The organism is Cellulosimicrobium sp. SH8, assembly GCF_025818875.1.
In the GTDB taxonomy this organism is placed as follows: domain Bacteria; phylum Actinomycetota; class Actinomycetes; order Actinomycetales; family Cellulomonadaceae; genus Cellulosimicrobium; species Cellulosimicrobium cellulans_D.
In genome coordinates, this window is the sequence record NZ_JAMXMH010000013.1 from 57672 (window position 1) to 113631 (window position 55960).

Below are 55960 nucleotides of genomic sequence, written 5' to 3' on the forward strand. Positions count from 1 at the left end.
GTCATGCCGTCGCTCCACGCGGAGCTGCGCGACGGCGCCATGCCGGGGGCGGCGCTCGCCCGCGCGGTCGCCGACGAGCCCGAGCCCGTCCCGCTCGTGTGCTTCGGGCCGCTGGTGCTCTGACCGCGCGGGGGAGCGCCCCGACGTGGCGGCCGCGGTTTGGAGCACACGCCGTCGTCCCGTACGATGAGCGTGTACCCAAGACCGCCGGTCGTCCGACGCTGCTCGCAGACTCCGTCTGCAGGGACGTGACGGATCGAAGTCCCACCACGAGGTGGAGGCCAGCGCAGGTAGCGAATCGACGACGTCCGCCCGGCCCCGCCGTGCGTGCGACCACGAGCCCCGCGCCTGCGCGGGGCTCTTTCTCGTTCCGGGACGGACGCCGGTGGTACCACCACCGGAAGGATTGCCATGGCGAGGCCGGACAAGGCAGCCGCAGTCGCCGAGATCTCGGAGAAGCTCCGCGACTCGAACGCTGCCGTGCTGACCGAGTACCGCGGGCTCACCGTCGCGCAGCTCAAGCAGCTGCGTCGGTCGCTCAGCGGCAACGCAACCTACGCCGTGGTGAAGAACACGCTGACCGCTATCGCGGCCAAGGAGGCCGGTGTCGAGGGACTCGACGCCGACCTGCAGGGCCCGTCGGCAATCGCCTTCGTCACCGGGGACCCGGTCGAGGCTGCCAAGGGTCTGCGTGACTTCGCCAAGGCGAACCCCGCGCTGGTCATCAAGGGCGGTGTCCTCGACGGGCGCCCCCTGACCGCCGCGGAGGTCACGAAGCTCGCGGACCTCGAGTCCCGCGAGGTCCTGCTGGCCAAGGCGGCCGGCGCGATGAAGGCCAAGCTCTTCCAGGCTGCCTACGTCTTCACCGCGAACACCGCCCAGGCCGCCCGCGTCATCGATGCCCTGCGTCAGAAGCAGGAATCGGAGGGCGCTGCCGCCTGATCCCGTGCCCGGGGCGCGCCCCGGACTCGTGATCCACGCAGCGCAAGCACACACCCCGCTTCTGGCAGGCCCGCACCGGGCCGCTGCCGAGCACCGACCGAAAGGAACGCCATCATGGCGAAGCTCAGCACCGACGAGCTCATTGCGCAGTTCAAGGACCTCACCCTCATCGAGCTCAACGAGTTCGTGAAGGCCTTCGAGGAGACCTTCGAGGTCACCGCGGCCGCCCCCGTCGCCGCTGCTGCCCCGGCTGCCGCCGGTGGCGGTGCCGCCGCCGAGGAGGCCGAGGAGAAGTCGGAGTTCGACGTCATCCTCGAGGCTGCCGGCGACAAGAAGATCCAGGTCATCAAGGAGGTGCGCGCCCTCACGTCCCTCGGTCTCAAGGAGGCCAAGGACCTCGTCGACGGCGCCCCCAAGCCCGTCCTGGAGGCTGTCGCGAAGGACGCCGCGGACAAGGCGAAGGCTGCCCTCGAGGGCGCCGGCGCCACGGTCACCGTCAAGTGATCTCGCCGGTCCCGTCCTGACGGGACCGGTCAGCACGCCGCACGAGGCCCGCACCCCGCCCGGGGTGCGGGCCTCGTCGTCGCTCTCGCCGCACGGCCGCACGGCGCGCGTGGGAGCGTGGGCGCGGGACGTCGTCGGGCACCCGGGCGGGCGCACCGGCTTCACGGAACGGCCACGAGTGTGCCACCATGTGCGGGTCGACGACGCAGGACAGCGAGGTCGACGGCAGCAGGTTCGCGACCCGCGAGACGGGTCGGTGGCGGGCGACGAGGCCCGCACGAGTACCGGTGGGGCGCCCAGGCGTCCGGTACCGGGCGGGGTCGCACGCCCCGGGGTTGTGTTGCGATGCGTTGTGGGCTATGCTCACGCTTTGCGCTGTCCTGTGCCCCCGATCTCAAATACCCCCGACCCCCTCGTCGACGTACGTGCGCGTCCGCGAGGTGTCGTGGCGGCGGTGATCGTGTCCAGCCCGGCGGTGCAGCGTTCTTTCGATCTGCAGGGAAGGACCCCTCTTGGCTGCCTCGCGCACCCCTTCTGCTCCGACCGCCGACGCCATCGCGAACCGCACCGCATCGCGTCGCCTCTCCTTCGCCAAGATCTACGAGCCCCTCGAGGTCCCCGACCTGCTGGGCCTCCAGACCGAGAGCTTCGACTGGCTCCTCGGCAACGAGGCGTGGCAGGCGCGTGTCGCCGCCGCGGCCGCGGCCGGCCGCCAGGACGTGCCCTCGACGTCGGGTCTCGAGGAGATCTTCGAGGAGATCTCCCCGATCGAGGACTTCGGCTCCTCGATGTCGCTGTCGTTCTCCAACCACCGTTTCGAGCCGCCCAAGTACACGGCCGACGAGTGCAAGGAGAAGGACTTCACGTACGCCGCGCCGCTCTTCGTCACCGCGGAGTTCGTCAACTACAACACCGGTGAGATCAAGAGCCAGACGGTCTTCATGGGCGACTTCCCGCTCATGACCGAGCGCGGCACCTTCATCATCAACGGCACCGAGCGCGTCGTCGTCTCCCAGCTCGTCCGCTCGCCCGGCGTCTACTTCGAGCGCACGGCCGACAAGACGAGCGACAAGGACATCTTCTCCGCGAAGATCATCCCCTCGCGCGGCGCCTGGCTCGAGTTCGAGATCGACAAGCGCGACGCCGTCGGCGTGCGCGTCGACCGCAAGCGCAAGCAGTCCGTCACGGTGCTGCTCAAGGCGCTCGGCCTCACCGAGTCGGAGATCCGCGAGCAGTTCGCCGACTTCCCGTCGGTGCTGGACACGCTCGAGAAGGACCACGTCCACACCCAGGACGAGGCCCTCGTCGACCTGTACCGCAAGATCCGCCCGGGCGAGCCGCCGACGGTCGAGGCCGGCCGCGCGCTGCTCGAGAACTTCTACTTCAACCCGAAGCGCTACGACATGGCGAAGGTCGGTCGCTACAAGGCGAACAAGAAGCTCGGCATCGACGCGCCGCTCACCGACTCGACGCTCTCCGTCTCGGACGTCGTCGCGACGATCAAGTACCTCGCGGCCCTGCACGCCGACCACGCCAGCATCCCGGGCACCCGGAACGGCGAGGCCGTCGAGGTGCGCGTCGAGACCGACGACATCGACCACTTCGGCAACCGTCGCATCCGCGCCGTCGGCGAGCTCATCCAGAACCAGGTCCGCACGGGCCTGTCCCGGATGGAGCGCGTCGTGCGCGAGCGCATGACGACGCAGGACGTCGAGGCGATCACGCCGCAGACGCTCATCAACATCCGCCCGGTCGTGGCGTCCATCCGCGAGTTCTTCGGCACGTCGCAGCTCTCGCAGTTCATGGACCAGAACAACCCGCTCGCGGGCCTGACGCACAAGCGTCGCCTCTCGGCCCTCGGCCCGGGTGGTCTGTCGCGCGACCGCGCCGGCATGGAGGTCCGTGACGTCCACCCGTCGCACTACGGCCGCATGTGCCCCATCGAGACCCCTGAAGGCCCGAACATCGGCCTGATCGGCTCGCTCGCGTCGTACGGGCGGATCAACCCGTTCGGCTTCATCGAGACGCCGTACCGCAAGGTGACGGCGGGCAAGGTGACCGACGAGGTCGTCTACCTCACGGCCGACGACGAGGACCGCCACGTCATCGCCCAGGCGAACCAGGTGCTCAACGTCGACGGCTCCTTCGCGGACGAGCGCGTGCTCGTGCGCACCAAGGGCGGCGAGGTCGAGATCGTGCCCGGCGCGCAGGTCGACTACATGGACGTCTCGCCGCGCCAGATGGTGTCGGTCGCGACGGCGCTCATCCCGTTCCTCGAGCACGACGACGCGAACCGCGCCCTCATGGGTGCGAACATGCAGCGCCAGGCCGTGCCGCTCGTCCGTTCCGAGGCCCCGCTCGTCGGGACCGGCATGGAGTGGCGCGCGGCGGTCGACGCGGGCGACGTCGTCGTCGCGTCGAAGCCCGGTGTCGTCACCGAGGTCTCGGCCGACCTCGTGCTCGTCGCGAACGACGACGGCACGACCGGCAGCTACCGCATCGCGAAGTTCCGCCGCTCCAACCAGGGCACGAGCTACAACCAGCGCGTGCTCGTCGACGAGGGCCAGCGCATCGAGCCCGGCTCCGTCCTCGCGGACGGCCCGGCGACGGACGAGGGCGAGCTCGCGCTCGGCCGCAACCTGCTCGTGGCGTTCATGTCGTGGGAGGGCCACAACTACGAGGACGCGATCATCCTCAGCCAGCGTCTCGTGCAGGACGACGTGCTCTCCTCGATCCACATCGAGGAGCACGAGGTCGACGCGCGCGACACCAAGCTCGGCCCCGAGGAGATCACGCGGGACATCCCGAACGTCTCCGAGGACGTCCTCGCGGACCTCGACGAGCGCGGCATCATCCGCATCGGCGCCGAGGTCGGCGCGGGCGACGTCCTGGTCGGCAAGGTCACCCCGAAGGGCGAGACCGAGCTGACCCCGGAGGAGCGCCTGCTGCGCGCGATCTTCGGCGAGAAGGCGCGCGAGGTGCGCGACACGTCCCTCAAGGTGCCCCACGGCGAGTCCGGCACGGTCATCGGCGTGCGCGAGTTCAACCGCGAGGACGGCGACGAGCTGCCCGCGGGCGTGAACCAGCTCGTGCGCGTCTACATCGCGCAGCGCCGCAAGATCACGGACGGCGACAAGCTCGCCGGCCGCCACGGCAACAAGGGCGTCATCTCCAAGATCCTGCCCGTCGAGGACATGCCGTTCCTCGCGGACGGGACGCCGGTCGACGTCGTCCTCAACCCGCTGGGCGTGCCCGGTCGTATGAACGTCGGCCAGGTCCTCGAGACGCACCTCGGGTGGGTCGCGAAGCAGGGCTGGGACATCTCGCTCGCCGAGGGCAAGGACCTCTCCTGGAAGGAGAACGTCCCCGAGATCGCGGCGTCGTCCGTGCCCGGCCGGCCCGTCGCCACCCCGGTGTTCGACGGCCTCCACGAGGACGCGCTGACCGGTCTGCTCTCGTCGACGATCCCCAACCGCGACGGCGTGCGGACGGTTGGCGGCGACGGCAAGGCCCGCCTGTTCGACGGCCGCTCCGGCGAGCCGTTCCCGGAGCCGGTGGCCGTGGGCTACATGTACATCCTCAAGCTCCACCACCTGGTCGACGACAAGATCCACGCGCGCTCGACGGGCCCGTACTCGATGATCACGCAGCAGCCGCTGGGTGGTAAGGCGCAGTTCGGTGGTCAGCGCTTCGGCGAGATGGAGGTGTGGGCCCTCGAGGCGTACGGCGCGGCCTACACGCTGCAGGAGCTCCTCACCATCAAGTCCGACGACGTCCCCGGCCGCGTCAAGGTGTACGAGGCCATCGTCAAGGGCGAGAACATCCCCGACTCGGGCATCCCGGAGTCCTTCAAGGTCCTCCTCAAGGAGATGCAGTCGCTGTGCCTGAACGTCGAGGTGCTCTCGAGCGACGGCGTGTCCATCGAGATGCGGGAGTCGGACGACGACGTGTACCGCGCAGCAGAAGAGCTCGGCATCGACCTGTCGCGCCGCCCCAACGCGGCGTCCAGCATCGACGAGATCTGATCTCGGGCAGGCGGGAGCGGGTCACCCCGCTCCCGCCGACGACCCCGCACCAACCGTCTTTATGGCGTCGGCACCGGCCCCGTCCGGTCCCGGCAGACGAAGGAAGTAGGACAACTTGCTCGACGTCAACGTCTTCGACGAGCTGCGCATCGGCCTGGCCACGGCCGACGACATCCGTGCGTGGTCGCACGGAGAGGTGAAGAAGCCCGAGACCATCAACTACCGCACCCTCAAGCCCGAGAAGGACGGACTCTTCTGCGAGAAGATCTTCGGCCCCACCCGGGACTGGGAGTGCTACTGCGGCAAGTACAAGCGCGTGCGCTTCAAGGGCATCATCTGCGAGCGCTGCGGCGTCGAGGTGACGCGCTCGAAGGTGCGTCGTGAGCGCATGGGCCACATCGAGCTCGCCGCGCCCGTCACGCACATCTGGTTCTTCAAGGGCGTGCCCTCGCGCCTCGGCTACCTGCTCGACCTCGCCCCGAAGGACCTGGAGAAGGTCATCTACTTCGCGGCGTACATGATCACGTCGGTCGACGACGAGGGTCGCCAGGAAGACCTCCCCAACCTCCAGAACGAGATCGACCTGGAGAAGAAGGAGATCGCGGACGCCCGCGACAACGACATCAACTCCCGCGCCCAGAAGCTCGAGGCCGACCTGGCCGAGCTCGAGGCCGAGGGTGCGAAGGCCGACGCGCGCCGCAAGGTCCGTGACTCGGCCGAGCGCGAGATGGCGCAGATCCGCAAGCGCGCGGACGCCCAGCTCGACCGCCTCGACCAGGTGTGGGACCGCTTCAAGAACCTCAAGGTCGCCGACCTCGAGGGCGACGAGATGCTCTACCGCGCCCTCCAGGACCGCTACGGCACCTACTTCGAGGGCTCGATGGGCGCCGCGGCGATCCAGAAGCGTCTCCAGGACTTCGACCTGGAGGCGGAGGCCGAGTCCCTGCGCGAGACCATCCGCTCGGGCAAGGGGCAGCGCAAGACGCGTGCCCTCAAGCGCCTCAAGGTCGTCAACGCGTTCCTCACCACGACGAACTCGCCCACGGGCATGGTGCTCGACGCCGTCCCGGTCATCCCGCCGGACCTGCGCCCGATGGTGCAGCTCGACGGTGGCCGCTTCGCGACGAGCGACCTGAACGACCTGTACCGCCGCGTGATCAACCGGAACAACCGCCTCAAGCGTCTGCTGGACCTGGGCGCCCCGGAGATCATCGTCAACAACGAGAAGCGGATGCTCCAGGAGGCCGTGGACTCGCTGTTCGACAACGGTCGCCGTGGTCGTCCGGTCACGGGCCCGGGCAACCGCCCGCTGAAGTCCATCTCGGACATGCTCAAGGGCAAGCAGGGTCGTTTCCGTCAGAACCTGCTCGGCAAGCGCGTCGACTACTCGGGCCGTTCGGTCATCGTCGTCGGCCCGCAGCTCAAGCTGCACCAGTGCGGCCTGCCCAAGCAGATGGCGCTCGAGCTGTTCAAGCCGTTCGTCATGAAGCGGCTCGTGGACCTCAACCACGCGCAGAACATCAAGAGCGCCAAGCGCATGGTCGAGCGTGCCCGCCCGGTCGTGTGGGACGTGCTCGAAGAGGTCATCACGGAGCACCCCGTGCTGCTCAACCGTGCGCCGACGCTGCACCGCCTGGGCATCCAGGCGTTCGAGCCGCAGCTCGTCGAGGGCAAGGCGATCCACCTGCACCCGCTCGTGTGCGCCGCGTTCAACGCGGACTTCGACGGTGACCAGATGGCCGTCCACCTGCCCCTGAGCGCGGAGGCGCAGGCCGAGGCCCGCATCCTCATGCTCTCGAGCAACAACATCCTCAAGCCGTCGGACGGTCGTCCGGTGACCATGCCCTCGCAGGACATGATCATCGGCCTGTACCACCTGACGAGCGACCGCAAGGGCGCCGAGGGCGAGGGCCGCGCGTTCGGCTCGGTCGCCGAGGCGATCATGGCGTTCGACCAGGGCACCCTGGACCTGAACGCCGAGGTCAAGATCCGCACCACGGACCTCGTCCCGCCGGTCTCCGGCTTCGAGGCTCCCGAGGGCTGGGAGGAGGGTCAGCCGATCCTCTTCGACACCACGCTCGGTCGCGCGCTGTTCAACGAGACGCTCCCCGTCGACTACCCGTACGTGAACTCGGTCGTCGACAAGAAGCGCCTCTCGGCGATCGTCAACGAGCTCGCGGAGCGCTACCCGAAGGTCGAGGTCGCGGCGTCGCTCGACGCGCTGAAGGCTGCCGGCTTCCGCTGGGCGACCCGCTCGGGCGTCACGATCGCGATCTCCGACGTGGCGACGCCCAAGGAGAAGGCCGTCATCCTCGAGCAGCACGAGGAGCGCGCGCTCAAGGTCCAGCAGCAGTACGACCGTGGTCTCATCACGGACGACGAGCGCCGTCAGGAGCTCATCGAGATCTGGACCCAGGCGACGGACAAGGTCGCGTCGGTCATGCGCGAGAACCTCGAGGCGAACGACCGCAACACCGTGTACCGCATGGTCGGCTCGGGTGCCCGTGGTAACTGGATGCAGGTCCGTCAGATCGCCGGCATGCGCGGTCTCGTGGCGAACCCGAAGGGCGAGATCATCCCGCGCCCGATCAAGTCCAACTACCGCGAGGGCCTGTCCGTCCTCGAGTACTTCATCGCGACGCACGGCGCCCGCAAGGGTCTGGCGGACACCGCTCTGCGGACCGCCGACTCGGGCTACCTCACGCGTCGTCTCGTGGACGTGTCGCAGGACGTCATCGTCCGCGAGGAGGACTGCGGCACCGAGCGCGGCCTGACGCTGCCGATCGCGGAGGAGCTCGCGGGCAAGCTCGTGCGCCACCCGAAGGTGGAGACGAGCGTCTACTCGCGCACCCTCGCGGCCGACCTGGTCGACCCCGACGGGAACGTCGTCGGCAAGGCCGGCGACGACGCGGGCGACGTCCTCATCGACGCCGCGGTGGCCGCGGGCGTCCGCGAGGCCAAGGTCCGCTCGGTCCTCACGTGCGAGTCGCGCGTCGGGACGTGCGCCAAGTGCTACGGGCGCTCGCTCGCCACGGGCAAGCTCGTCGACATCGGCGAGGCGGTCGGCATCATCGCCGCCCAGTCGATCGGTGAGCCGGGCACCCAGCTGACGATGCGTACGTTCCACACCGGTGGTGTGGCGTCCGCGGACGACATCACGCAGGGTCTGCCCCGTGTCACGGAGCTCTTCGAGGCCCGCACCCCCAAGGGTGAGGCGCCCATCGCGGAGTTCTCGGGTCGCATCGCGATCGACGACACGGAGCGCTCGCGCCGTCTCGTGCTGACGCCGGACGACGGCTCGGAGGAGATCGCGTACCCGGTGACCAAGCGCGCCCGCCTGCTCGTGCAGGACGGCGACCAGGTCTCCGTCGGCACGCAGCTCGTCCAGGGAGCGGTGGACCCCAAGAAGGTCCTGCGCATCCTCGGCCCGCGTGCCACGCAGAAGCACCTGGTGGACGAGGTCCAGGAGGTCTACCGCTCCCAGGGCGTGGACATCCACGACAAGCACATCGAGGTCATCGTCCGGCAGATGCTCCGCCGGATCACGGTCCTCGACTCGGGTGACGCGCCGCTGCTCCCGGGCGAGCTGGCCGAGCGCGGCCGCTTCGAGGACGCCAACCGTCGTACCGTGGCGGAGGGTGGCCAGCCGGCCTCCGGCCGTCCCGAGCTGATGGGCATCACGAAGGCGTCGCTCGCGACGGACTCGTGGCTGTCGGCCGCCTCCTTCCAGGAGACGACGCGCGTGCTCACCGAGGCGTCGATGAGCGGTCGTCGCGACCCGCTCCTCGGCCTCAAGGAGAACGTCATCATCGGAAAGCTCATCCCGGCCGGTACCGGTCTGCCCCGGTACACCAAGGTCCAGGTCGAGCCGACCGAGCAGGCCAAGACGGAGCTCTACCCGAGCTTCGGCTACGACGAGATCGACTTCCCGGCGCTCGGCATGGGCTCCGGCGAGGCGATCCCGCTCGAGGACCTGGACTTCGGCGACTACCGCTGACGTTCCTCGACTGCCGGACGGGTGCCCGACGGCGTCCCGCACCTCGGGTGCGGGGCGCCGGGGGCACCCGTTCGGCGTCCTGGGGGAGCGGGCCCCCGCCGCAGGCGGGCGGTGACCTGCTCCTTTGACTACCTGCCGGGCGGCAGGTAACCTGGTAAACCGTGCCCGCGCCGTCGGGCCCTCCGTGATGTCCCTGGCGGGGCGGTGTCAGCGAGTGATCGCTCCCACCTCCGCGCAGCGGGCTCCGGACGGGCCGATGTGAGTGCCCGGGCATTCCGGATCCCGGTCCTGACGGCACCTCGTGCCCGTGGGCAGGGACGGACCATCGAGCCGGTGGTAGGTGGCTGCTGCAGCGTGTCTCGCGCTGCGGGTGCCTCGTGCGATCGGCTCCAGCAGCCAGCACGACCACCATCGGGGATAGCCCCGGTAGCTCGAGAAGACACGGAGACGTAGTGCCTACGATCCAGCAGCTCGTCCGCAAGGGGCGGACCTCGAAGGTGGGGAAGTCGAAGACCCCCGCCCTCAAGGGCTCCCCGCAGCGGCGCGGTGTGTGCACGCGCGTGTACACCACCACCCCGAAGAAGCCGAACTCCGCGCTGCGCAAGGTCGCTCGCGTGAAGCTCTCCTCCCAGGTCGAGGTCACGGCCTACATCCCGGGCGTCGGCCACAACCTCCAGGAGCACTCCATCGTGCTCGTGCGCGGCGGTCGTGTGAAGGACCTCCCGGGTGTGCGCTACAAGATCGTGCGCGGCGCGCTCGACACGCAGGGCGTGAAGAACCGCAAGCAGGCCCGCAGCCGGTACGGCGCCAAGAAGGAGAAGAGCTGATGCCTCGCAAGGGCCCGGCCCCGAAGCGGCCGCTCATCATCGACCCCGTCTACGGGTCGCCCGTCGTCACGCAGCTCATCAACAAGGTGCTGCTCGACGGCAAGAAGTCCACCGCCGAGTCGATCGTCTACGGCGCCCTCGAGGGCGTCCGTGCGAAGACCGACGGCGACCCGGTCGTCGTCCTCAAGCGTGCGCTCGAGAACGTGCGTCCCGCGCTCGAGGTCCGCTCGCGCCGCGTCGGTGGCGCGACCTACCAGGTCCCCGTCGAGGTGCGTCCCGCGCGCTCCACGACCCTCGCGCTGCGCTGGCTCACGGACTACTCGCGCGCCCGTCGCGAGAAGACCATGACCGAGCGCCTCATGAACGAGATCCTCGACGCGAGCAACGGCCTCGGTGCCGCGGTCAAGCGTCGCGAGGACATGCACAAGATGGCGGAGTCCAACAAGGCCTTCGCCCACTACCGCTGGTAGTCCGCCCGACCGGCCTCGGGGACCTCTCGGTCCCCGGGGCCGTCGGCGGGTCTCCGGCCGGCCACCCCGGTCCGAGCAGCGCCCCCGACTCAACCCACCTAGCGAGGGAAACAGACCGTGGCACTTGACGTGCTGACCGACCTGAACAAGGTCCGCAACATCGGCATCATGGCCCACATCGATGCCGGGAAGACCACGACCACCGAGCGCATCCTGTTCTACACGGGTGTGAACTACAAGATCGGTGAGACGCACGACGGCGCGTCGACGATGGACTGGATGGAGCAGGAGCAGGAGCGCGGCATCACGATCACGTCGGCCGCGACGACCTGCTACTGGAAGAACAACCAGATCAACATCATCGACACGCCCGGCCACGTCGACTTCACGGTCGAGGTCGAGCGCTCCCTGCGCGTGCTCGACGGCGCCGTCGCCGTCTTCGACGGCAAGGAGGGCGTGGAGCCGCAGTCGGAGACGGTGTGGCGCCAGGCGGACAAGTACAACGTGCCGCGCATCTGCTTCGTCAACAAGATGGACAAGCTCGGTGCGGACTTCTACTTCACCGTCGACACCATCATCAACCGCCTCAAGGCGAAGCCGCTGGTCATCCAGCTGCCGATCGGCTCCGAGAACGACTTCACCGGCGTCGTCGACCTCCTGGAGATGAAGGCTCTGGTGTGGCGCGGCGAGACGAAGCTCGGCGAGGCGTACGAGACCGAGGAGATCCCGGCCGACCTCGTCGAGAAGGCCGAGCAGTACCGCGGCGAGCTCGTCGAGGCCGTCGCGGAGGCTGACGAGGAGCTGCTCGAGAAGTACCTCGGCGGCGAGGAGCTGACGATCGCGGAGATCAAGTCCGGGATCCGCAAGCTCGTCATCGCGGGCGAGGCGTTCCCGGTCCTGTGCGGGTCCGCGTTCAAGAACAAGGGCGTCCAGCCCATGCTCGACGCGGTCATCGACTACCTGCCGTCGCCGCTCGACGTCCCCGCGATCGAGGGCCACGACGTCAAGGACGAGGAGAAGATCGTCGAGCGTCACCCCGACGCGACCGAGCCCTTCTCCGCGCTCGCGTTCAAGGTCGCGTCGCACCCGTTCTTCGGCAAGCTCACCTACGTCCGGGTCTACTCGGGCAAGGTCGCGCAGGGCGCCCAGGTGCTCAACTCGACCAAGGGCAAGAAGGAGCGCATCGGGAAGCTCTTCCAGATGCACTCCAACAAGGAGAACCCGGTCGAGGAGGCGAGCGCGGGCCACATCTACGCGTTCATCGGCCTCAAGGACACCACGACGGGTGACACGCTCAGCGCGCTCGACGCGCCCGTGATCCTCGAGTCCATGACGTTCCCCGAGCCCGTCATCGACGTCGCGATCGAGCCGAAGACGAAGGCCGACCAGGAGAAGCTCTCGACGGCGATCCAGAAGCTCGCCGAGGAGGACCCGACCTTCCGCGTCAAGCTGGACCAGGAGACCGGTCAGACCGTCATCGGCGGCATGGGCGAGCTCCACCTCGACATCCTCGTCGACCGCATGCGTCGCGAGTTCAAGGTCGAGGCGAACGTCGGCAAGCCGCAGGTCGCGTACCGCGAGACGATCCGTCGCAAGGCGGAGAAGATCGACTACACGCACAAGAAGCAGACCGGTGGCTCCGGGCAGTTCGCGAAGGTCCAGGTGACCTTCGAGCCGCTCGACACGGCCGAGGGTGAGCTCTACGAGTTCGCCAACGCCGTCACCGGTGGTCGCATCCCGCGCGAGTACATCCCGAGCGTCGACGCCGGTATCCAGTCCGCGATGGAGCTCGGCGTGCTCGCCGGCTTCCCGCTGGTCGGGGTCAAGGCGACGCTGCTCGACGGCGCCTACCACGAGGTCGACTCCTCGGAGATGGCGTTCAAGATCGCCGGCTCGATGGTCCTCAAGGAGGGCGTCAAGCGGGCGGACCCGGTTCTGCTGGAGCCGGTGATGGCGGTCGAGGTGCGTACGCCCGAGGAGTACATGGGCGACGTCATCGGCGACCTGAACTCACGTCGTGGAATGATCCAGTCCATGGAGGACGCGACGGGTGTGAAGGTCGTCCGGGCCCAAGTACCGTTGTCAGAGATGTTCGGGTACATCGGCGACCTCCGGTCCAAGACCCAGGGTCGCGCCGTGTACTCGATGCAGTTCGACAGCTACGCCGAGGTTCCTCGGAACGTTGCCGAAGAGATCATCAAGAAGACCCGGGGCGAGTGAGTCCCCACAGGTCGAAGACCCGCACAACCATCAACCTGTAGGAAAACCGCAACGCCCCGCGGATGTAGGATCTCTCGGTCGACATTCGCAACGTTCGGCACATCTACCCAAGTCCCAGGAGGACCCCAGTGGCTAAGGCCAAGTTCGAGCGGACCAAGCCGCACGTCAACGTCGGCACCATCGGTCACGTCGACCACGGTAAGACGACGCTCACGGCGGCGATCTCGAAGACGCTCGCGGACACGTACCCGGACCTGCCGGCGAACACGCAGCGCAACTTCGACGAGATCGACGCGGCTCCCGAGGAGAAGCAGCGCGGTATCACGATCAACATCGCGCACATCGAGTACGAGACGCCCAAGCGCCACTACGCGCACGTCGACGCTCCCGGTCACGCCGACTACATCAAGAACATGATCACCGGTGCCGCCCAGATGGACGGCGCGATCCTGGTGGTCGCCGCGACCGACGGCCCGATGGCCCAGACGCGCGAGCACGTCCTGCTCGCCCGCCAGGTCGGCGTGCCGTACCTGCTCGTCGCGCTGAACAAGTCCGACATGGTCGACGACGAGGAGATCCTCGAGCTCGTCGAGATGGAGGTGCGCGAGCTCCTCTCCTCGCAGGAGTTCGACGGCGACAACGCGCCGGTCGTGCGCGTGTCGGGTCTCAAGGCGCTCGAGGGCGACCCCGAGTGGACCGCGAAGATCCTCGAGCTCATGGAGGCCGTGGACGAGAGCGTGCCCGAGCCCGTCCGCGAGCTCGACAAGCCGTTCCTCATGCCCGTCGAGGACGTCTTCACGATCACCGGTCGTGGCACGGTCGTCACCGGCAAGGTGGAGCGTGGCACGCTCGACCTCAACTCGGACGTCGAGATCGTCGGCATCCGCGCGCCCCAGAAGACCACGGTCACGGGCATCGAGACGTTCCACAAGCAGATGGACCAGGCGCAGGCCGGCGACAACACCGGTCTCCTCCTGCGCGGCATCAAGCGTGAGGACGTCGAGCGCGGCCAGGTCGTCGTGAAGCCGGGCTCGATCACCCCGCACACGGACTTCGAGGCGCAGGTCTACATCCTGGGCAAGGACGAGGGTGGGCGTCACAACCCGTTCTACTCGAACTACCGTCCGCAGTTCTACTTCCGCACCACGGACGTCACCGGCGTCATCACGCTGCCCGAGGGCACCGAGATGGTCATGCCCGGCGACAACACCGAGATGACGGTCGCGCTGATCCAGCCGATCGCCATGGAGGAGGGCCTCGGCTTCGCCATCCGTGAGGGTGGCCGCACCGTGGGCTCGGGCCGCGTCACCAAGATCCTCAAGTGATCTGACGCTGCCTCCGCAGCACTCGTCGAAGGCCCGGTCCCGTGCGCGGGACCGGGCCTTCGGCCTGCGGTCTGCCGTCTCGTGCGGTGCTACCGCGGTCACCTGCGGTCACCGTCACAGCCCCTGCCCCGGTCTCGACTTGGCCAGGCGGCCTTCGTGTGGCAGACTGTTCAGGTTGCCTGTTACGGGCGCGCTCTTTCACGTGTCGAACAGTGTGTTGAACCGGTCCTCCTGAGGAGGGCCAGGATCCCGGGACCTCGTCCCGGTCCTGCGGGTTGAGCTCTCTGTCGCCATGGATCGAGTACCCCGCGGAACACACGTTCCGACCAGGCTCGCACAAACGTTGTGGCCCGCTTCGCGGAGCCGTGCGTCAGCACGGTGCGGACGAGGGTTCACATATCCAACGGCCCTGCGCCTCTCGGCGCGTGCGCCCAGGTGCGTCGCGACTACGCGACACGCCCGAGCGCGGGGGTCGGACAGCTAGCGGTTCGAGAGAGAGAGTCAGACGACGCCATGGCGGGACAGAAGATCCGCATCCGGCTCAAGTCCTACGACCACGAGGTCATCGACAGCTCGGCGCGCAAGATCGTCGACACGGTGACGCGCGCTGGTGCAACGGTCGTGGGTCCGGTGCCGCTGCCGACGGAGAAGAACGTCTTCTGCGTCATCCGGTCGCCTCACAAGTACAAGGACAGCCGCGAGCACTTCGAGATGCGCACGCACAAGCGGCTGATCGACATCATCGATCCCACGCCGAAGGCCGTCGACTCGCTCATGCGTCTCGACCTGCCTGCCGACGTGAACATCGAGATCAAGCTCTGAGGCTGGAGGACATCATGACTATTCCCCAGCAGAACGCGCGCCCGGTCACCGCGGTGCTCGGCACGAAGCTCGGGATGACGCAGCTCTGGGACGAGGCCGGTCGCCTCGTGCCCGTGACCGTCGTCGCCGTCGGCACGAACGTCGTGACGCAGGTGCGCACGGCCGACGTCGACGGGTACGCCGCCGTGCAGCTCGCCTACGGCCAGATCGACCCGCGCAAGGTCACGAAGCCGCTCAAGGGCCACTTCGAGAAGGCCGGCGTCACGCCGCGTCGTCACGTCGCCGAGGTCCGTACCACCGACGCCGCCGAGTACGCGCTCGGCCAGGAGATCACCGCGGAGGCCTTCGAGGCCGGCGCCGTGGTCGACGTCGTGGGCACGACCAAGGGCAAGGGCACCGCCGGTGTCATGAAGCGCCACGGCTTCTCCGGCGTGGGCGCCTCGCACGGTGCGCACCGCAACCACCGCAAGCCGGGCTCGATCGGTGGGGCCTCGACCCCGTCGCGCGTGTTCAAGGGCCTGCGGATGGCCGGTCGCATGGGCAACGACCGCCAGACCACCCAGAACCTGACCGTCCACGCGGTCGACGCCGAGAAGGGTCTGCTGCTCGTCAAGGGCGCGGTTCCCGGCCCCAAGGGCGGCGTCGTCCTCGTGCGCAGCGCCGCGAAGGGAGCGTGAACACCATGTCCGCTCTGACCGTTGACGTGCTGGACCCCAAGGGCAAGAAGGCCGGCACCGCCGAGCTCCCCGCCGAGGTGTTCGACGTCGAGCTCAACGTCCCGCTGATCCACCAGGTCGTCGTCGCCCAGCGTGCTGCTGCACGCCAGGGCACGCACGACACCAAGAGCCGCGGCGAGGTCCGCGGTGGTGGTCGCAAGCCGTACAAGCAGAAGGGCACCGGCCGCGCCCGCCAGGGTTCGACCCGTGCGCCGCAGTTCGCCGGGGGTGGCGTCGTCCACGGCCCGACGCCGCGCTCGTACGACCAGCGGACGCCCAAGAAGATGAAGGCCGCCGCGCTCCGCGGTGCCCTCTCGGACCGCGCCCGCAACGGCCGTGTCCACGTCGTGACCGGCTTCGGCGTCGACGGCCTGCCGTCGACCAAGACCGCCGTCGCGACGCTCGCCAAGCTCTCCGAGCGCAAGCACGTCCTCGTCGTCACCGAGCGTGGTGACGAGCTGACGGTCAAGTCGCTGCGGAACGTCGAGCAGGTCCACCTCCTGGTGGCCGACCAGCTCAACACCTACGACGTGCTCGTCTCCGACGACGTCGTCTTCACGCAGGGCGCGCTCGACGCGTTCCTGGCGGGCCCGGCCACGGGTCGCTCCGCGAAGGCCGTCGCCACCTCCACCGAGGCGGACGAGACTGCTGCCGAGGAGGCCGCGAAGTGACCACCGTGACCAAGGACCCCCGTGACGTGATCCTCGCGCCGGTCGTCTCCGAGAAGAGCTACGGCCTGCTCGACGAGGGCAAGTACACGTTCGTCGTCGACCCGCGGGCCAACAAGACCGAGATCAAGATCGCCGTCGAGCAGATCTTCTCGGTCAAGGTGGCCTCGGTGAACACGATCAACCGCAAGGGCAAGACGCGTCGCACGCGTTTCGGCCTGGGCAAGCGCAAGGACACCAAGCGTGCGATCGTCACCCTCCGCGAGGGCACGATCGACATCTTCGGCTGAGCCGACGAGAGCAGATTGAGGACAGATCCCCATGGGAATCCGTAAGTACAAGCCGACGACGCCCGGCCGCCGCGGCTCGAGCGTCGCCGACTTCGCCGAGATCACGCGCTCGCAGCCGGAGAAGTCTCTGGTCCGCCCGCTCTCGAAGAGCGGCGGCCGCAACAGCTCCGGCCGGATCACCACCCGTCACAAGGGTGGTGGCCACAAGCGTGCGTACCGCGTGATCGACTTCCGTCGCCACGACAAGGACGGCGTGCCCGCCAAGGTCGCGCACATCGAGTACGACCCCAACCGCACGGCGCGCATCGCGCTCCTGCACTACGCGGACGGCGAGAAGCGCTACATCATCGCGCCGGCCAAGCTCAAGCAGGGCGACGTCGTCGAGAACGGCGCGGGCGCGGACATCAAGCCCGGCAACAACCTGCCGCTGCGCAACATCCCGACCGGTACGGTCATCCACGCCATCGAGCTCAAGCCCGGTGGCGGCGCGAAGATCGCCCGCTCGGCGGGTGCGTCCGTGCAGCTCGTCGCCAAGGACGGGCCGTACGCGCAGCTGCGCATGCCGTCCGGCGAGATCCGCAACGTCGACCTGCGCTGCCGCGCGACGGTCGGCGAGGTGGGCAACGCCGAGCAGTCGAACATCAACTGGGGCAAGGCCGGCCGCATGCGCTGGAAGGGCAAGCGCCCGACCGTCCGTGGTGTCGCCATGAACCCGATCGACCACCCGCACGGTGGTGGTGAGGGCAAGACCTCCGGTGGTCGCCACCCGGTGAGCCCGTGGGGCCAGCCGGAGGGTCGTACCCGCCGTCCGAACAAGCCGAGCGACAAGCTGATCGTGCGTCGTCGCCGTACCGGCAAGAAGCGCTGATAGGAGCCTGGAGACATGCCTCGTAGCCTGAAGAAGGGCCCCTTCGTCGACGACCACCTGCAGAAGAAGGTGGACGCTCAGAACGAGAAGGGGACCAAGAACGTCATCAAGACCTGGTCCCGTCGGTCGGTCATCACGCCCGACTTCCTCGGTCACACGTTCGCCGTGCACGACGGTCGCAAGCACACGCCGGTGTTCGTCACCGAGTCGATGGTCGGCCACAAGCTCGGCGAGTTCGCTCCCACGCGGACCTTCCGCGGCCACGTGAAGGACGACAAGAAGGGTCGTCGCCGCTGACCCCCGGGTCAGTCTGGTGACGACCTGGACGGTCAAGAGACAAGAAGGCAGGACAGCAATGGAAGCCAAGGCGCAGGCGCGGTTCGTCCGTGTCACGCCCCAGAAGGCCCGGCGCGTCGTGGACCTCATCCGTGGCAAGCAGGCCTCCGAGGCCGTCGCGGTGCTGAAGTTCGCACCGCAGGCGGCGAGCGAGCCCGTCCGCAAGGTCGTGGAGAGCGCGATCGCCAACGCCCGGGTGAAGGCAGACCGTGCGAGCGAGGCGTTCGAGGAGCAGGAGCTCGTCGTGCGTGAGGCGTTCGTCGACGAGGGCCCGACCCTCAAGCGTTTCCGCCCGCGGGCCCAGGGCCGTGCGAACCGCATCCTCAAGCGCACCAGCCACATCACCGTGGTCGTCGCTCCGCGTGAGAACACGAAGGGAAGTGCCCGATAGTGGGACAGAAGGTTCACCCGCACGGGTACCGCCTCGGCATCACCACCGACCACCGGTCGCGCTGGTTCGCCGACAGCACCAAGCCCGGACAGCGGTACCGCGACTACGTCCGCGAGGACGTCCAGATCCGCAAGCTCATGAGCACCGGTCTCGAGCGCGCAGGCATCTCCAAGGTCGAGATCGAGCGCACCCGTGACCGCGTCCGCGTGGACATCCACACGGCACGCCCGGGCATCGTCATCGGTCGCCGTGGCGCCGAGGCGGACCGCATCCGCGGCGAGCTGGAGAAGCTCACCGGCAAGCAGGTGCAGCTCAACATCCTCGAGGTGAAGAACGCCGAGACGGACGCGCAGCTCGTCGCGCAGGGCATCGCCGAGCAGCTCGCGAGCCGCGTCTCGTTCCGTCGTGCGATGCGCAAGGGCATCCAGTCGGCCCAGCGCGCCGGTGCCAAGGGCATCCGCGTGCAGGTCGCCGGCCGCCTCGGCGGCGCCGAGATGAGCCGGTCGGAGTTCTACCGCGAGGGTCGTGTGCCGCTGCACACGCTCCGCGCGTACATCGACTACGGCTTCTTCGAGGCCCGCACGACCTTCGGCCGCATCGGCGTGAAGGTCTGGATCTACAAGGGCGACGTCACCGAGAAGGAGTTCGCCGCGCAGCAGGCCACGGCCGCTCCGCGCCAGGGCCGTGGTGGCCCGCGCGGTGAGCGTGGCGGCGACCGTCGTGGTGGTGGCCGTCGTCCCGAGCGTTCGGGCGAGCGGACCTCCGGGTCCGAGGCGCCGGCCGCGGCTGAGCAGTCCGCTCCTGCCGCGGAGGCGAAGGCCCCTGAGACCGGAACGGAGGCCTGAGTCATGCTGATCCCGCGCAGGCTCAAGCACCGCAAGCAGCACCACCCGTCGCGCTCCGGCGCGGCGAAGGGTGGCACGCAGATCTCGTTCGGTGAGTACGGCATCCAGGCTCTCGAGCCGGCGTACGTCACGAACCGGCAGATCGAGGCTGCTCGTATCGCGATGACCCGCCACATCAAGCGTGGCGGCAAGGTCTGGATCAACATCTACCCGGACCGTCCCCTGACCAAGAAGCCTGCCGAGACCCGCATGGGTTCCGGTAAGGGTTCGCCGGAGTGGTGGGTCGCCAATGTCAAGCCCGGCCGGATCGTCTTCGAGCTGGCCGGTGTCCCGGAGGACCTGGCTCGCGAGGCGATGCGCCGCGCGATCCACAAGCTCCCGATGAAGTGCCGTTTCGTGGTGCGCGAGGGTGGTGGCAACTGATGGCAATCGGAACGAAGGGGCTCGCCCCCGTCGACCTCGACGCCATGGACGACGAGACGCTCGTCGCCGAGCTCAAGAAGGTCAAGGAGGAGCTCTTCAACCTCCGCTTCCAGTCGGCCACCGGCCAGCTGGAGAGCCACGGGCGCCTCAAGGCCGTCCGCCGCGACATCGCGCGGATCTACACGATCCTGCGTGAGCGCGAGCTCGGCATCCGTACCGCGCCGAGCGCCGAGTGAGTGAGGCTGGAATGAGCGAGAACGCAACCAACGCGCCCGACGTCGCCGAGGCGACCGAGGAGCGCGCGAACCGCAAGACGCGCCGCGGCTACGTCGTGAGCGACAAGATGGACAAGACCGTGGTGGTCGAGGTCGAGGACCGGGTCAAGCACCCGCTCTACGGCAAGGTCATCCGCCGCACGAGCAAGGTCAAGGTCCACGACGAGCAGAACACTGCCGGCGTGGGCGACCTCGTGCTCATCATGGAGACCCGCCCGCTGTCCGCGACCAAGCGGTGGCGCCTCGTGGAGATCCTCGAGAAGGCCAAGTGATCCACCGGTCGTGACGGGCGGGCACGCTCGCCCGTCACGACCGCTCTCGTGCCGCACCGCGGTGCGGCAACCAGTGAGGACAGGTCGGGCGGGTCCACCGCCCGGTCCTGGCCGGTTCACCCGCGAGGGACCCGGCACTGACAGCTATCCGTTCGGCAAGGCTCGCCCCGCGCGAGAACCGGCTCGACGACAGGAGTTCATTACATGATCCAGCAGGAGTCGCGACTTCGTGTCGCCGACAACACGGGTGCCAAGGAGATTCTCTGCATCCGTGTTCTCGGTGGCTCGGGCCGTCGCTACGCCGGAATCGGCGACGTCATCGTCGCAACCGTCAAGGACGCGATCCCGGGCGGCAACGTGAAGAAGGGCGACGTGGTCAAGGCCGTCATCGTCCGTACCGCCAAGGAGCGCCGTCGTCCGGACGGTTCCTACATCAAGTTCGACGAGAACGCCGCCGTGATCCTCAAGAACGACGGCGAGCCGCGCGGGACGCGCATCTTCGGCCCGGTCGGGCGCGAGCTGCGCGACAAGCGGTTCATGAAGATCATCTCGCTGGCTCCGGAGGTGCTCTGACCATGGCCAAGATCAAGAAGGGCGACCTCGTCGTCGTCATCGCCGGCAAGGACAAGGGCAAGCAGGGCCGCGTCCTCGAGGTGCTCACCGACCGTGACCGCGTCATCGTCGAGGGCGTCCAGCGCATCACCAAGCACACCAAGGTCGGCCAGTCGCAGCGCGGCACGCGGACCGGTGGGATCGAGACCGTCGAGGCCCCGATCCACATCAGCAACGTGATGGTCGTCGACCCGGAGACCAAGAAGGGCACCCGCGTCGGGTACCGCACCGAAGAGGTCGAGCGTGACGGCCGCAAGCGCACCGTGCGCGTGCGTGTCGCCAAGCGCTCCGGGAAGGACATCTGATGAGCACCGAGATCGTTGCCCCCGAGGTGCCTCGCCTGAAGCAGCGCTACCGCGAGGAGATCGTCGCCGGTCTGCGCGAGGAGTTCGGGCACGAGAACGTCAACCAGGTCGCCCGCGTCACGAAGATCGTCGTGAACATGGGTGTCGGTGACGCGGCCAAGGACTCGAAGCTCATCGAGGGTGCTATCCGCGACCTGTCCGCGATCACCGGCCAGAAGCCGCAGGTGACCAAGGCCCGCAAGTCCATCGCGCAGTTCAAGCTGCGCGAGGGCATGCCGATCGGTGCGCACGTCACGCTGCGCGGCGACCGCATGTGGGAGTTCCTCGACCGTCTCCTGTCGATCGCCCTGCCGCGCATCCGCGACTTCCGCGGCCTGTCGCCCAAGCAGTTCGACGGGCACGGCAACTACACGTTCGGCCTCACGGAGCAGTCGATGTTCCACGAGATCGACCAGGACAAGATCGACCGTGTCCGCGGTATGGACATCACGATCGTGACCACGGCGACGACCGACGACGAGGGCCGCTCCCTGCTGCGCCGTCTCGGCTTCCCCTTCAAGGAGAACTGACATGGCGAAGAAGGCCCTGATCAACAAGGCGGCCGCCAAGCCCAAGTTCGCGGTCCGCGCCTACACCCGGTGCCAGAAGTGCGGTCGCCCGCACTCGGTGTACCGCAAGTTCGGCCTGTGCCGCATCTGCGTGCGCGAGATGGCCCACCGTGGTGAGCTTCCCGGCGTCACCAAGAGCAGCTGGTAACAACTACGTCGTAGGTCCTGGCGGAGCGCGTCGCACGACGCGCCTCCGCCCGGATACCACGTCGAGGAAGGGCTAGAGCCCGATGACGATGACCGACCCGATCGCAGACATGCTGACGCGTCTGCGGAACGCGAACTCGGCTTACCACGAGACGGTGACCATGCCGTACTCGAAGCTGAAGTCGCACATTGCCGAGATCCTCCAGGCCGAGGGCTACATCTCCGGCTGGAGCGTCGAGGACGCGACGGTGGGCAAGAACCTCACCATCCAGCTGAAGTTCGGCCCGAACCGTGAGCGCAGCCTTGCCGGCGTGCGCCGCGTGTCCAAGCCGGGCCTGCGCAAGTACGCCAAGTCCACCGAGCTGCCCAAGGTTCTGGGCGGTCTGGGCGTGGCGATCCTGTCCACGTCCTCTGGTCTGCTCACCGACAAGCAGGCCGCCAAGAAGGGCGTGGGCGGCGAAGTCCTCGCCTACGTCTGGTAATCCGGAAAGGAGATACGCCATGTCTCGAATCGGCAAGATCCCCGTTCCGGTTCCCGCCGGAGTGGACGTCACCATCAGCGGTGCGCTCGTGACCGTGAAGGGCCCCAAGGGCTCTCTCGAGCACCACGTGCCCGCCCCCATCCAGGTCGCTCAGGAGGACGGCACCCTCGTGGTGACGCGCCCGAACGACGAGCGCGAGTCCCGCGCGCTGCACGGCCTCACGCGCACCCTCCTGGCGAACATCGTCGAGGGCGTGACGCAGGGCTACGAGAAGAAGCTCGAGATCGTCGGCACCGGTTACCGCGTGACGGCCAAGGGCTCGGACCTCGAGTTCGCCCTCGGCTTCAGCCACCCGGTCGTCGTGACGCCGCCCGCGGGCATCGCGTTCGCGGTCGAGAGCCCGACGAAGTTCTCGGTCTCCGGCATCGACAAGCAGCAGGTCGGCGAGGTCGCAGCGAACATCCGCAAGATCCGCAAGCCCGAGCCGTACAAGGGCAAGGGTGTGCGTTACGCCGGCGAGGTCGTCCGCCGCAAGGTCGGAAAGGCTGGTAAGTAACGATGGCTCTGAAGGTTCTCGGCAAGGGCAAGGCCGTCGCGCGTCAGCGCCGCCACCTGCGCCTGCGCAAGAAGATCAAGGGGACCGCCGGTCGTCCGCGCCTCGTGGTGACGCGCTCGACGCGTCACATCACGGCCCAGGTCGTGGACGACACGATCGGTCAGACGCTCGCGTCGGCCTCGTCGCTCGAGGCGGACCTGCGTGCGCTCGACGGCGACAAGAGCGCCAAGGCCCGCAAGGTCGGCGAGCTCGTCGCCGAGCGTGCGAAGGCCAAGGGCGTCGACGCCGTCGTCTTCGACCGTGGTGGCAACAAGTACCACGGTCGGGTCGCTGCGGTCGCCGACGGCGCTCGCGAGGGCGGTCTGTCCCTGTGACGACGCCGACCATCCCCACACGGAAGCAAAGGATTCTCTGATGGCTGCAGGGCAGCGCAGCAACACCGGCGCCCCCACGGGTGCCGCCAACGAGTCGAGCGACCAGAACGCGCGCGGGGGGCGCCGCGACGACCGTCGTGGTGACCGTCGCGACGGTCGCCGTGGCGACGCAGCCGAGAAGAACGCCTTCGTCGAGCGCGTCGTCACCATCAACCGCGTCTCCAAGGTCGTCAAGGGCGGCCGCCGCTTCAGCTTCACCGCGCTGGTCGTGGTGGGCGACGGCGACGGCACGGTCGGCGTCGGCTACGGCAAGGCGAAGGAGGTGCCCGCGGCGATCGCCAAGGGTGTCGAGGAGGCCAAGAAGAACTTCTTCAAGGTCCCGCGCATCCAGGGCACCATCCCGCACCCCATCCAGGGTGAGGCCGCCGCCGGCGTCGTGTTCCTCCGTCCGGCCGCTCCCGGTACCGGTGTGATCGCCGGTGGTCCGGTGCGCGCCGTGCTGGAGTGCGCGGGCATCCACGACGTGCTGAGCAAGTCGCTCGGCTCGTCCAACGCGATCAACATCGTGCACGCGACCGTCGAGGCCCTGCGCAACCTGGAGCAGCCTGAGGCTGTCGCCGCGCGCCGTGGTCTCCCGCTCGAGGACGTGGCCCCGGCCGCGCTCCTGCGTGCCCGTGCTGCGGGGGTGAACGCCTGATGGCCAGGCTCAAGGTGACCCAGACGAAGTCCGCCATCGGCGGCAAGCAGAACCAGCGCGACACGCTGCGCACTCTGGGCCTCAAGCGGATCGGCGACACCGCCGTGAAGGAGGACCGCCCGGAGATCCGCGGCATGGTCGCGACGGTGGCGCACCTCGTCACCGTTGAGGAGGTCGAGTGACCATGGCTGAGAAGGCCACCAAGGAGACCGCCGAGGCTCCGAAGAAGAAGGCTGCTGCGAAGGCCCCCGCGAAGGCGGAGACCGCGACTGCCGCGAAGCAGTCGGGCAAGCAGACCGAGGGTGCCGGCGGCACGCTCAAGATCCACCACCTGCGTCCGGCTCCCGGCGCCAAGAAGGCCAAGACCCGCGTGGGTCGTGGTGAGGCGTCGAAGGGTAAGACGGCGGGCCGCGGTACCAAGGGTACGAAGGCTCGTTACCAGGTTCCCGAGCGCTTCGAGGGCGGGCAGATGCCTCTGCACATGCGCCTCCCGAAGCTGCGCGGCTTCAAGAACCCGTTCCGCACCGAGTACCAGGTCGTGAACCTGGACAAGCTCGCGGCGCTGTACCCCGAGGGTGGCCAGGTCACCGTCGAGGACCTCGTCGCGAAGGGCGCGGTCCGCAAGGGCCAGCTCGTGAAGGTGCTGGGCACGGGCGAGATCACCGTCAAGCTCGAGGTCGCGGTCGACGCCCTCTCGGGCGCGGCTCGCGAGAAGATCCTCGCGGCCGGCGGCTCGGTCTCGGAGGACTGACACCCCTGGACAGGGCCGGTGGCGCACACGCGCCGTCGGCCCTGTCCGCGTCTGGGAACGTCTTCCTGCACGACCCGTGGTCCGTCCGGCAGCGCGCCACGGTTAGACTCTCCGACGGTTGTCTCCCCGCACCCCGGGGTGACCGCCGTCACTCTCAGGTCCACGGTCGGTCCGTCCGGTCGTCGGGACCGACTTGCCGTTCGACGCGGCGCTACGGCTAGGGTGCCTCTTGGCGCCCGTGCCGTGCGTCACACCTCGCCGGGCCTCCCGGCGACACGACATCCCGCCTCGGCGGGCCAGGAGGATAGGTGCTCAGCGCATTCGCCCGGGCTTTCCGGACGCCCGACCTGCGGCGCAAGCTGCTGTTCACGATCGCGATCATGGCGATCTTCCGGGTGGGGTCGTTCATCCCCACGCCGGGTGTGGACTACCCCAACGTGCAGCAGTGCATCGCGGAGACCGCCGACGGCAACGACCTGCTCGGCCTCGTCAACCTCTTCAGCGGCGGCGCGCTGCTCCAGCTGTCGATCTTCGCGCTCGGCATCATGCCGTACATCACCGCGAGCATCATCGTCCAGCTGCTGCGCGTCGTGATCCCTCGCTTCGAGGCGCTCCACAAGGAGGGGCAGTCGGGCCAGTCGAAGCTGACGCAGTACACGCGCTACCTGACGATCGCGCTCGCCATCCTCCAGTCGACGACCGTCATCACGACGGCGCGCAACGGCCTGCTCTTCCAGGGCTGCTCCGTGGACGTCATCCCCGACGGCAGCTTCGTGACGATGGCGCTCATGGTCATCACCATGACCGCGGGCACCGGCCTCATCATGTGGCTCGGTGAGCTCATCACCGAGCGCGGCGTCGGCAACGGCATGTCGCTCCTCATCTTCACGTCGATCGCCGCGAGCTTCCCGACCGCACTGTGGTCGATCGCCGGCGGCGCGAACGGCGCGACGAACTTCATCATCATGATCGCGGTCATCGTGGTCGTCATCGGCCTCGTCGTGTTCGTCGAGCAGTCCCAGCGTCGCGTGCCGGTCCAGTACGCCAAGCGCATGGTCGGGCGCCGCATGTACGGCGGGTCGAGCACCTACATCCCGATCAAGATCAACATGGCCGGCGTCATCCCGGTGATCTTCGCGGCCTCGCTGCTCGCGGTCCCGGGCCTCATCGCGCAGTTCGGCGACCAGAGCGCCGACTGGGTCATCTGGGTCAGCACGAACCTCGCCGACCCGGCGGCGCCGCTGCACATCGTGCTGTACGTGCTGATGATCCTGTTCTTCTGCTTCTTCTACACGTCGATCACGTTCAACCCGGACGAGGTCGCGGACAACATGAAGAAGTACGGCGGCTTCATCCCCGGCATCCGTGCCGGCCGGCCGACCGCCGAGTACCTCGACTACGTCATCACCCGCATCACGTCCGCGGGCTCCATCTACCTCGCGCTCGTCGCCCTGCTGCCGACGCTGGTCCTCATCGGGCTCGGCGTGAGCACGAACATCCCGTTCGGTGGCTCCTCGATCATCATCGTCGTCGGCGTCGGCCTGGAGACGGTCAAGCAGATCAACTCCCAGCTGCAGCAGCGCCACTACGAAGGGTTCCTCCGTTGAGCAACGCCACCGACGGCCAGTCCGCCTCGCGTCCCGCGCGCCTCGTCATCATGGGCCCGCAGGGCGCGGGCAAGGGGACCCAGGCCGCCCGGCTCGCCGAGCAGCTCGCCATCCCCGCGATCTCGACCGGAGACATCTTCCGGGCGAACATCAAGGGCGGCACGGAGCTCGGCCGGCTCGCGCAGGAGTACACCGCGAAGGGCGACCTGGTCCCCGACTCGGTGACGAACGCGATGGTGCGCGACCGCCTCGCCCAGGAGGACGCGGCGCAGGGGTTCATCCTCGACGGCTACCCGCGCAACGCGGCCCAGGTCGTCGAGCTCGACACGATCCTCGCGGACCTGGGCGTCGCCCTGGACGGCGTCGTGGAGCTCACGGCGGACCGTGACGAGCTCCTCGCGCGCCTGGCGAAGCGTGCGGAGATCGAGGGTCGCGAGGACGACACCGAGGAGGCCATCGCGCGCCGCCTCGACATCTACGCCGAGCAGACGGCGCCGCTCACGTCCGCCTACGACGAGCGCGGCCTGCTCGTCCGCGTCGACGGCATCGGTGACGTCGACGAGATCACCGGACGCATCGTCTCGGCGCTGACCGCGCTCGTCGGCTGAGCACCGGCAGTTCGTCCGTAGGGTTCTGGGGAGCAGCAGGGTGTTCGGTCGCGAGCGCATCGAGTACAAGACGCACGACCAGGTCCGGTCCATGCGGAGCGCCGGCCTGGTGGTCGCGCGGGCGCTCGAGACGGTCCGTGAGACGGTCCGTCCGGGCATGACGACGGCAGACCTGGACGCGCTCGCCGCCGCGGTGATCGCGGACGCCGGTGCGACGCCGTCGTTCCTCGGTTACGAGGGCTACCCGGCGTCGCTCTGCGTGTCGGTGAACGACGAGGTCGTGCACGGCATCCCCGGCCAGCGCGAGCTGCGCCCGGGCGACATCGTCTCCGTCGACTGCGGGGCGATCGTCGACGGCTGGCACGGAGACTCGGCGGTCTCGTTCGTCCTCGGCGAGGGCGAGCCGCAGGACGCGGCGCTCGTGGAGGCCACGCGCCGGGCGATGTGGGCGGGCATCGCCGCGCTCGCGACGAGCGAGCGGCTCGGTGAGGTGGGCGCCGCCATCGAGGACTCGGTCCGGGTCTCGGGTGAGTCCGACGGTGTCTCCTACGGGATCGTCGAGGAGTACGTGGGGCACGGGATCGGCTCGGCGATGCACCAGCCGCCGGACGTCCCGAACTACCGGACGCGCGAGAAGGGTCCGCGGCTGCGCCCAGGCATGTGCCTCGCGATCGAGCCGATGCTGACGCTCGGCGACCGGTTCACCGAGGTCTGCGAGGACGACTGGACGGTCGTGACCGACGACGGTGCCCGCGCGGCGCACTGGGAGCACAGCGTCGCGATCCTCGACGCGGGGATCTGGGTCCTCACCGCACCCGACGGCGGAGCGGCCGAGCTCGCGGAGCTCGGCGTCCGCGTCGCGCCCCTCGCGGTCTGACCTCGCGGCCCGCCGGCCGTGCCGGTACAGCCTCACGTGCGGCGGGGGAGTGACGCGCTGCACGGCTCCCGAGGCACACCACGGTTTCGCGACTCTTGTCGGATGCCGTAGGATGGTCCGTCGGGTGTAGTCCGTGCACGTCGTTCAACCGGCCCCCGTCCCTCGGGACCCGGGCGACCGACCCCGCACGCGGCTCCACGCACCTCCCACGAACGGACGGCCTCGGGTCGGGCGTGCGCGGGAGTACCAGCAGTTCAGACGAGAGTTAGCGGAGGACATGGCAAAGAAGGACGGTGTCATCGAGATCGAGGGCAGCGTGGTCGAGGCCCTGCCGAACGCGATGTTCCGCGTGGAGCTGGCCAACGGTCACAAGGTTCTCGCGCACATCTCGGGCAAGATGCGCCAGCACTACATCCGGATCCTCCCCGAGGACCGGGTCGTGGTCGAGCTGAGCCCGTACGACCTGTCCCGCGGCCGGATCGTCTACCGCTACAAGTAGTCGCCACGCGTCCACCCACTCACCCGCCTCATCACCCGGACCCGGGACCGCTCGTCGGTCGCGCCCGGAGCGGGGCACCACTGAGGGAACGAAGATGAAGGTCAAGCCCAGCGTCAAGAAGATCTGCGACAAGTGCAAGGTGATCCGCCGGCACGGTCGCGTCATGGTGATCTGCGAGAACCTGCGGCACAAGCAGCGCCAGGGCTGAGCCCGCGCCTGCGCCACGGGTGACGGTCCCTCGGGACCGCAGTCACCAGGTCGCCGTCACGACGACGGCCGGCCACCAGCGCACCACCACGAACCTGCTCGGCACCCCGGACGCGAGTCCGGGAGGAGAACGCCACGGGCAGGGGAACCCCCGGCTCGGAGGCCGGGGCCCACGGAGCTCCCCGTGGGAGGGCGGTGCGACAGACCTCCGACGAAGCACGAGGAGCCGAAAGGCACATGGCACGTCTCATCGGCGTCGACCTCCCCCGCGACAAGCGGCTCGAGGTCGCGCTCACCTACATCTACGGCGTCGGCCGTACCCGCGCCCAGCAGACGCTGGCCGCGACCGGCATCAGCCCGGACGCGCGCGTGAAGGATCTCGGCGACGCCGAGCTCGTCGCGCTCCGCGACTACCTCGAGGGCAACTACAAGCTCGAGGGTGACCTCCGTCGTGAGGTGGCCGCCGACATCCGCCGCAAGGTCGAGATCGGCACCTACCAGGGCCTGCGTCACCGCCGCGGCCTTCCTGTGCGCGGCCAGCGCACCAAGACCAACGCGCGTACGCGCAAGGGACCCAAGCGCACCGTGGCCGGCAAGAAGAAGGCCCGCTGAGCCAGTCCGCAGGGCGGGCCCCGCTCGGGTGCTGACGTCGACCGCACGGTCCACGTCGTCCCGGTCGGAGATCCCCGCGGTCAGACCACCTCAGACCAGGAGAGAAACGAAAGATGCCTCCCAAGACTCGCGCCGCCGCTGGGCGCAAGCCTCGTCGCAAGGACAAGAAGAACGTCCCCGCCGGCCAGGCGCACATCAAGAGCACGTTCAACAACACGATCGTGTCGATCACGGACCCGTCGGGCGCCGTGATCGCGTGGGCCTCCGGCGGCGACGTCGGCTTCAAGGGTTCGCGCAAGTCGACCCCCTTCGCCGCCGGCCTCGCGGCCGAGGCCGCTGCCCGCAAGGCGCAGGAGCACGGCATGAAGAAGGTCGACGTCTTCGTCAAGGGCCCGGGCTCGGGTCGCGAGACCGCGATCCGCTCGCTGCAGTCGGCCGGCCTCGAGGTCGGCTCGATCCAGGACGTCACGCCGCAGGCGCACAACGGGTGCCGCCCGCCCAAGCGTCGTCGCGTCTGACCCTCGTCGTCGGCGTGCCGTCGACGGTCCGCCCGGTCTCCGACCGGCCGAGCCCGTCGACGGCACCCGTCACGGGGCAGCCGCCTCCTGACGGGGCCGACGCCCCCTTCCCGGCCGGGTGGACAGAGTCCCGGCCGGGGCCGCGTGCCGCAGGCGCGCACCTCGCCTTGAACCGTGCAGCGTCATATGGCGGACGCTCACCGAAAGGAAACCACCAGTGCTGATCGCACAGCGCCCCACCTTGACCGAAGAGGTCATCTCGGAGAACCGTTCGCGCTTCTCCATCGAGCCGCTGGAGCCGGGCTTCGGCTACACGCTCGGCAACTCGCTGCGTCGCACGCTGCTGTCGTCCATCCCGGGCGCTGCAGTCACCTCCATCCGCATCGACGGTGTGCTCCACGAGTTCACCACCGTGCCGGGTGTGAAGGAGGACGTCACCGAGGTCATCCTCAACATCAAGAACCTCGTCGTCTCCTCGGAGAACGACGAGCCCGTCGTGATGTACCTGCGCAAGCAGGGCGCTGGTGCGGTCACCGCGGCGGACATCGTCCCGCCCGCGGGTGTGGAGGTCCACAACCCCGAGCTGCACATCGCCACGCTCAACGACAAGGGCAAGCTCGAGATCGAGCTCACCGTCGAGCGCGGCCGTGGGTACGTCTCGGCCTCGCAGAACAAGTCGTTCGACGCCGAGATCGGGCGCATCCCGGTCGACTCGATCTACTCGCCGGTCCTCAAGGTGACCTACAAGGTCGAGGCGACGCGTGTCGAGCAGCGCACGGACTTCGACAAGCTGGTCGTGGACGTCGAGTCGAAGCCGGCGATCTCGCCGCGCGACGCGCTCGCGTCGGCGGGCAAGACGCTGGTGGAGCTCTTCGGCCTGGCCCGTGAGCTCAACGTCGAGGCCGAGGGCATCGAGATCGGCCCGTCGCCGACGGACGCGGCTCTCGCCGCGGACCTGGCGCTGCCGATCGAGGAGCTCAACCTCACGATCCGGTCGTACAACTGCCTCAAGCGCGAGGGCATCCACCAGGTGGGCGAGCTCGTCGCGCGCAGCGAGGCGGACCTGCTCGACATCCGTAACTTCGGTGCGAAGTCCATCAACGAGGTGAAGGAGAAGCTCGCCGAGCTCGGTCTGTCCCTCAAGGACTCGCCGCTCGACTTCGACCCGTCGGCCGCCGCGTACTACGACGGCGACGACGACGAGGCGACGTTCTCGGACACCGAGCAGCAGTACTGAGCCTGCGGCTCTAGACACCTCAGCGCGTCCGGGTCCGCACCTGCGGCGCGAAAACTTCCCAAGGAGCACATCCCATGCCTACCCCCGCCAAGGGCCACCGGCTCGGCAGCGGACCGGCTCACGAGCGCCTGATGCTCGCGAACCTGTCCACCCAGCTCTTCGAGCACGGCCGCATCACGACCACCGAGACCAAGGCGAAGCGCCTGCGTCCGGTGGCCGAGCGCCTCATCACGTTCGCGAAGCGCGGCGACCTGCACGCGCGTCGTCGCGTCCTGCGCGTCGTGCGCGACAAGTCCGTGGTGCACACGCTGTTCACCGAGATCGCCCCGCAGATGGCGGAGCGTGAGGGTGGCTACACCCGCATCACGAAGGTCGGCACGCGCAAGGGCGACAACGCGCCCCTCGCGGTGATCGAGCTCGTGACCGAGCCCGTCAGCCCCAAGCAGGCCGTCGTCCGCGAGGCGGAGAAGGCCGCGGAGAAGGCGAGCAAGAAGAAGGCTGACAAGCCGGCCAAGAAGGCCGACGCGGTCGAGGACGCGCCCGTCGAGGACGCTCCCGTCGCCGTCGAGGACGCGCCCGCCGAGGACGTCCAGGACGCGCCTGTCGAGGACGCCGCCGAGGAGAAGAAGGAGGCCTGAGCCTCCTCCCTCTCTTCCGGGGTCGGCGTTCCGCGCAGACTCCACGCCGTAGGGCCCGGAACCGTGACGGTTCCGGGCCCTGCGGCGTTCTGCCGTCCCGACGGCGTCGGCGTGCGTCCGGCCGCGAGGGTGGCCGCGCGAGATCGACGTACGGCGGAGGTCGACCTGCAGTGGGCCGACCTCGCGACGTACGGGTCGATCTCGGGGTGGGGAGGGCCTACGGTCGTGACGTGACGAGTGACGACCCCCTTCGGACGGCGTGGCCGCCAGTCGTCCTCGTGCACGGCTCGCGGACGTCGCGGTCGATGTGGCGCGACCAGCTCGCGGCGCTGCGTCGCGCCGGGGTCGACGCGGCCGCCGTGGACCTGCCGGGGCACGGGGCGCGGCGGGGTGAGGCGTTCACCCTGCACGGCGCCGTGGAGGCGGTCGCCGCCGGGATCGACGACGTGGGTGGGCGCGCGCTCGTCGTCGGTCTGTCGCTCGGCGGCTACGTCGCGATCGAGACGAGGGCTCAGCACCCCGAGCGCGTCGTCGGTCTCGTGGCCGCCGCCTGCTCGACGCCGCCCGCCACGCGCCTGCGCGGGGGTTGGCTCCTCGTCGCCCGCGGCATCGAGCGGCTCCCGGACGGGGGAGCGGGACTGAACCAGGCGCTCGTCGACCGGGCGCTCACGCCCCAGGGAGCGGCCGACCTCGGCGCGGGCGGGTACGCGCTCGACGTGATGAGCGCGATCCTGCGGGAGGTCGAGGGGGTCGATCCCGTGGCGGCCCTCGCCGCCACGGACTCGCCGGTGTGGCTGGTCAACGGCCGGTGGGACCACTTCCGGTTCGGGGAGCGCGGGTTCGTCGAGGCGGCACGGCGCGGGGGAGCGTCCGCGCGGCTCGTGGTGATCTCGGGCGCTCGCCACCTCGTGAGCCTCGACGCCCCGGTCGCGTTCAACCGCGTCCTGCTCGACGCCCACCGCGCGGTCGGCCGGGCCCGCACGGGGCCGCGGATGCCGTCGAGGCGCGTCCCGCGGCCGTGACGCGCGAGGGCCACGTGCTCGGCCGCGGGTCGCGCTCAGGCCGGTGGCAGGTCCCAGGCGCGCGCCCCGCCGACGAGCGCCGCGGAGTTGGGCACGACCACGACGTCGTCGCCGAGGCGGTCGAGGACGCTCGGGGTGATCTGCCGCGAGTTCCCGCCGCCCAGGTACAGCCGGTCCCACCAGAAGACGGGCCGTAGTCCCTCGACGACCGCGAGCACGCGTCGCGACCACAGCCCGTTGCCGAGCCGGCGCCGCTCGGGCTCGCCGACGTACTCGTCGTAGGTGGTGCCCCGGCGCACGGGCGCGCGCGACCACTCGAGGTGCGGCGCGAGCCGGCCGCCGTGGAACAGCGCCGAGCCCAGGCCGGTCCCGAGCGTCAGCACGAGCTCGAGCCCGGACGCCGCCACGACGCCCGCGCCGTGCACCTCGGCGTCGTTGAGCACGAGCGCGGGCACGCCGAGCCGCCGGGCGACGGCCGCCTGGACGTCGAAGCTCGTCCACGCCTCGACGAGGGCCGGGTCCACCCGCGAGCGAGGGCCGCTGCGGGTCACGTAGTGCGGGGTGTGCACGACGACCCCGCGCCGGATCATGCCGGGCATGCCGACGGTGGCCCGGTCGGCGGGGGGCAGCGTGGACGCGATCTCCGCGATCGTCTCGACGAGCAGCTCGGGGGGCAGCGGGTAGGGCGTCGGCACGCGGACGGCGGCGGCGTGCGCGGTGCCCGACACGTCGAGCACGTTCGCCTTGATACCGCCGCCGCCGCAGTCCACGGCGAGGGTGCGGACGTCTGCGCGGTCGCCGGTCATGGGCGGCAGCGTAGGCACGACGGAGCGCGCACCGCACGGCCGGGCGACTACCGTGAACTCCCGTGAGCGACGCCCCGGCCCCCGACGCACCCTCCGACGACCTCGCCTCCGCCGCGCGGCCCGAGCTGCCCGACGGCGTCGTGCGGGTCCGTCTCGACCTCGCCTACCAGGGGACGGACTTCGCCGGCTGGGCCCGCCAGCCGGGTCTGCGGACCGTCCAGGGCGCGATCGAGGAGGGGCTCGCGACGCTGCTGCGCGGTCCGGCGCCGCGCCTGACAGTCGCGGGTCGCACGGACGCGGGCGTGCACGCGCGCGGGCAGGTCGCGCACGTCGACCTCGTGCGGGACCAGTGGGAGGCGCTGCCCGGGCGCTCCGACCGGACGCCCGGGGAGGCGCTCGTCGCGCGGCTCGGCGGGGTGCTCCCGGGGGACGTCGTCGTGCACCGCGCGGCGCCGGCCCCGGCCGGGTTCGACGCGCGGTTCTCCGCGCTGCACCGCGCGTACACGTACCGGGTCGCTGACGACCCGGCGCGGCGGGACCCCCTGCGGCGGGCGTGGGTCCTGTGGAACCGGCGCCCGCTCGACGTCGCCGCGATGGACGCCGCCGTGCGGCCGCTGCTCGGGGTCCGCGACTTCGCGGCGTTCTGCAAGCCGCGCCCCGGGGCGACGACGATCCGCGAGCTCCAGCACCTGTCGTGGTCGCGGCCCGTCGACGGGCCCGACGCGGGCCTCGTCGTCGCGCACGTCCGCGCGGACGCGTTCTGCCACAACATGGTGCGCGCGCTCGTCGGCGCGTCGCTCGCGGTGGGGGAGGGGCGGCGCGACGTCGCCTGGCCCGCGCAGCTCCTCGCGAGCCGACGGCGGGACGCGGGGGCCGGCGTCGTGCCCGCCCACGGGCTGGTGCTCGAGGAGGTCACCTACCCGCCGGACAACGAGCTCGCCGGGCGCGCCGACCGGATCCGTGCGGTGCGCAACGAGGAGGACGTCTGGGACGACGGTGCCTCCTGATCGTGCGGCGGCCCTCTCAGGGCTCCTCGACGACGTGCACGGCCGCCTCCTCGGCGCCCGCGGCGCCCCCGGAGATGCCCTCGTCGTCGGCGTAGGTGTCGTTCTGGCGTCCGTCGAGCGCGTCCGGGTCCGCGACGAGGCGGCCCGAGCGGGTCCGGTCCGGCCGGTCGAGCGGGTCGCGGTCCCAGTCCTCCGGCTCCTCCTCGGCCAGGCGCTGGTCGAGCGTCTCGCCGTGCACCTCTTCCCACGGCGTCTCGCCGTAGTGGTTCTTCCGGGGGCGGTCGGGCGGGGAGTAGCCCTCGTCGAGCACGTCGTCCACGCCGCGGTCGAGCAGCGTGTCCTCGGCCTGGAGCTGGTCGTTGTCGCCCTCGGCGCCGGTCTCCGGGTCCGGGCTGGTGCCGGTGGTGTCTTCGCTCATGCGTCCACAGTGGCACCTCGTGCGGTCGGGCGCAGCATCTGCGCCCGGACCTGCACCGACGCGCCGCCGGCGATACCGTGGGACGGGCCGCGCGCGTCGCGGCCGTCCGCGAACGAGCCCGAGAACCGAGGACCATCATGGCCGGCATCGACGACATCCTGTCCACCATCCCGCTCGACCAGCTCGCCGGTCGGCTCGGCGTCGACGAGGCGGCGGCGCAGCAGGCCGTGGGCGCGGCGCTCCCCGCGCTGCTCGGCGGGCTCCAGGCCAACGCGCAGGACCCGGCCGGCGCGGCGTCGCTCGGCAAGGCGCTCACGCAGCACGACCCGTCGCTCGTCGAGGGCGGGGTGAACCTCGACGACGTGGACACCGCCGACGGCGAGAAGATCGTCCGCCACGTGTTCGGGTCGAACGAGGAAGCCGTCGTCGCGCAGCTCGCCGACTCGACGGGCACGCAGCAGGGGCTGCTGTCGAAGGTGCTGCCCGCGCTCGCGCCGATCGCGCTGGCGTTCCTCGCGAAGCAGCTCGGGGGCAAGGACGCCGGTGCGGGCTCGTCCTCGGCGGCCCCGGAGAGCGCGGGCGGCGGCGGCCTGGGCGATCTGCTCGGGGGTCTGCTGGGCGGCGGCTCGGGCGGGTCCGGGGGTGGCCTCGGGGACCTGCTGGGCGGCCTCGGCGGGCTCCTCGGGGGCGGTCGGCGCTGAACCCGGGGCTGACGGCGGCCGTCCCGGCCGGGGGCGCGCCGGCACCGGAGGGACGGGGGCGCGCGGAATCCGCGTGACCCGGCAGGCCCGCCCGGGGGACCATGTCCTCGTGGGACACCTCGACCTCAGCGACGTCACGTATCACCTGCCCGACGGCCGCACGCTCCTCGACGGGGTGAGCCTGCGCGTCGCGGACGGCGCACGGGTCGCCCTCGTGGGGCCCAACGGCGTCGGCAAGTCGACGCTCCTGCGCATCGTGACGGGCGACGTCGCGCCGCACGGCGGGGCGGTCGTGCGCAGCGGCGGCCTCGGGGTCATGCGGCAGGACGTGGGGCGCATCGACGACGACCGCACCGTGCGCGACCTGCTCGTGGAGCTCGCGCCCGCCGCGGTACGGGACGCGGCGGTCGAGCTCGCCGCGGCCGAGCACGACATCATGCTGGTCGACGACGAGCCCGCCCAGCTCCGGTACGCGCAGGCGCTCGTCGACTGGGCCGACGTCGGGGGCTACGACGCCGAGACGGCGTGGGACGAGGTGACCGACGAGGTCCTGTCCGTCCCGTTCGAGAAGGCGCAGTGGCGCGACGTGCGCACGCTGTCCGGCGGCGAGCAGAAGCGACTGGCGCTCACGGCGCTGCTCCGCGGGCCTGAGGAGGTCCTGCTGCTCGACGAGCCGGACAACCACCTCGACGTGCCGACGAAGCGCTGGCTCGAGGAGCGGCTCGTCGCGTCGCCCAAGACGGTCCTCTACGTCTCGCACGACCGCGAGCTCCTGTCCCGCACGGCGACCCAGGTCGCGACCCTGGAGCCGACGCCCGGCGGCGGGACGGTCTGGGTGCACGGCGGCGGGTTCGCGACCTACGCGCAGGCGCGCGCGGACCGGCGCGAGCGCCTGGCGGAGCTCGCGAGGCGGTGGGACGAGGAGCACGCGAAGCTGCGCGAGCTCGTGCAGACGCTCAAGACCAAGGCCGCGTACAACGACGGGATGGCGAGCCGGTACCAGGCGGCGAAGACGCGCCTGCGCAAGTTCGAGGAGGCGGGCCCCCCGGAGGTGCTCGCGCACGAGCAGCGCGTCACCGTGCGGCTCGCGGGCGGTCGCACCGCGAAGCGTGCCGTGACGTGCCAGGCGCTCGAGCTGACCGGGCTCATGCGGCCGTTCGACCTCGAGGTGTTCTTCGGGGAGCGCGTCGCGGTGCTGGGCTCCAACGGGTCGGGCAAGTCGCACTTCCTGCGGCTCCTCGCCGCCGGCGGGAGCGACCCCGAGCCCGGGGTGGTGCCCGACGCCGCGACGTCCGACGGGGTCCGGCCCGACCCCGTGGCGCACACGGGTCGCGCGGTGCTCGGCTCGCGCGTGCGGCCGGGCTGGTTCGCCCAGAACCACGACCACCCGGAGCTGCGCGGGCGCACGCTCCTGGAGATCCTCCACCGGGGAGACGGGCACCGGGCCGGGATGGGACGCGAGGGCGCGAGCCGCGCGCTCGACCGGTACGAGCTGGTCGGCCAGGCGGAGCAGCGCTTCGAGACGCTCTCGGGCGGGCAGCAGGCGCGGTTCCAGATCCTCCTGCTCGAGCTCGACGGCGCGACCCTGCTCCTGCTCGACGAGCCGACGGACAACCTCGACCTGCACTCGGCGGAGGCGCTCGAGACCGGCCTCGCCGCGTTCGAGGGCACCGTGCTCGCGGTGACGCACGACCGGTGGTTCGCGCGCGGGTTCGATCGGTATCTCGTGTTCCGCGGGGACGGGGAGGTCGTCGAGGCTCCGGAGCCGGTCTGGGACGTCGATCGGGTGCAGCGGGCGCGGTAGCCGCCGCGTGACGGGGGCGGCCGCTGCCGTCCCTATCCTGGTGGGCATGGCCGTCCACAAGATCGTGCTCTTCTACGCCTTCACGCCGTTGTCGGACCCCCGCGCGGTGCAGCTCTGGCAACGGGCGCTGGGGGAGCGCTGGAACCTCACGGGACGCGTGATCGTCGCCGAGCACGGGATCAACGCGACGCTGGGCGGGACGGTCGAGGACCTCAAGCAGTACGTGAAGACGACCCGGCAGCACCCCGGCTTCGCGGACATCGACGTCAAGTGGTCCGACGGCACGGGTCGGGACTTCCCGCGCCTGTCCGTGAAGGTGCGCCCCGAGCTCGTGGCGTTCGGCGTCCCCGACGAGGTCGTGGTCGACGAGCACGGTGTCGTGGGGGGCGGCACGCGGCTGAGCCCGCAGGCCCTCCACGACCTCGTGGCGGAGCGCGGCGACGACGTCGTGATGTTCGACGGCCGGAACGCGTTCGAGGCGGAGATCGGGCGCTTCCGCGGGGCGGTCGTGCCGGACGTCGCCACGACGCGCGACGTCGTCGCCGAGATCGACTCGGGCCGCTTCGACGACCTCAAGCGACGACCGGTCGTCACGTACTGCACCGGGGGCGTGCGGTGCGAGGTGCTGTCCGCGCTCCTCACCGCCCGCGGCTTCGAGGAGGTGTACCAGCTCGACGGCGGCGTCGTCCGCTACGGCGAGGCGTTCGGGTCGCAGGGGCTGTGGGACGGCTCGCTGTACGTGTTCGACGAGCGCATGCACGTCGAGCTCGGCCCGGGGTCGACCCCGCTCGGCACCTGCACCGGGTGCGGCGCGGCGACGGCGAAGTACGAGAACTGCGCCGACCCGAGCTGTCGGACGCTGCGCCTGTACTGCCCGGACTGCGTGCACGTCGCGCGCTCGACCCGATGCGAGACGTGCGTGGCGGAGCGTCCAGCCTCCAGCCTTGCCTCCCGTCCGGCCGCTTTGACCGGCGGGCTGCCTCGCAGGTAGTCTGGTGAGTCGTTGTGCTCACCTCACGACGCCCGTGTCGCTAGCGCGCCCACTCGCTGCCGGCCAAGGAGCGGGTGTCGAACGAGCCCGCCGCGCAACGACCTGCCCTCTCGGCCGCACGCTTCAGCGGTCGAAGAAGACATTCTGAGACAGAAACGAAGGCTACGACCGTGCGTACGTACACCCCGAAGCCCGGCGACGTCCAGCGCGACTGGTACGTCATCGACGCGACCGACGTCGTCCTGGGCCGCCTGGCCACCCACGTGGCCACCCTGCTGCGCGGCAAGCACAAGCCGACCTTCGCTCCGCACGTCGACGGCGGTGACTTCGTCATCGTCATCAACGCCGGCAAGGTCGCCCTGAGCGGCAACAAGCGCGAGCAGAAGATGGCCTACAACCACTCCGGGTACCCGGGTGGTCTGCGTGCCGTCGCCTACGGCGACCTGCTCGACAAGCACCCCGAGCGTGCTGTGGAGCGGGCCGTCCGCGGCATGCTCCCCAAGACCACCCTCGGTCGCGCCCAGTTCGGCAAGCTCAAGGTCTACGCGGGTGCCGAGCACCCGCACGCCGCGCAGCAGCCGAAGCCGTTCGAGATCACCCAGGTCGCGCAGTAATCGCCCCCCAGGCGTAGCGCACAGAGAGACGCGAGGACACCACCCGTGGCCGAGACCACCGTCGAGACCGACACCCTGGGCGACGAGACGCCCAGCACCTACACCTCTGAGTCTGCTGCCCCCACGGGCCGCGGCCAGAGCATCACCGCCCCCGGCCAGGCCCTGGGCCGCCGCAAGGAGGCCGTCGCGCGCGTGCGCCTCGTCCCCGGCACCGGGCAGTGGAAGATCAACGGGCGCACGCTCGAGGACTACTTCCCGAACAAGGTTCACCAGCAGCTCGTGAACTCCCCGCTGAAGCTGGTCGACGTCGAGGGTCGCTTCGACGTCGTCGCCCGCATCAGCGGCGGCGGCACCTCCGGCCAGGCCGGCGCGCTCCGCCTCGGCATCGCGCGTGCGCTCAACGCGATCGACGCCGAGCACAACCGCCCCGCGCTGAAGAAGGCCGGCTTCCTCACTCGCGACGCCCGCGTCGTCGAGCGCAAGAAGGCCGGTCTCAAGAAGGCCCGTAAGGCACCGCAGTACTCCAAGCGCTGATCCGCGCTGTGCGCTCGTCGGCCCCGGTGGACCTCGTCCACCGGGGCCGACGTCGTTTGTGAGGGACGGTGACCAAGCCCGCCGAGGGCGGGGCAGGGCAGGCGGTCGTACGGTCGACGTACGGCCGGGTCGAGGAAGGACTTTCCATGGGACGGCTTTTCGGCACCGACGGGGTGCGCGGGCTGGCGAACGGCAACGTGACGGGCGAGCTCGCCCTCGACCTCGGCGTCGCGGCGGCGCGCGTGCTCGCGAGCGGGCAGGAGGAGGGGCACCGCCCGCGCGCGGTCGTGGGTCGTGACACGCGGGTCTCGGGCGAGTTCCTGGGTGCGGCGCTCATCGCCGGGCTCGCGAGCGCGGGCGTCGACGTGAAGGACGTGGGCGTGCTGCCGACCCCGGCCGTCGCGTACCTGACGAGCACCATGGACGTCGACTTCGGCGTCGTGATCTCGGCCTCGCACAACCCGATGCAGGACAACGGGATCAAGTTCCTCGCGCGCGGCGGCGTCAAGCTCGACGACGCGGTCGAGGACCGGATCGAGAGCCTGCTCGGGCAGGAGTGGCAGCGCCCGACGCACGGCGCGGTCGGCCGGATCTCCCCGGACTCGGGGCGCGCCGGCGGCGCGTACGTCGAGCACCTCATGGCGAGCATCGGCGCCGACGAGGACCACAAGCCGCTCGCGGGACTGCGCATCGCGGTCGACTGCGCGAACGGCGCGGCGAGCGACGTCGGCCCAGCGGCGCTGCGCGCGGCCGGCGCCGACGTCGTCGTCATCAACGCGAGCCCCGACGGCCGCAACATCAACGCCGCGTGCGGGTCGAACCACCCGGAGCAGCTCCAGGCCGTCGTCGTGGCGTCCGAGGCGGACTTCGGCGTCGCGTTCGACGGCGACGCCGACCGCTGCGTCGCGGTCGACCACGGCGGCACCGTCGTCGACGGCGACCAGATCATGGGCGTCCTCGCGCTCGCGCTCAAGGAGGAGGGCGCGCTCCCGCACGACACGCTCGTCGTGACGGTCATGAGCAACCTGGGCCTCCTGCTCGCGATGCGCGACGCGGGGATCACCACCGTCCAGACGGCGGTCGGCGACCGGTACGTCCTCGAGGAGATGCGGGCGCACGGGTACGGCCTCGGGGGCGAGCAGTCGGGGCACATCGTGCTGTCGCGCTACGCGACCACGGGGGACGGCGTGCTCACGGCCCTCCAGCTCGCGGCGCGCGTCCGCGCGACCGGCCAGAAGCTCGCCGACCTGGCGAGCGTCGTGCAGCGCCTCCCGCAGACCCTCCTCAACGTGCCCGGCGTGGACAAGGCGCGCGCGTCGAGCGACGAGGAGCTGCAGGCCGCCGTCGCGGACGCGGAGCGGACCCTCGGCGAGACGGGTCGCGTGCTGCTGCGGCCGTCGGGCACCGAGCCGCTCGTGCGCGTCATGGTCGAGGCGGCGACGCAGCAGCAGGCCGACGCGGTCGCCGCGCGGCTCGCGGGCGTCGTGCGGGACCGGCTCGCGCTGTGAGCGCCACGGGGCGGACGACCGGCGTGCGGCAGGGGGTCGACGAGGTGCTGCGCGAGCACGTGGTCGCGCTCCTCGACGAGTACGACGACGGCGTCCTGCCGATCGTGCAGGCGGGTCAGCCCGTGCTGCGCACGCCGGCGGTGCCGTACGCCGGGCAGCTCGGCGACGTGCTGCCGCGGTTCCTCGACGCGATGCGCGCGACGATGTACGCGGCGCCCGGCGTGGGCCTCGCGGCGCCGCAGGTCGGGATCGGCCTCGCGCTCGCCGTCGTCGAGGACCCCGGCACTCCCGACGTGGACGACGAGCGCGAACGCCCGCCGCTCGCCTTCCGGGTGCTCGTCAACCCGCGGTACGAGGCCGTCGGCGACGAGACCCGGACGTTCTTCGAGGGCTGTCTCTCGGTGCACGGCTGGCAGGCGGAGCGGACGCGTGCCCGCTCGGTGCGCCTCACCGGGCAGGACGAGGCGGGCGTGCCGTTCGACGACGTGCTCACCGGGTGGGCCGCACGGATCGTCCAGCACGAGACCGACCACCTGCGGGGCGAGCTCTACGTGGACGGGGCGGACCTGCGCACCCTCTCGTCCACGCTCGGGGTCGCCCGGCTCCCGGGAGCTTCCCGCGAGGCGGGCTGACCGGGCCACGCGGTCCTGAGCGGCGAGGCGCGGGTGCGTCGGCGCGGGAGACTACGGAAGTGAACCCGCTCAGCCGACTCCTCGCCGCGCCGCCCGACCTGCCGGTGGGGCACCACCTCGCCGAGGTGGTCGCCGCGGTGCGGGCGGTGGGGGCCGTCGTCGTGCAGGCACCGCCCGGCACGGGCAAGACGACGCTCGTGCCACCCGCCCTCGCCGTCGCGCTGGGAGACGCCCCGGACAGGCGCGTGGTCGTGACGCAGCCCCGCCGGATCGCGGCCCGGGCGGCCGCGCGGCGGCTCGCGACCCTGCTCGGCGAGGACCTCGGCGGCACCGTCGGCTACACGGTGCGGGGCGAGTCGCGGACGTCGCGACGCACCCGCGTCGAGGTCGTCACGACGGGCACGCTCGTCCGCCGGCTCCAGCGCGACCCCGAGCTGCCGGGCGTGGCGGGCGTCGTGCTCGACGAGGTGCACGAGCGGCACCTCGAGGACGACCTCGCGCTCGCGCTCCTGGCGGACGTGCGCGAGAACCTGCGCGACGACCTCGCGCTCGTCGCGATGTCCGCGACGGTCGAGGCCGGGCGGACGGCGGGGGTGCTCGGCACGGGCGCGCGGGCGGTTCCGGTCGTCGAGGTCGAGGGCGGGCTCCACCCGGTCGACGTCGTCTGGTGCCCGGGGCGCGGTCCGCGCACCGACGCGCGGGGCACCGCGCCCGCGCTGCTCGACCACGTGGTCGCCACCACGCACCGCGCGCTGCGCGAGCGGACGGGCGACGTCCTCGTGTTCGTCCCCGGCGCACGCGAGGTGGACACCGTGACGAGCACGCTGGCACGCGGGCTGTCCGACGTGGACGTGCGCCCGCTGCACGGTCGTCTGCCCTCGCGGGAGCAGGACCGGGCGCTCGAGCCCGGGCCACGGCGCCGCGTCGTGGTCTCGACGGCGGTCGCGGAGTCGTCCCTCACGGTCCCGGGCGTGCGGGTCGTCGTGGACGCCGGGCTCGCGCGCGAGCCGCGCACGGACGTGCGCCGGGGGCTGCCGGGCCTCGTCACGGTGGCCGTCAGCCGGGCGGGCGCCGAGCAGCGCGCGGGGCGGGCCGGGCGCGAGGGGCGGGGGGCGGTGTACCGGTGCTGGTCGGAGGGCGACCACGCGCGCCTGGCGCGGTACCCAGAGCCCGAGATCCGTACGGCGGACCTCACCGGGTTCGCGCTCGAGCTCGCGTGCTGGGGCAGCCCCGACGGCGCGGGCCTCGCGCTGCTGGACCCGCCGCCCCCGGCCGCCTGGGCCGCCGCCCGCGACGTGCTGCACGGGCTGGGGGCCGTGGGGCCGGACGGGGTGACGCCGCTCGGGCGCCGCATCGCCGCCGTCCCCGCCGACCCGCGGCGTGCGCGGGCGCTGCTCGACGCGGTCCCCGAGGTGGGCGCGGGGCTCGCCGCGGAGGTCGTGGCGCTGCTCTCGGAGGACGTGCGGGTGCCCGGGGCCGACCTGCCCGCCGCCCTCCGAGCGCTGCGGCGTGGTGGTCCGGGTTCCGCCGCGTGGGCCGCGCAGCGGGACCGGCTCGAGCGGGTGGCGCGCGCCGCCGAGGACGACGCGGCCGGGGGATCGAGCCCGGCCGCGCGGCGCCGCCCGGCCGACGACGCCGCCGTCGGGCACGTCGTCGCGCTCGCCCACCCCGACCGGTTGGCCCGCCTGCGGCCGGGCGGCGAGACGTACCTCCTGGTCTCGGGCGCCGGCGCGCGGCTGCCCGCCGGCTCGCCGCTGCAGGGCTCGCCGTGGCTCGCGGTCGCGGACGTGGATCGCGCGGCGGGCCGGGCGGACGCCGTCGTGCGGTCCGCCGCGCCGGTCGACGAGGCGACGGCGCGTGCCGCGGCCGCCCCCGAGCTGCGGTCGACCGGCGTCACCGAATGGTCGGGCGGGCGCGTGCGCGCCGCCCGGGTGACCTCGCTCGGCGCGATCGAGCTCGCGCGCGAGCCGTGGCGGGACCCGCCCGCGGACCTGCTGGTGGCGACCGTGCGCGACGGGCTGCGTCGCGACGGTCTCGACGGCCTCCCGTGGTCCGACGGCGCGGTCCGGCTGCGGGACCGCCTGCGGTTCCTGCACGGCGCGCTGGGCGCCCCGTGGCCCGACGTCGGCGACGACGCGCTCCTGGAGCGCCTCGAGGACTGGCTGGGTCCCGACCTTCCGGCCGTCGCCCGGGGACGGGGCACGGGGCGGGGCGCGGACCTCGTGGGTGCGTTGCGCCGCCTCCTGCCGTGGCCGGAGGCCGCCCGCCTCGACGCGCTCGCGCCCGAACGGCTCGAGGTCCCGAGCGGGTCGCGCGTCACGGTGGACTACGGGCAGGACCAGCCCGTGCTCGCGGTCCGGCTCCAGGAGACGTTCGGCTGGGCGAGCACGCCGCGCGTCGCGGACGGGCGCGTGCCCGTGCTGCTGCACCTGCTCTCCCCGGCGGGCCGCCCGGCCGCGGTCACGGCGGACCTCGCCTCGTTCTGGGTGCAGGGCTACCCGCAGGTGCGCGCCGAGCTGCGCGGTCGCTACCCCAAGCACGCGTGGCCGCAGGACCCTGGCAGCGCCCAGCCGCTGCGCGGCACGCCGCGCCCGCGCCGCCGCGACGGCTGAGCCGGCGGGGGCCTGGTCCTCACGACGTACCCGCCGGTCGCGGGAAGTCGTTCGTCGGGATGACGCGCCGCGGCGGCCCGCACGGAAGACTCGTCACCGGGCGCGGCGCTGCCGGGCGGGAATCCTCAGGGGTGGACCGGGGGTTTCCCTGATGGTCGACGTCGTCGCGCTCCGTAGGCTTGTCGTGGCGCAGGACGCCCGACCTGCCGCCGCCGCCCGCCTGGCCTCCCCGCCAGCCGACGAACGAGGACGCCGTTGCCCGACGCCGTGTCGACCTTCCTGGAGAATCTGGAGACCTGGATTCTCGCCCTCGCGGCGTCCGCGTGGATCTATCCCGCGCTGTTCGGCTTCGCGACGATCGACGGGTTCTTCCCGCCCATCCCGAGCGAGTCCGTCGTCATCACGCTCGCCGTGTCCGCGCACGCGACCGGCGAGCCGAACCTGCTCCTCGTGCTCCTGGTCGCCGCGGCCGGGGCGTGGACCGGCGACCAGATCGCGTTCTCGATCGGTCGTGCCATCGGCACCGACCGTGTCCGGTTCCTGCGCTCGGCGCGGGGCCGCAAGGCCGTCGCGTGGGCGGAGCGGGCCCTCGCGCACCGCGGGGCGTCGTTCATCCTCGCCGCGCGCTACATCCCCGTCGGCCGCGTCGCGGTGAACATGACGGCCGGCGCCGTGGGCTACCCGCGCCGCCGCTTCATGGCGTTCTCCGGGATCGCGGCCGTCACGTGGGCGCTGTACTCGGTCCTCATCGGGCTCGTCGCGGCGCAGTGGCTGGGGCACGAGCCGCTCCTCGCGATGGTCGTGGGCGTCGTCCTGGGGATCGCGGCGGGCTTCGCCATCGACCGCGTGCTCATGATGCGCGCGCGCCGCCGGGGCGAGCTGCCTCGGGCCGAGAGCGCGACCACCCCGGAGTCGGAGGACGCGGACGAGGCGAGCGCCCCGGACCGCACCCCCGCGGAGTCCGACGCCGGCCCGGCGACGGGCGCGCCGTCGTCCGAGGCGACGGGGACGACGGCGTCGGGTCGGCCCGGCGCCGCGCCGCGCGCCTCCTGAGGGCGCGGGGCGCGGGCCCGCCGACCTGGCGGCTCAGAGCTTGCGCAGCCGGACCCGCTGGACCGAGTGGTCCGAGCCCTTGGTGAGCACGAGCGTCGCGCGGCCGCGCGTCGGCAGGATGTTCTGCTCGAGGTTCGGGGCGTTGATCGCGTCCCAGATCGACTTCGCCTTCTCGACCGCCTGCTCGTCCGTGAGGTCGGCGTAGCGGCGGAAGTACGACTCGGGCCGGGCGAAGGCGGTGCGGCGCAGGGCGAGGAACCGGTCGACGTACCACTGCCGGATGTTGCGCGTGCGGGCGTCGACGTAGATCGAGAAGTCGAAGAAGTCGGAGACCGCGACGGTGGACTCGTCGTGCGCGCTCGGACGGGCCGGCTGCAGGACGTTCAGCCCCTCGACGACCAGCACGTCAGGCTTGCGCACGACCGTCTCGGCACCGGGCACGATGTCGTACGTGAGGTGGTCGTAGACGGGCGCCCGCACCTCGGCGTGACCGGCCTTGACCCGGGACAGGAACCGGATGAGCGCGCGGCGGTCGTAGGACTCGGGGAAGCCCTTGCGCTCCATGAGGCCGCGGCGGGCCAGCTCCGCGTTGGGGTACAGGAAGCCGTCGGTCGTGATGAGCTCGACGCGCGGCGTCTCCGGCCAGCGCGCCAGCATCTCGCGCAGGACGCGCGCGGTCGTGGACTTGCCCACGGCCACCGACCCCGCGACGCCGATGACGTACGGCGTGTTGCCGGTGTCTTCCCGGAGGAACGTCGACGTCGCCTCGTGCAGCCCCGACGTGGCGGTCACGTAGAGGTTGAGCAGCCGCGAGAGCGGGCGGTAGACGGCGTCGACCTCCGCGAGGTCGATGGGGTCGCCGAGGCCGCGCAGCCGGGTGACGTCGTCGTCGGTGAGCGGGAGCGGCGTCGACTCCGACAGGCGGCTCCACACCGCCCGGTCCAGGTCCACGTACGGCGACGCCGAGGGCGCCGCGAGCCGGGCGGGCAGGAGCTCGGCCGGGTCGGGATCGGTGACGGGTGCGCTCGCGCCGGGGCCGGTCGTGAGCCCGGTCGGTCCGGTCGCCTCGGTCGGACGGGGAGAACTGTCCACCCGGCGATTCTGCCGGATCGTGGCCGTGGGTCGTGCCGCGGGTCGCGCCACGGGGTCGCCCGGAGACGGCCGAATATGGCAGCGGTGGTCACCAAAACCCGCGGATTCTCGCCGCTCCCGAGGTGCCGTGCGCCGTGGATAGACTCGATCACCATGTGCGGAATCGTGGGCTACGTAGGCCCTGGAACCATGGTCGGAGAGGCCTCGGGGCGACCCCTCGACGTCGCTCTCGAAGGACTCGGTCGGCTCGAGTACCGCGGCTACGACTCGGCCGGGGTCGCGCTCGTCGCGCCCGGGATCGACGCCGTCGCGTTCGCCAAGAAGTCGGGCAAGCTCGCGAACCTCGTCGAGGAGATCGACCTGCACCCGCTCCCCGCGGCGACCGCGTCGATCGGACACACGCGCTGGGCGACGCACGGCGGCCCGACGGACACCAACGCCCACCCGCACCTCGCGGACGACGACCGCCTCGCGGTCATCCACAACGGGATCGTCGAGAACTTCGCGACGCTCAAGTCCGAGCTGCTCGCCGAGGGCGTGCAGTTCCGGTCGGAGACGGACACCGAGGTCGCGGCGCAGCTCCTCGCCCGCGCCTACCGCGAGACCAAGGACCTCACGCTCGCGATGGGGCAGGTCGCCCGCCGCCTCGAGGGCACGTTCACGCTCCTGGCGGTCCACGCCGACTCGCCCGACACGGTCGTGGGCGCGCGGCACGACTCGCCGCTCGTCGTCGGGATCGGCGAGGGCGAGAACTTTCTCGGCTCCGACGTCGCGGCGTTCATCTCCCACACCAAGGAGGCGCTCGAGCTCGGGCAGGACCAGATCGTCACGATCACCCCGACCGCCGTCGAGGTGACGGACTTCGACGGGAACCCGGCCGAGGCCAAGCGCTACACCGTCGACTGGGACGCCGCCGCCGCGGAGAAGGGCGGCTTCTCCTCCTTCATGGACAAGGAGATCCACGACCAGCCGCACGCCGTCGCGGACACGCTGCTCGGCCGCACGGACCCGTCGGGCAAGCTCGTGCTCGACGACGTGCGCATCGACGAGGCCGTGCTCCGGTCGGTCGACAAGATCATCGTCGTCGCGTGCGGGACCGCCGCGTACTCGGGCCACGTCGCGAAGTACGCGATCGAGCACTGGTGCCGCATCCCGGTCGAGGTCGAGCTCGCGCACGAGTTCCGCTACCGCGACCCGATCGTCGACGAGAAGACGCTCGTCGTGGCCGTGACGCAGTCCGGCGAGACGATGGACACGCTCATGGCCGTGCGCCACGCGCGCGAGCAGGGCGCCAAGGTCATCTCGATCGTCAACACGCACGGGTCGACCATCCCGCGCGAGTCCGACGCCGTGCTCTACACGCACGCCGGGCCGGAGATCGCGGTCGCCTCGACCAAGGCGTTCCTGTCGCAGATCACCGCCGCGTACCTCCTGGGCCTCTACCTCGCGCAGCTGCGCGGGAACAAGTTCCCGGACGAGATCTCGGCGATCCTCGAGGACCTGCGCGACATGCCGCGCAAGATCCAGACCGTCATCGAGCGCGGCGAGTACGTGCGCGCGACCGCGCGGTCCATGAAGGACGCGAAGTCCGTCCTCTTCCTCGGCCGGCACGTCGGGTTCCCCGTCGCGCTCGAGGGCGCGCTCAAGCTCAAGGAGCTCGCGTACATCCACGCCGAGGGCTTCGCCGCGGGCGAGCTCAAGCACGGCCCGATCGCGCTCATCGACGAGGGGCAGCCGGTGTTCGTCGTCGTGCCGTCGCCGAAGGGCCGCGAGGGCCTGCACTCGAAGGTCATCTCGAACATCCAGGAGATCCGGGCGCGCGGCGCGCGCACGCTCGTCATCGCCGAGGACGGGGACGACGCCGTGCGCCCTTACGCGGACGAGATCTTCTGGGTCCCCGAGTCACCCACGCTGCTCTCGCCGCTGCTGGCCGTCGTGCCGCTGCAGATCTTCGCGATGGCGCTCGCGACGGCCAAGGGCCTCGACGTCGACCAGCCGCGCAACCTGGCGAAGTCGGTCACGGTCGAGTAGCCCTCCGCCGAACCTCTCGCACGCCGATCAGGTGGTCCTGGTTCGTCCGGTCTCCCGGACGAGCCGGGACCACCTGCTCGTGGTGGTGAGATCGCCTGGCGGGGGGACCGGGCGGGACGGCTCCCGCCGTAGGGTGGGCGCATGATCAAGGGCGTGGGGATCGACGTCGTGGACGTCGCGCGGTTCATGGAGACCCTGGAGCGCACGCCCCGGCTCCGCGAGAAGCTGTTCACCGACGCCGAGCGCGACCTGCCGCCCGCGTCGCTCGCGGCGCGGTTCGCCGCGAAGGAGGCCATCGCCAAGGCGCTCGGTGCCCCGGCGGGGATGCGGTGGCACGACGCGACGGTGCACCGCGTCGTCGGGGGCCCGCCGGAGGTCGAGATCACGGGCACGGTCGCGGCGCGCGCGGACGCGCTCGGCATCACGGCGTGGCACCTGAGCATCTCCCACGACGCCGGCATCGCGTCGGCCATGGTCGTCGCGGAGGGCTGACCCCCCGCCCCGCGCTGTGGGCATGAAAAGGGCCCGGTTCTCGGCCGAGGACCGGGCCCTTTTCATGCCCACAAGGTGCGGCGGTCAGGACTGGAGGGCCGGGATGACCTGGCGCTGGAAGAGCTCGAGCTGGTCGCGGTCGGTCGCGGCGAACGGGAAGTAGCCGATCGCGTAGCCGAGGCCCTGGTCGCGCAGGCCCGTGAGCGTCTCGACGATCTGCTCCGGCGTCCCGACGAGGGGGCCGTTCCGCCACGACCGGACGTTGTCGTCCGCCTTCTCGGGGAAGTACCGGCGCGCGTGCTCCTCGATCCGGTCCAGCCGGTCCGCGACGTCCTGCTCGGTCTCGCCGATGACCACGTTGTAGTTGGCCGACCGGGTGATCTCGCCGAAGTCGCGGCCGAGGTCGCGGCAGTGCTGCTCGAGCACCGCCGACTTGTGCGCGAAGCCCTCGGGCGAGCCGTCGAAGTTGGTGTACTGCGCGTGCTGCGCGGCGATCCGCAGCGTCTTCTTCTCGCCGCCGCCCGCGATCCACAGCGGGATGCTCGGCTTCGCGCCCTCGCCGTCCACGACGACCCGCTGCAGGGGCTGCGGGTAGCAGAGTGCGCCGTCGACCTGGTAGCGCCGGCCCTCGAACGTGCCCGACGACCCGGTCCGCCACATGCTCGCCATGATCTGGACGCCCTCGTCGAGCGCGCGCAGACGATCGCCCGCGCTCGGGAACCCGTACCCGTACGCGCGCCACTCGTGCTCGTACCAGCCCGCGCCGATGCCCATCTCGAGGCGCCCGCCGGAGACGTGGTCGACGGTCGCGGCGACCTTCGCCAGGTAGGTCGGGTCGCGGTACGCCATGCACGTGCACATCTGGCCGAGGCGCACGCGCTGCGACGCCGCCGCGAACGCGGCCATGAGCGTCCACGCCTCGTGCGTCGCCTCGGTGCTCGGGGTCGGCGTGGTGTGGAAGTGGTCGTAGACCCACACGCCGTCCCACGCGAACTCGCCGCCCGGCAGGGGCTCGCCCGCGGCGGCGTTGTCGGCGTAGTGCAGGAGGGAGAGCATGGTCTTCCAGTGGTCCTCGGGCGGGACGTCGACGAGGTCGTAGCGCCAGCCCTGGGGGATGAAGAGTCCGAATCGCATGGTCGCCACCCTATGCGGGGCCATGCGGCCCGCAGCGCGCCCCCGTGCGTCGTCTCACCGCTCGGTCGCGCCGCTCCGCGGACGCCGCCGGGCAGGCGACGAGAGCTCACGGTGGGCAGGATGAGGTCATGATCGAAGCCTGGTCCGCCGCCGACGTGCGCGCCGCCGAGGAGCCGCTGCTCGCCGCGGGCGTCCCGCTCATGGAACGCGCCTCGTTCGCGCTCGCGACGATCGTCGCGCGCGACCTCGCCCGACGGCGGTCGGTCGCCCTGCCCGACGGCGGCCGTCGGGACGGGCGCGTGACGGGGGCCCGGGCGGTCCTGCTCGTGGGGTCGGGCAACAACGGCGGGGACACGCTCCACGCGGGCGCGCACCTCGCGCGCCGGGGCGTCGAGGTGCTCGCGGTCCTCACCGGCGAGCACGCGCACCCGGGCGGGCTCACGGCCCTCCGCGACGCGGGCGGGTCCGTCGAGGTGCTCGTCGGCAGCCCCGACGACGCGACGCGCGCCGACCGACCGCACGACCACCTGGACCCGCACGTCGCCGGCCGGGTCGCCGCGCAGGTCGCGCGGGCCGACGTCGTGCTGGACGGCCTCGTCGGCATCGGCGCCCGTGGACCGCTGCGCGGCGTCGCGGCGGACCTCGTGCGGCACGTCTCCGCGGTGCTCGACGGAAGGGCGCCCGGCGGCGTACCCGGTGGGGTGCTCGACGGGGGCGACGCGCCCGGGGCGGGTGGTGGCGCCCGCGACGGGTCGAGAGGCCGTCCCTGGGTCGTCGCGGTGGACGCGCCGAGCGGCATCGGCGTCGACGACGGGACGGTGCCGGGCCCCGTGCTGCGCGCCGACCGCACCGTGACGTTCGGCGCCGCCAAGCCGGGGCTGCTCCTGCCACCCGCGACGCACCTCGCGGGTCACGGCGCGGTCGTCGACATCGGGCTGCGCCTCGGCACGCGGGCCACGGACGCGTCCGCTCCGGACGCCTCGCCCGTCCCGGACGCCACGCCCGTCCCGGACGGCTCGTCGGCTCGGGACGGTGCGCACGCCCCGGACCGCGGGACCGCGACGCCGGTCGTGCGCCGGCTCGAGCCGGCGGACGTCGCCGCCCTCTGGGCCGTGCCCGGCCCGACCGACCACAAGTACACGCGCGGCGTCGTGGGCGTCGTCGCGGGCACGTCGACCTTCCCGGGCGCGGCGGTGCTCGTCGCGAGCGCCGCGGTCCGCACCGGACCGGGCATGGTCCGCTACCGCGGGCCCGACGACGTCACGCGCGCGGTGCTCGCGACCCGGCCCGAGGTGGTGCCCGCCGCGGGCCGCGTGCAGTCCTGGGTGCTCGGGCCCGGCGTGCCGCCCGTCCCCGGCCCGGACGACGACCCTGTGGACGACGGCGGCCAGCACGAGCGGGTCCGGTACGCGCTCGCGGCCGCGACGGGCGAGCTCGCCGCGGACGTCGTCGGGGAACGGGTGCCCGTGGTGGTCGACGCCGGGGCGCTGTCCCTGCTGCCTGACCGCTGCCGGGCGTCGGTCGTCCTCACCCCGCACGCGGGGGAGCTCGCGACGCTGCTGCGGTCGCGCGGTGACGACGTGACGCGCGCCGACGTGGAGGCCGAGCCGTTGCGGTGGGCGCGACGCGCGCACGCGGCCACGGGCGCGACGGTGCTGCTCAAGGGCTCGGCGACCGTCGTCGTCGGGCCGGAGGGCGCGTGGTCCCAGGCCGACGCACCGGCCTGGCTCGCGACGGCGGGGGCGGGGGACGTGCTCGCGGGGATCCTCGGCACCGTGCTGGCGGCGCACGCCGCGCGGGTCGTCCGGGAGCCGGGGCTGGTCGCGGAGCTCGCTGCCGCGGCCGCCGTCGTGCACGGCCTCGCGGCGGAGCGGGCGAACCCGGGCGGCCCGGTCGCGGCGCTCGACGTCGCGGACGCGGTCCCCGCCGTCGTCGCCGAGCTGCTCGCCGCGCGCTGAGCGGCGCGGGGCGCGCCGGTACCGTGGTGGGCGTGGTCCCCCTCCCCGTGCGCGACGGCCTCAACCCGACGCGCCTCGTGCTGCCGCACGACGCCGAGAGCGTCGCGCGGTACACACGCACGCTCGACTACGTGCGCCACCGGTTCCCGGACGACGCCGCACGCCTGGCCGAGAAGGTCGCGGCGGGCGAGGTCGTCGACGGCCGGGGCCGCCCGGTGGACGCGAGCACGCCGTACGAGCCGCGCGGCTTCGTGTTCCTCTACCGGGACCCGCCGGTGGAGCCCGAGGTGCCGTTCGAGGTCCGCGTGCTGCACCGCGACCGGGACCTGCTCGTCGTCGACAAGCCGCACTTCCTCGCGACGATCCCGCGCGGGGCGTACGTGGCGCGCTCGGTGCTCGTGCGGCTGCGGCGCGACCTCGACCTGCCCGACCTCAGCCCTGCGCACCGCCTCGACCGCGTGACCGCCGGCGTGCTGCTGCTCACGCTGCGCCCGCAGGTGCGCGGCGCGTACCAGGAGCTCTTCGCGCGGCGGGAGGTGCGCAAGACGTACGAGGCGGTCGCGCCGTGGGACCCGGCGCTGGACCTGCCCGCGACCGTGCGCAGCCGCATCGTCAAGCGCCGCGGCGTGATGCGTGCGGAGGAGGTCGACGGCGAGCCCAACGCGGAGAGCCGCGTCGACGTGATCGAGGCCGACCCGGACCGCGGCCTCGCGCGCTACCGGCTGGAGCCGCACAGCGGCAAGACGCACCAGCTCCGGCTGCACATGGCCCGGCTCGGGGTGCCGATCGTGCACGACAACTTCTACCCCGAGCCCTACGACGTCGCGCCGGACGACTACGCGCGCCCGCTCCAGCTCGTGTCGCGCTCGCTCGCCTTCGCCGACCCGCTCACCGGGCAGGCGCGGCGCTTCGAGACCGACCGGACGCTCGACGCCTGGTGAGGGGTCGTCACAGCCGGAGCGCGACGCCCGGCGTCGGGACGCGCAGGACGTCGGTCAGCCCGGCGTCGGCGAACGCCCGCTCGACGTCGGCGACCGACTCGCTGAAGTGCGCCCACCCGTCCGCGTGCACCGGGACGACGACGCGTGCGCGCAGGAGCCGTGCGACCTGGGCCACGCCCGCGCCGTCGAGCGTGAGCGCCGCGCCGTCGAGGATCGCCGGGACGCGCGCGGCGCCCGCGTGGACGATCGCGACGTCGACGGGCCCGACCCGGTCGGGGATCTCCGCGACGAGCCCCGGGGCGGCGTTGTCGCCGGAGAGGTAGACGCGGGGGAGCCCGTCGCCGTCGAGCACGAACCCGGTGACGTCGCCGAGCACCCGCTCCGCGCCCTCCGGGCCGTGCCGCGCGGGGACGCCGGTCACGCGCAGCGCGCCGCCGTCGGGCCGGGGCAGCGCGGTCGACTCCCACGGGGCGAGCCCGACGACGCCCGGGACCTCGGGCGCGAGCCGCGCGGCGCCGGCGGGGGTCGTGAGGACGTACGGGACGTCCGGCAGCAGCGCCCGGCCGCTGAGGTCGAGGTTGTCGACGTGCTGGTCGTGGGAGACGAGCGCGACGTCGAGCCGGCCGAGCGCGTCGGGGGCGACGGCCGGACCGCGCAGGCGCGTGCTCGTGCCGCCGCCCGGGCGCGGGTAGTCGCGGGGCGCGTCGAACCCCGGGTCGGAGACGATCGTCAGCCCGCCGAGCCGGAGCAGGAGCGCGGGGCCGCCGACGTGGAGCAGGGCGAGCCCGCCGCCGTCGGGCGTCGTGGGCGCGGTCTCGTCGGGCCGGGGGACGGGGTGCGGTGCGGTGGTCATGGGTCGAGCCTCGCGCGCGGGACGTGGACCCGACAGTGGCCCGCAGGTCGATGATCGGTAGGATCAGGCCATGAGTCTCCTGGCCGCCGCCGACGTCGCGGAGTCCGCCCGGGTGCCAGCCCGCGAGCGCACGCGAGAGCCCGCCCGGCACCCCGAGCGCGTCGCCGTCGTGGCGTTCGACGGCATCAGCCCGTTCCACCTCGCCGTCCCGAGCCTCGTCCTGGGCTCGGACGCGCTCGCCGGGAGCGCGGGACCCGCGTACGACGTCGCGGTGTGCGCACCGACGCCCGGTCGCCTGGCGACCTCGGCCGGCTTCGCGCTCCACGTCGACCACGGGCTCGAGGCGATCGAGGACGCGGCGACCGTCGTGCTGCCGAGCTGGCACCCCGACGTCGAGCCGCCGTCCGCGCTCCTGGCCGCGGTGCGGGCCGCGCACGCGCGCGGCGCTCGCGTCGTCGGGCTGTGCCTGGGCGCGTTCCTCGTCGCGGCGAGCGGCGTCGCGGACGGGCGGGAGGTCGTGACGCACTGGCGCGCGGCCGAGCGGCTCGGCCGGGACCACCCCGCCGTGACGGTCCGCAGCGACGTCCTGTGGGTCGACCACGGGGACGTCGTCACGTCGGCCGGGACCGCCGCGGCGCTCGACTGCTGCCTGCACCTCGTCCGGCAGGACCACGGCGCGCGGGTCGCGGCGCACGTCGCCCGGGCGCTCGTGCTCGCGCCCCACCGCACGGGCGGGCAGGCGCAGTTCGTCCCCGCGCCCGTGCCGCCGCAGGACACGGCCGACCCCGTCGAGCTCGCGATGGTCTGGGCGCGGGCGCACCTCGACGAGCCGATCTCGCTGGACGCGTGGGCGCGCGCGGCGGGGACGTCGCGGCGCACGTTCACCCGCCGGTTCGCCGCGCGCACGGGCCTCAGCCCGGTGCGGTGGCTGCTGGACCAGCGCGTCGACCGGGCGCGCGAGCTCCTCGAGACGACCGACCTCGCCGTGGACCGGGTCGCGGACGCCGCGGGCCTCGGCTCGGCGGAGTCGCTGCGCCACCACTTCCGGGCGCGGCTGGGGACCAGCCCGTCGCGGTACCGGGTCGAGTTCGGCGGCACCCCGGCGGGCCGCCCGGACGACCGCGACCCGGCGCGCCCGCTCGCCGGGCGACGACGGTGAGAGAATCGTCCACCGTGAGCGACACCCAGCGCACGACCCCGACCGGCGCACCCGCCGGTGCCCCCGCAGCACCCGCCTACCCCGCCCGCGCCGTCGTCGACCTGGCCGCGGTCCGGGACAACGTCCGCGCCCTCGCCGCGCTCGCGCCGTCGGCCCAGGTGATGGCCGTGGTGAAGGCCGACGCGTACGGGCACGGCCTCGTGGCGAGCGCGCTCGGGGCGCTCGCGGGCGGCGCGACGTGGCTCGGGACCGCGCAGCCGAGCGAGGCGCTCGCGCTGCGCGCCGCCGGGATCGGGCTGGACCGTGCGCGCGTCCTCACGTGGCTCTACCCGCCGGGCGCCCCGCTGCGCGCGCTCGTGGACGCGGACGTCGACGTGTCGCTCGCCGCGCGCTGGGCTGTCGACGAGGTCGTCGCCGCGGCGCGTGCCGCCGGCCGGACCGCGCGCGTGCACCTCGCGGTCGACACCGGCCTGGGGCGCAACGGGATCATGCCCGCCGACCTGCCCGACGTGCTCGCCGCCGTCGCGCGCGCCCAGGCCGAGGGTGCGGTCCGCGTCGTCGGCCTGTGGTCCCACCTCGCGTTCGCGGACGAGCCCGGGCACCCGAGCGTCGTCGCGCAGGCCGACGTGCTCGACGAGGCGGTCCGGCTCGCGGAGCGCGCGGGTGTCGCGCCCGAGCTGCGCCACCTCGCGAACTCCGCCGCGACGCTGACCGCGCCGCGCACCCACTACGACCTCGTCCGCCCCGGCCTCGCGGTGTGGGGCATGACGCCGGTGCCGCAGCTCGGGCCGCCGTCGCGGTACGGGCTCCGACCCGCGATGACGCTCGAGGCTCGGCTCGCGACGGTCAAGCGCGTGCCGGGCGGGCACGGCGTCTCCTACTCGCACCACTACACGACCCCGCAGGACACGACGCTCGGCGTCGTCCCCCTCGGCTACGGCGACGGGATCCCGCGGCACGCCTCGGGCGGCGGTCCCGCGGGGGCGCCCGGCGGACCGGTCCTGGTCGGCGGGCGTCCCGGCGACGGCGGCCGGGTCCTGCGCGTCG

General features: G+C 71.8%; 61 protein-coding genes (2 of these 61 only partly in view). 56 read left to right on the forward strand and 5 right to left on the reverse strand.

Annotation, left to right across the window (positions count from 1 at the left end; all coding sequences use genetic code 11):
* The 40 genes from NF338_RS17730 to NF338_RS17925 all read left to right on the forward strand — a co-directional run.
* Positions 1-123, forward strand: partial view of a CHAT domain-containing protein gene (locus tag NF338_RS17730; RefSeq protein ID WP_264031992.1) — the end only. It extends 2445 nt beyond the left edge of the window; the window shows 123 of its 2568 coding nt (coding positions 2446-2568); the start codon falls outside the window, past its left edge; the stop codon is at positions 121-123.
* Between the two features lie 288 nt (positions 124-411).
* Complete coding sequence (gene rplJ / locus NF338_RS17735) at positions 412-942, forward strand: 50S ribosomal protein L10 (protein ID WP_087471305.1); 531 nt, start codon at positions 412-414, stop codon at positions 940-942.
* Between the two features lie 114 nt (positions 943-1056).
* A complete protein-coding gene (rplL, locus tag NF338_RS17740) occupies positions 1057-1446 on the forward strand; it encodes a 50S ribosomal protein L7/L12 (protein WP_264031994.1) in 390 nt (129 codons plus the stop codon).
* A gap of 512 nt (positions 1447-1958) precedes the next feature.
* On the forward strand, positions 1959-5471 hold the full coding sequence (rpoB, locus tag NF338_RS17745) for a DNA-directed RNA polymerase subunit beta (RefSeq protein WP_087471307.1): 3513 nt from the start codon (positions 1959-1961) through the stop codon (positions 5469-5471).
* A 115-nt stretch (positions 5472-5586) separates the two neighbouring features.
* A complete protein-coding gene (locus NF338_RS17750) occupies positions 5587-9468 on the forward strand; it encodes a DNA-directed RNA polymerase subunit beta' (RefSeq protein ID WP_087471308.1) in 3882 nt (1293 codons plus the stop codon).
* A gap of 452 nt (positions 9469-9920) precedes the next feature.
* A complete protein-coding gene (gene rpsL / locus NF338_RS17755) occupies positions 9921-10295 on the forward strand; it encodes a 30S ribosomal protein S12 (protein WP_021479869.1) in 375 nt (124 codons plus the stop codon).
* Positions 10295-10765 (forward strand): 30S ribosomal protein S7, encoded by a 471-nt coding sequence (gene rpsG / locus NF338_RS17760; protein WP_087471309.1) that lies wholly within the window; start codon positions 10295-10297, stop codon positions 10763-10765. The genes rpsL and rpsG overlap by 1 nt, the downstream gene beginning before the upstream one ends.
* A gap of 117 nt (positions 10766-10882) precedes the next feature.
* Positions 10883-12985 (forward strand): elongation factor G, encoded by a 2103-nt coding sequence (fusA, locus tag NF338_RS17765; RefSeq protein WP_264031995.1) that lies wholly within the window; start codon positions 10883-10885, stop codon positions 12983-12985.
* Between the two features lie 128 nt (positions 12986-13113).
* Positions 13114-14310, forward strand: a complete 1197-nt coding sequence (gene tuf, locus NF338_RS17770; RefSeq protein ID WP_087471311.1) for an elongation factor Tu — start codon at positions 13114-13116, stop codon at positions 14308-14310.
* Positions 14311-14823: 513 nt separating this feature from the next.
* On the forward strand, positions 14824-15132 hold the full coding sequence (gene rpsJ, locus NF338_RS17775; protein ID WP_012867945.1) for a 30S ribosomal protein S10: 309 nt from the start codon (positions 14824-14826) through the stop codon (positions 15130-15132).
* A 14-nt stretch (positions 15133-15146) separates the two neighbouring features.
* Positions 15147-15809, forward strand: a complete 663-nt coding sequence (rplC, locus tag NF338_RS17780; RefSeq protein ID WP_264031996.1) for a 50S ribosomal protein L3 — start codon at positions 15147-15149, stop codon at positions 15807-15809.
* A 5-nt stretch (positions 15810-15814) separates the two neighbouring features.
* Positions 15815-16519: a 50S ribosomal protein L4 gene (rplD, locus tag NF338_RS17785; protein ID WP_087472814.1), complete on the forward strand. Its 705-nt coding sequence runs from the start codon at positions 15815-15817 to the stop codon at positions 16517-16519.
* Positions 16516-16806: a 50S ribosomal protein L23 gene (gene rplW, locus NF338_RS17790; protein ID WP_021479876.1), complete on the forward strand. Its 291-nt coding sequence runs from the start codon at positions 16516-16518 to the stop codon at positions 16804-16806. Before rplD ends, rplW begins: the two co-directional genes overlap by 4 nt.
* Before the next feature lie 31 nt (positions 16807-16837).
* A complete protein-coding gene (gene rplB, locus NF338_RS17795) occupies positions 16838-17674 on the forward strand; it encodes a 50S ribosomal protein L2 (protein WP_087471313.1) in 837 nt (278 codons plus the stop codon).
* Positions 17675-17689: 15 nt separating this feature from the next.
* Complete coding sequence (gene rpsS / locus NF338_RS17800) at positions 17690-17971, forward strand: 30S ribosomal protein S19 (protein ID WP_021479878.1); 282 nt, start codon at positions 17690-17692, stop codon at positions 17969-17971.
* 58 nt (positions 17972-18029) lie between these two features.
* Positions 18030-18401, forward strand: coding sequence for a 50S ribosomal protein L22 (rplV, locus tag NF338_RS17805; RefSeq protein ID WP_021479879.1), 372 nt, complete (start codon positions 18030-18032; stop codon positions 18399-18401).
* Positions 18401-19246 (forward strand): 30S ribosomal protein S3, encoded by an 846-nt coding sequence (rpsC, locus tag NF338_RS17810; protein WP_087471314.1) that lies wholly within the window; start codon positions 18401-18403, stop codon positions 19244-19246. The genes rplV and rpsC overlap by 1 nt, the downstream gene beginning before the upstream one ends.
* Before the next feature lie 3 nt (positions 19247-19249).
* Positions 19250-19669: a 50S ribosomal protein L16 gene (gene rplP, locus NF338_RS17815; protein ID WP_021480428.1), complete on the forward strand. Its 420-nt coding sequence runs from the start codon at positions 19250-19252 to the stop codon at positions 19667-19669.
* Positions 19669-19905 carry a 50S ribosomal protein L29 gene (gene rpmC, locus NF338_RS17820; protein WP_021480429.1) on the forward strand — a complete coding sequence of 79 codons (237 nt, stop codon included), beginning with the start codon at positions 19669-19671 and terminating at the stop codon, positions 19903-19905. The genes rplP and rpmC overlap by 1 nt, the downstream gene beginning before the upstream one ends.
* Positions 19906-19916: 11 nt before the next feature.
* The gene (gene rpsQ / locus NF338_RS17825) at positions 19917-20216 is read left to right on the forward strand and encodes a 30S ribosomal protein S17 (protein ID WP_264031997.1); all 300 of its coding nucleotides are present in this window, start codon (positions 19917-19919) and stop codon (positions 20214-20216) included.
* 204 nt (positions 20217-20420) lie between these two features.
* Positions 20421-20789, forward strand: a complete 369-nt coding sequence (gene rplN, locus NF338_RS17830) for a 50S ribosomal protein L14 (RefSeq protein ID WP_056653778.1) — start codon at positions 20421-20423, stop codon at positions 20787-20789.
* Positions 20790-20791: 2 nt separating this feature from the next.
* On the forward strand, positions 20792-21133 hold the full coding sequence (gene rplX / locus NF338_RS17835; RefSeq protein ID WP_087471316.1) for a 50S ribosomal protein L24: 342 nt from the start codon (positions 20792-20794) through the stop codon (positions 21131-21133).
* On the forward strand, positions 21133-21702 hold the full coding sequence (rplE, locus tag NF338_RS17840) for a 50S ribosomal protein L5 (protein WP_087471317.1): 570 nt from the start codon (positions 21133-21135) through the stop codon (positions 21700-21702). Before rplX ends, rplE begins: the two co-directional genes overlap by 1 nt.
* Position 21703: 1 nt before the next feature.
* Positions 21704-21889, forward strand: a complete 186-nt coding sequence (locus NF338_RS17845; RefSeq protein WP_021480434.1) for a type Z 30S ribosomal protein S14 — start codon at positions 21704-21706, stop codon at positions 21887-21889.
* A gap of 82 nt (positions 21890-21971) precedes the next feature.
* On the forward strand, positions 21972-22370 hold the full coding sequence (gene rpsH / locus NF338_RS17850; RefSeq protein ID WP_087471318.1) for a 30S ribosomal protein S8: 399 nt from the start codon (positions 21972-21974) through the stop codon (positions 22368-22370).
* 19 nt (positions 22371-22389) lie between these two features.
* Positions 22390-22926, forward strand: a complete 537-nt coding sequence (gene rplF / locus NF338_RS17855; RefSeq protein WP_087471319.1) for a 50S ribosomal protein L6 — start codon at positions 22390-22392, stop codon at positions 22924-22926.
* A gap of 2 nt (positions 22927-22928) precedes the next feature.
* Positions 22929-23300, forward strand: coding sequence for a 50S ribosomal protein L18 (gene rplR, locus NF338_RS17860; RefSeq protein WP_087471320.1), 372 nt, complete (start codon positions 22929-22931; stop codon positions 23298-23300).
* Positions 23301-23340: 40 nt separating this feature from the next.
* Complete coding sequence (gene rpsE / locus NF338_RS17865; RefSeq protein ID WP_021480438.1) at positions 23341-23997, forward strand: 30S ribosomal protein S5; 657 nt, start codon at positions 23341-23343, stop codon at positions 23995-23997.
* A complete protein-coding gene (rpmD, locus tag NF338_RS17870) occupies positions 23997-24179 on the forward strand; it encodes a 50S ribosomal protein L30 (protein WP_021480439.1) in 183 nt (60 codons plus the stop codon). Before rpsE ends, rpmD begins: the two co-directional genes overlap by 1 nt.
* Positions 24180-24181: 2 nt before the next feature.
* A complete protein-coding gene (rplO, locus tag NF338_RS17875; RefSeq protein ID WP_087471321.1) occupies positions 24182-24748 on the forward strand; it encodes a 50S ribosomal protein L15 in 567 nt (188 codons plus the stop codon).
* A 308-nt stretch (positions 24749-25056) separates the two neighbouring features.
* Positions 25057-26355 (forward strand): preprotein translocase subunit SecY, encoded by a 1299-nt coding sequence (gene secY, locus NF338_RS17880; RefSeq protein WP_087471322.1) that lies wholly within the window; start codon positions 25057-25059, stop codon positions 26353-26355.
* Positions 26352-26963 (forward strand): adenylate kinase, encoded by a 612-nt coding sequence (locus NF338_RS17885; RefSeq protein WP_264031998.1) that lies wholly within the window; start codon positions 26352-26354, stop codon positions 26961-26963. The genes secY and NF338_RS17885 overlap by 4 nt, the downstream gene beginning before the upstream one ends.
* Positions 26964-27003: 40 nt before the next feature.
* Complete coding sequence (gene map, locus NF338_RS17890; protein WP_264031999.1) at positions 27004-27840, forward strand: type I methionyl aminopeptidase; 837 nt, start codon at positions 27004-27006, stop codon at positions 27838-27840.
* 277 nt (positions 27841-28117) lie between these two features.
* Positions 28118-28339: a translation initiation factor IF-1 gene (infA, locus tag NF338_RS17895; RefSeq protein WP_012867920.1), complete on the forward strand. Its 222-nt coding sequence runs from the start codon at positions 28118-28120 to the stop codon at positions 28337-28339.
* Between the two features lie 94 nt (positions 28340-28433).
* Positions 28434-28547: a 50S ribosomal protein L36 gene (gene rpmJ, locus NF338_RS17900; protein ID WP_009740505.1), complete on the forward strand. Its 114-nt coding sequence runs from the start codon at positions 28434-28436 to the stop codon at positions 28545-28547.
* Positions 28548-28783: 236 nt separating this feature from the next.
* Positions 28784-29158 carry a 30S ribosomal protein S13 gene (rpsM, locus tag NF338_RS17905; protein WP_021479758.1) on the forward strand — a complete coding sequence of 125 codons (375 nt, stop codon included), beginning with the start codon at positions 28784-28786 and terminating at the stop codon, positions 29156-29158.
* Between the two features lie 113 nt (positions 29159-29271).
* Complete coding sequence (rpsK, locus tag NF338_RS17910) at positions 29272-29676, forward strand: 30S ribosomal protein S11 (RefSeq protein ID WP_021479759.1); 405 nt, start codon at positions 29272-29274, stop codon at positions 29674-29676.
* A gap of 217 nt (positions 29677-29893) precedes the next feature.
* Positions 29894-30913, forward strand: coding sequence for a DNA-directed RNA polymerase subunit alpha (locus tag NF338_RS17915; protein WP_087471324.1), 1020 nt, complete (start codon positions 29894-29896; stop codon positions 30911-30913).
* A 74-nt stretch (positions 30914-30987) separates the two neighbouring features.
* Positions 30988-31551 carry a 50S ribosomal protein L17 gene (rplQ, locus tag NF338_RS17920; RefSeq protein ID WP_087471325.1) on the forward strand — a complete coding sequence of 188 codons (564 nt, stop codon included), beginning with the start codon at positions 30988-30990 and terminating at the stop codon, positions 31549-31551.
* 230 nt (positions 31552-31781) lie between these two features.
* Positions 31782-32573 (forward strand): alpha/beta fold hydrolase, encoded by a 792-nt coding sequence (locus NF338_RS17925; RefSeq protein ID WP_264032000.1) that lies wholly within the window; start codon positions 31782-31784, stop codon positions 32571-32573.
* Between the two features lie 35 nt (positions 32574-32608).
* Here NF338_RS17925 and NF338_RS17930 read toward each other — a convergent pair whose 3' ends face one another.
* The gene (locus NF338_RS17930; protein ID WP_264032001.1) at positions 32609-33379 is read right to left on the reverse strand and encodes an ROK family protein; all 771 of its coding nucleotides are present in this window, start codon (positions 33377-33379) and stop codon (positions 32609-32611) included.
* A gap of 62 nt (positions 33380-33441) precedes the next feature.
* Here NF338_RS17930 and truA point away from each other — a divergent pair, with 62 nt between their 5' ends.
* Positions 33442-34386, forward strand: a complete 945-nt coding sequence (truA, locus tag NF338_RS17935) for a tRNA pseudouridine(38-40) synthase TruA (RefSeq protein ID WP_412847185.1) — start codon at positions 33442-33444, stop codon at positions 34384-34386.
* A 16-nt stretch (positions 34387-34402) separates the two neighbouring features.
* Here the strand turns inward: truA and NF338_RS17940 are convergent, their stop codons facing one another.
* On the reverse strand, positions 34403-34804 hold the full coding sequence (locus NF338_RS17940; RefSeq protein ID WP_264032002.1) for a DUF5709 domain-containing protein: 402 nt from the start codon (positions 34802-34804) through the stop codon (positions 34403-34405).
* Positions 34805-34941: 137 nt separating this feature from the next.
* On the opposite strand from NF338_RS17940, the gene NF338_RS17945 reads away from it, so the two are divergent.
* From NF338_RS17945 to NF338_RS17985, 9 genes are all read left to right on the forward strand, one after another.
* Positions 34942-35505 carry a DUF937 domain-containing protein gene (locus tag NF338_RS17945; RefSeq protein WP_264032003.1) on the forward strand — a complete coding sequence of 188 codons (564 nt, stop codon included), beginning with the start codon at positions 34942-34944 and terminating at the stop codon, positions 35503-35505.
* A gap of 109 nt (positions 35506-35614) precedes the next feature.
* Positions 35615-37309, forward strand: coding sequence for an ABC-F family ATP-binding cassette domain-containing protein (locus NF338_RS17950; RefSeq protein ID WP_264032004.1), 1695 nt, complete (start codon positions 35615-35617; stop codon positions 37307-37309).
* 46 nt (positions 37310-37355) lie between these two features.
* On the forward strand, positions 37356-38300 hold the full coding sequence (locus NF338_RS17955) for a rhodanese-related sulfurtransferase (RefSeq protein WP_264032005.1): 945 nt from the start codon (positions 37356-37358) through the stop codon (positions 38298-38300).
* Between the two features lie 170 nt (positions 38301-38470).
* The gene (rplM, locus tag NF338_RS17960) at positions 38471-38914 is read left to right on the forward strand and encodes a 50S ribosomal protein L13 (protein ID WP_047234564.1); all 444 of its coding nucleotides are present in this window, start codon (positions 38471-38473) and stop codon (positions 38912-38914) included.
* 45 nt (positions 38915-38959) lie between these two features.
* Positions 38960-39448 carry a 30S ribosomal protein S9 gene (gene rpsI / locus NF338_RS17965; protein ID WP_087471331.1) on the forward strand — a complete coding sequence of 163 codons (489 nt, stop codon included), beginning with the start codon at positions 38960-38962 and terminating at the stop codon, positions 39446-39448.
* A gap of 146 nt (positions 39449-39594) precedes the next feature.
* Positions 39595-40956 carry a phosphoglucosamine mutase gene (gene glmM / locus NF338_RS17970; protein ID WP_264032006.1) on the forward strand — a complete coding sequence of 454 codons (1362 nt, stop codon included), beginning with the start codon at positions 39595-39597 and terminating at the stop codon, positions 40954-40956.
* Positions 40953-41588: a peptide deformylase gene (locus NF338_RS17975; protein WP_264032008.1), complete on the forward strand. Its 636-nt coding sequence runs from the start codon at positions 40953-40955 to the stop codon at positions 41586-41588. Before glmM ends, NF338_RS17975 begins: the two co-directional genes overlap by 4 nt.
* A 59-nt stretch (positions 41589-41647) precedes the next feature.
* Positions 41648-44200, forward strand: a complete 2553-nt coding sequence (hrpB, locus tag NF338_RS17980) for an ATP-dependent helicase HrpB (RefSeq protein ID WP_264032009.1) — start codon at positions 41648-41650, stop codon at positions 44198-44200.
* A gap of 255 nt (positions 44201-44455) precedes the next feature.
* Entirely contained in the window at positions 44456-45253 is a 798-nt protein-coding gene (locus NF338_RS17985) for a DedA family protein (protein ID WP_264032010.1), read from the forward strand.
* 33 nt (positions 45254-45286) lie between these two features.
* Here NF338_RS17985 and coaA read toward each other — a convergent pair whose 3' ends face one another.
* Positions 45287-46243, reverse strand: coding sequence for a type I pantothenate kinase (coaA, locus tag NF338_RS17990; RefSeq protein ID WP_087472820.1), 957 nt, complete (start codon positions 46241-46243; stop codon positions 45287-45289).
* 255 nt (positions 46244-46498) lie between these two features.
* Here coaA and glmS point away from each other — a divergent pair, with 255 nt between their 5' ends.
* Entirely contained in the window at positions 46499-48376 is a 1878-nt protein-coding gene (glmS, locus tag NF338_RS17995) for a glutamine--fructose-6-phosphate transaminase (isomerizing) (RefSeq protein ID WP_204540224.1), read from the forward strand.
* A 141-nt stretch (positions 48377-48517) separates the two neighbouring features.
* Positions 48518-48868, forward strand: a complete 351-nt coding sequence (locus tag NF338_RS18000; protein ID WP_047234559.1) for a holo-ACP synthase — start codon at positions 48518-48520, stop codon at positions 48866-48868.
* A gap of 84 nt (positions 48869-48952) precedes the next feature.
* Here NF338_RS18000 and NF338_RS18005 read toward each other — a convergent pair whose 3' ends face one another.
* Positions 48953-50002 (reverse strand): TIGR03560 family F420-dependent LLM class oxidoreductase, encoded by a 1050-nt coding sequence (locus NF338_RS18005; protein WP_264032011.1) that lies wholly within the window; start codon positions 50000-50002, stop codon positions 48953-48955.
* Between the two features lie 128 nt (positions 50003-50130).
* Here NF338_RS18005 and NF338_RS18010 point away from each other — a divergent pair, with 128 nt between their 5' ends.
* Positions 50131-51960: an NAD(P)H-hydrate dehydratase gene (locus NF338_RS18010; protein WP_264032012.1), complete on the forward strand. Its 1830-nt coding sequence runs from the start codon at positions 50131-50133 to the stop codon at positions 51958-51960.
* Positions 51961-51992: 32 nt separating this feature from the next.
* Positions 51993-52901 carry a pseudouridine synthase gene (locus NF338_RS18015; protein WP_318783144.1) on the forward strand — a complete coding sequence of 303 codons (909 nt, stop codon included), beginning with the start codon at positions 51993-51995 and terminating at the stop codon, positions 52899-52901.
* Positions 52902-52908: 7 nt separating this feature from the next.
* Here the strand turns inward: NF338_RS18015 and NF338_RS18020 are convergent, their stop codons facing one another.
* Positions 52909-53754 carry an MBL fold metallo-hydrolase gene (locus NF338_RS18020; protein WP_264032014.1) on the reverse strand — a complete coding sequence of 282 codons (846 nt, stop codon included), beginning with the start codon at positions 53752-53754 and terminating at the stop codon, positions 52909-52911.
* 70 nt (positions 53755-53824) lie between these two features.
* Here NF338_RS18020 and NF338_RS18025 point away from each other — a divergent pair, with 70 nt between their 5' ends.
* Both NF338_RS18025 and alr read left to right on the forward strand, forming a co-directional pair.
* Positions 53825-54913, forward strand: a complete 1089-nt coding sequence (locus NF338_RS18025; RefSeq protein ID WP_264032015.1) for a GlxA family transcriptional regulator — start codon at positions 53825-53827, stop codon at positions 54911-54913.
* A gap of 14 nt (positions 54914-54927) precedes the next feature.
* Positions 54928-55960: the 5' portion of an alanine racemase gene (gene alr / locus NF338_RS18030; protein ID WP_264032016.1), read on the forward strand. It continues 290 nt past the right edge of the window; only the first 1033 of its 1323 coding nucleotides appear in the window; its start codon is at positions 54928-54930; its stop codon lies beyond the right edge, outside the window.

Bases quoted from the DNA above. Each gene is read 5' to 3' on its own strand.
- rplJ (WP_087471305.1), top strand. From the start codon at position 412: ATGGCGAGGCCGGACAAGGCAGCCGCAGTCGCCGAGATCTCGGAGAAG.
- rplL (WP_264031994.1), top strand. From the start codon at position 1,057: ATGGCGAAGCTCAGCACCGACGAGCTCATTGCGCAGTTCAAGGACCTC.
- rpsG (WP_087471309.1), top strand. From the start codon at position 10,295: ATGCCTCGCAAGGGCCCGGCCCCGAAGCGGCCGCTCATCATCGACCCC.
- rpsJ (WP_012867945.1), top strand. From the start codon at position 14,824: ATGGCGGGACAGAAGATCCGCATCCGGCTCAAGTCCTACGACCACGAG.
- rplC (WP_264031996.1), top strand. From the start codon at position 15,147: ATGACTATTCCCCAGCAGAACGCGCGCCCGGTCACCGCGGTGCTCGGC.
- rplD (WP_087472814.1), top strand. From the start codon at position 15,815: ATGTCCGCTCTGACCGTTGACGTGCTGGACCCCAAGGGCAAGAAGGCC.
- rplB (WP_087471313.1), top strand. From the start codon at position 16,838: ATGGGAATCCGTAAGTACAAGCCGACGACGCCCGGCCGCCGCGGCTCG.
- rpsS (WP_021479878.1), top strand. From the start codon at position 17,690: ATGCCTCGTAGCCTGAAGAAGGGCCCCTTCGTCGACGACCACCTGCAG.
- rplV (WP_021479879.1), top strand. From the start codon at position 18,030: ATGGAAGCCAAGGCGCAGGCGCGGTTCGTCCGTGTCACGCCCCAGAAG.
- rplP (WP_021480428.1), top strand. From the start codon at position 19,250: ATGCTGATCCCGCGCAGGCTCAAGCACCGCAAGCAGCACCACCCGTCG.
- rpmC (WP_021480429.1), top strand. From the start codon at position 19,669: ATGGCAATCGGAACGAAGGGGCTCGCCCCCGTCGACCTCGACGCCATG.
- rpsQ (WP_264031997.1), top strand. From the start codon at position 19,917: ATGAGCGAGAACGCAACCAACGCGCCCGACGTCGCCGAGGCGACCGAG.
- rplN (WP_056653778.1), top strand. From the start codon at position 20,421: ATGATCCAGCAGGAGTCGCGACTTCGTGTCGCCGACAACACGGGTGCC.
- rplX (WP_087471316.1), top strand. From the start codon at position 20,792: ATGGCCAAGATCAAGAAGGGCGACCTCGTCGTCGTCATCGCCGGCAAG.
- rplE (WP_087471317.1), top strand. From the start codon at position 21,133: ATGAGCACCGAGATCGTTGCCCCCGAGGTGCCTCGCCTGAAGCAGCGC.
- NF338_RS17845 (WP_021480434.1), top strand. From the start codon at position 21,704: ATGGCGAAGAAGGCCCTGATCAACAAGGCGGCCGCCAAGCCCAAGTTC.
- rpsH (WP_087471318.1), top strand. From the start codon at position 21,972: ATGACGATGACCGACCCGATCGCAGACATGCTGACGCGTCTGCGGAAC.
- rplF (WP_087471319.1), top strand. From the start codon at position 22,390: ATGTCTCGAATCGGCAAGATCCCCGTTCCGGTTCCCGCCGGAGTGGAC.
- rplR (WP_087471320.1), top strand. From the start codon at position 22,929: ATGGCTCTGAAGGTTCTCGGCAAGGGCAAGGCCGTCGCGCGTCAGCGC.
- rpsE (WP_021480438.1), top strand. From the start codon at position 23,341: ATGGCTGCAGGGCAGCGCAGCAACACCGGCGCCCCCACGGGTGCCGCC.
- rpmD (WP_021480439.1), top strand. From the start codon at position 23,997: ATGGCCAGGCTCAAGGTGACCCAGACGAAGTCCGCCATCGGCGGCAAG.
- rplO (WP_087471321.1), top strand. From the start codon at position 24,182: ATGGCTGAGAAGGCCACCAAGGAGACCGCCGAGGCTCCGAAGAAGAAG.
- infA (WP_012867920.1), top strand. From the start codon at position 28,118: ATGGCAAAGAAGGACGGTGTCATCGAGATCGAGGGCAGCGTGGTCGAG.
- rpmJ (WP_009740505.1), top strand. From the start codon at position 28,434: ATGAAGGTCAAGCCCAGCGTCAAGAAGATCTGCGACAAGTGCAAGGTG.
- rpsM (WP_021479758.1), top strand. From the start codon at position 28,784: ATGGCACGTCTCATCGGCGTCGACCTCCCCCGCGACAAGCGGCTCGAG.
- rpsK (WP_021479759.1), top strand. From the start codon at position 29,272: ATGCCTCCCAAGACTCGCGCCGCCGCTGGGCGCAAGCCTCGTCGCAAG.
- rplQ (WP_087471325.1), top strand. From the start codon at position 30,988: ATGCCTACCCCCGCCAAGGGCCACCGGCTCGGCAGCGGACCGGCTCAC.
- NF338_RS17930 (WP_264032001.1), bottom strand. From the start codon at position 33,379: ATGACCGGCGACCGCGCAGACGTCCGCACCCTCGCCGTGGACTGCGGC.
- NF338_RS17940 (WP_264032002.1), bottom strand. From the start codon at position 34,804: ATGAGCGAAGACACCACCGGCACCAGCCCGGACCCGGAGACCGGCGCC.
- NF338_RS17945 (WP_264032003.1), top strand. From the start codon at position 34,942: ATGGCCGGCATCGACGACATCCTGTCCACCATCCCGCTCGACCAGCTC.
- NF338_RS17955 (WP_264032005.1), top strand. From the start codon at position 37,356: ATGGCCGTCCACAAGATCGTGCTCTTCTACGCCTTCACGCCGTTGTCG.
- glmM (WP_264032006.1), top strand. From the start codon at position 39,595: ATGGGACGGCTTTTCGGCACCGACGGGGTGCGCGGGCTGGCGAACGGC.
- glmS (WP_204540224.1), top strand. From the start codon at position 46,499: ATGTGCGGAATCGTGGGCTACGTAGGCCCTGGAACCATGGTCGGAGAG.
- NF338_RS18000 (WP_047234559.1), top strand. From the start codon at position 48,518: ATGATCAAGGGCGTGGGGATCGACGTCGTGGACGTCGCGCGGTTCATG.
- NF338_RS18005 (WP_264032011.1), bottom strand. From the start codon at position 50,002: ATGCGATTCGGACTCTTCATCCCCCAGGGCTGGCGCTACGACCTCGTC.
- NF338_RS18010 (WP_264032012.1), top strand. From the start codon at position 50,131: ATGATCGAAGCCTGGTCCGCCGCCGACGTGCGCGCCGCCGAGGAGCCG.
- NF338_RS18020 (WP_264032014.1), bottom strand. From the start codon at position 53,754: ATGACCACCGCACCGCACCCCGTCCCCCGGCCCGACGAGACCGCGCCC.
- NF338_RS18025 (WP_264032015.1), top strand. From the start codon at position 53,825: ATGAGTCTCCTGGCCGCCGCCGACGTCGCGGAGTCCGCCCGGGTGCCA.